The 50,000-nt window shown below is 64.8% G+C and carries 43 protein-coding genes; 20 read left to right on the top strand and 23 right to left on the bottom strand.

The window, feature by feature from the left end; genetic code table 11:
• Positions 1-115 precede the first annotated feature (115 nt).
• The 3 genes from pbpG to ACIP21_RS27500 form a co-directional block, all read right to left on the bottom strand.
• A complete protein-coding gene (gene pbpG / locus ACIP21_RS27510; protein ID WP_400694582.1) occupies positions 116-1,042 on the bottom strand; it encodes a D-alanyl-D-alanine endopeptidase in 927 nt (308 codons plus the stop codon).
• Between the two features lie 241 nt (positions 1,043-1,283).
• Complete coding sequence (locus ACIP21_RS27505) at positions 1,284-1,466, bottom strand: hypothetical protein (protein ID WP_400694580.1); 183 nt, start codon at positions 1,464-1,466, stop codon at positions 1,284-1,286.
• A 94-nt stretch (positions 1,467-1,560) separates the two neighbouring features.
• On the bottom strand, positions 1,561-1,890 hold the full coding sequence (locus ACIP21_RS27500; protein WP_400694579.1) for a hypothetical protein: 330 nt from the start codon (positions 1,888-1,890) through the stop codon (positions 1,561-1,563).
• A gap of 160 nt (positions 1,891-2,050) precedes the next feature.
• Here ACIP21_RS27500 and ACIP21_RS27495 point away from each other — a divergent pair, with 160 nt between their 5' ends.
• A complete protein-coding gene (locus tag ACIP21_RS27495) occupies positions 2,051-2,872 on the top strand; it encodes a shikimate 5-dehydrogenase (protein WP_400694577.1) in 822 nt (273 codons plus the stop codon).
• A 147-nt stretch (positions 2,873-3,019) separates the two neighbouring features.
• Here the strand turns inward: ACIP21_RS27495 and ACIP21_RS27490 are convergent, their stop codons facing one another.
• From ACIP21_RS27490 to ACIP21_RS27480, 3 genes are all read right to left on the bottom strand, one after another.
• Positions 3,020-3,262 carry a hypothetical protein gene (locus ACIP21_RS27490; RefSeq protein ID WP_400694575.1) on the bottom strand — a complete coding sequence of 81 codons (243 nt, stop codon included), beginning with the start codon at positions 3,260-3,262 and terminating at the stop codon, positions 3,020-3,022.
• Between the two features lie 82 nt (positions 3,263-3,344).
• Positions 3,345-3,872 carry a lactoylglutathione lyase gene (gene gloA, locus ACIP21_RS27485; RefSeq protein WP_400694574.1) on the bottom strand — a complete coding sequence of 176 codons (528 nt, stop codon included), beginning with the start codon at positions 3,870-3,872 and terminating at the stop codon, positions 3,345-3,347.
• Positions 3,873-4,097: 225 nt separating this feature from the next.
• Complete coding sequence (locus tag ACIP21_RS27480; protein WP_400694587.1) at positions 4,098-4,457, bottom strand: histone-like nucleoid-structuring protein, MvaT/MvaU family; 360 nt, start codon at positions 4,455-4,457, stop codon at positions 4,098-4,100.
• Positions 4,458-4,804: 347 nt separating this feature from the next.
• Between ACIP21_RS27480 and ACIP21_RS27475 the strand changes: the two genes are divergently transcribed.
• Together ACIP21_RS27475 and cobF are read left to right on the top strand one after the other, a co-directional pair.
• Positions 4,805-6,094: an OprD family porin gene (locus tag ACIP21_RS27475; RefSeq protein ID WP_400694572.1), complete on the top strand. Its 1,290-nt coding sequence runs from the start codon at positions 4,805-4,807 to the stop codon at positions 6,092-6,094.
• A gap of 22 nt (positions 6,095-6,116) precedes the next feature.
• Positions 6,117-6,866, top strand: a complete 750-nt coding sequence (cobF, locus tag ACIP21_RS27470) for a precorrin-6A synthase (deacetylating) (protein WP_400694570.1) — start codon at positions 6,117-6,119, stop codon at positions 6,864-6,866.
• Between the two features lie 146 nt (positions 6,867-7,012).
• Here cobF and ACIP21_RS27465 read toward each other — a convergent pair whose 3' ends face one another.
• A complete protein-coding gene (locus ACIP21_RS27465) occupies positions 7,013-7,363 on the bottom strand; it encodes a response regulator (protein WP_400694569.1) in 351 nt (116 codons plus the stop codon).
• A gap of 254 nt (positions 7,364-7,617) precedes the next feature.
• Here ACIP21_RS27465 and ACIP21_RS27460 point away from each other — a divergent pair, with 254 nt between their 5' ends.
• The 5 genes from ACIP21_RS27460 to ACIP21_RS27440 are packed head-to-tail and all read left to right on the top strand — an operon-like array spanning position 7,618 to position 14,117.
• Positions 7,618-11,085 (top strand): response regulator, encoded by a 3,468-nt coding sequence (locus ACIP21_RS27460; protein ID WP_400694567.1) that lies wholly within the window; start codon positions 7,618-7,620, stop codon positions 11,083-11,085.
• Positions 11,082-11,903, top strand: coding sequence for a CheR family methyltransferase (locus ACIP21_RS27455; RefSeq protein WP_400694565.1), 822 nt, complete (start codon positions 11,082-11,084; stop codon positions 11,901-11,903). Before ACIP21_RS27460 ends, ACIP21_RS27455 begins: the two co-directional genes overlap by 4 nt.
• On the top strand, positions 11,900-12,475 hold the full coding sequence (locus ACIP21_RS27450) for a chemotaxis protein CheB (RefSeq protein ID WP_400694563.1): 576 nt from the start codon (positions 11,900-11,902) through the stop codon (positions 12,473-12,475). The genes ACIP21_RS27455 and ACIP21_RS27450 overlap by 4 nt, the downstream gene beginning before the upstream one ends.
• Complete coding sequence (locus tag ACIP21_RS27445) at positions 12,469-13,695, top strand: ATP-binding protein (RefSeq protein WP_400694562.1); 1,227 nt, start codon at positions 12,469-12,471, stop codon at positions 13,693-13,695. Before ACIP21_RS27450 ends, ACIP21_RS27445 begins: the two co-directional genes overlap by 7 nt.
• Positions 13,696-13,739: 44 nt before the next feature.
• Positions 13,740-14,117 (top strand): response regulator, encoded by a 378-nt coding sequence (locus ACIP21_RS27440; RefSeq protein WP_110632390.1) that lies wholly within the window; start codon positions 13,740-13,742, stop codon positions 14,115-14,117.
• A 110-nt stretch (positions 14,118-14,227) separates the two neighbouring features.
• Here ACIP21_RS27440 and ACIP21_RS27435 read toward each other — a convergent pair whose 3' ends face one another.
• The 3 genes from ACIP21_RS27435 to ACIP21_RS27425 are packed head-to-tail and all read right to left on the bottom strand — an operon-like array spanning position 14,228 to position 16,864.
• Positions 14,228-14,809 carry a TetR/AcrR family transcriptional regulator gene (locus tag ACIP21_RS27435; protein ID WP_400694561.1) on the bottom strand — a complete coding sequence of 194 codons (582 nt, stop codon included), beginning with the start codon at positions 14,807-14,809 and terminating at the stop codon, positions 14,228-14,230.
• Positions 14,810-14,819: 10 nt separating this feature from the next.
• Complete coding sequence (locus ACIP21_RS27430) at positions 14,820-15,668, bottom strand: 3-hydroxybutyryl-CoA dehydrogenase (protein WP_400694559.1); 849 nt, start codon at positions 15,666-15,668, stop codon at positions 14,820-14,822.
• Positions 15,669-15,679: 11 nt separating this feature from the next.
• A complete protein-coding gene (locus ACIP21_RS27425) occupies positions 15,680-16,864 on the bottom strand; it encodes an acetyl-CoA C-acyltransferase family protein (RefSeq protein ID WP_400694557.1) in 1,185 nt (394 codons plus the stop codon).
• Between the two features lie 169 nt (positions 16,865-17,033).
• Between ACIP21_RS27425 and ACIP21_RS27420 the strand changes: the two genes are divergently transcribed.
• Entirely contained in the window at positions 17,034-18,044 is a 1,011-nt protein-coding gene (locus tag ACIP21_RS27420) for an AraC family transcriptional regulator ligand-binding domain-containing protein (RefSeq protein ID WP_400694555.1), read from the top strand.
• Positions 18,045-18,107: 63 nt separating this feature from the next.
• Here ACIP21_RS27420 and ACIP21_RS27415 read toward each other — a convergent pair whose 3' ends face one another.
• Both ACIP21_RS27415 and ACIP21_RS27410 read right to left on the bottom strand, forming a co-directional pair.
• Positions 18,108-18,260, bottom strand: a complete 153-nt coding sequence (locus tag ACIP21_RS27415) for a hypothetical protein (protein WP_400694589.1) — start codon at positions 18,258-18,260, stop codon at positions 18,108-18,110.
• 16 nt (positions 18,261-18,276) lie between these two features.
• Positions 18,277-18,714, bottom strand: a complete 438-nt coding sequence (locus ACIP21_RS27410; RefSeq protein WP_400694585.1) for a carboxymuconolactone decarboxylase family protein — start codon at positions 18,712-18,714, stop codon at positions 18,277-18,279.
• A 211-nt stretch (positions 18,715-18,925) separates the two neighbouring features.
• Between ACIP21_RS27410 and ACIP21_RS27405 the strand changes: the two genes are divergently transcribed.
• Complete coding sequence (locus tag ACIP21_RS27405) at positions 18,926-20,122, top strand: CynX/NimT family MFS transporter (protein ID WP_400694554.1); 1,197 nt, start codon at positions 18,926-18,928, stop codon at positions 20,120-20,122.
• On the opposite strand, the gene ACIP21_RS27400 is transcribed toward ACIP21_RS27405, so the two are convergent.
• A complete protein-coding gene (locus ACIP21_RS27400; RefSeq protein WP_400694553.1) occupies positions 20,115-21,548 on the bottom strand; it encodes a PLP-dependent aminotransferase family protein in 1,434 nt (477 codons plus the stop codon). The two genes, ACIP21_RS27405 and ACIP21_RS27400, sit on opposite strands and share 8 nt — an antisense overlap.
• Before the next feature lie 129 nt (positions 21,549-21,677).
• Between ACIP21_RS27400 and ACIP21_RS27395 the strand changes: the two genes are divergently transcribed.
• The 3 genes from ACIP21_RS27395 to ACIP21_RS27385 all read left to right on the top strand — a co-directional run bounded on the left by ACIP21_RS27395 (position 21,678) and on the right by ACIP21_RS27385 (position 25,441).
• The gene (locus ACIP21_RS27395) at positions 21,678-22,721 is read left to right on the top strand and encodes a LacI family DNA-binding transcriptional regulator (RefSeq protein WP_400694552.1); all 1,044 of its coding nucleotides are present in this window, start codon (positions 21,678-21,680) and stop codon (positions 22,719-22,721) included.
• Positions 22,722-22,893: 172 nt separating this feature from the next.
• The gene (locus ACIP21_RS27390; RefSeq protein ID WP_400694551.1) at positions 22,894-24,249 is read left to right on the top strand and encodes an MFS transporter; all 1,356 of its coding nucleotides are present in this window, start codon (positions 22,894-22,896) and stop codon (positions 24,247-24,249) included.
• Between the two features lie 31 nt (positions 24,250-24,280).
• Positions 24,281-25,441 (top strand): mandelate racemase/muconate lactonizing enzyme family protein, encoded by a 1,161-nt coding sequence (locus ACIP21_RS27385; RefSeq protein WP_400694549.1) that lies wholly within the window; start codon positions 24,281-24,283, stop codon positions 25,439-25,441.
• On the opposite strand, the gene ACIP21_RS27380 is transcribed toward ACIP21_RS27385, so the two are convergent.
• Complete coding sequence (locus ACIP21_RS27380; protein ID WP_400694547.1) at positions 25,438-25,776, bottom strand: hypothetical protein; 339 nt, start codon at positions 25,774-25,776, stop codon at positions 25,438-25,440. The two genes, ACIP21_RS27385 and ACIP21_RS27380, sit on opposite strands and share 4 nt — an antisense overlap.
• Before the next feature lie 172 nt (positions 25,777-25,948).
• Between ACIP21_RS27380 and ACIP21_RS27375 the strand changes: the two genes are divergently transcribed.
• Positions 25,949-26,530, top strand: a complete 582-nt coding sequence (locus ACIP21_RS27375; RefSeq protein ID WP_400694545.1) for a flavin reductase family protein — start codon at positions 25,949-25,951, stop codon at positions 26,528-26,530.
• Positions 26,531-26,619: 89 nt separating this feature from the next.
• Here ACIP21_RS27375 and ACIP21_RS27370 read toward each other — a convergent pair whose 3' ends face one another.
• From ACIP21_RS27370 to glcD, 4 genes are read right to left on the bottom strand one after another with little or no spacing between them, the layout of a single operon-like run.
• A complete protein-coding gene (locus tag ACIP21_RS27370; protein WP_400694543.1) occupies positions 26,620-27,018 on the bottom strand; it encodes a heme-binding protein in 399 nt (132 codons plus the stop codon).
• Entirely contained in the window at positions 27,011-28,246 is a 1,236-nt protein-coding gene (gene glcF / locus ACIP21_RS27365; RefSeq protein WP_400694541.1) for a glycolate oxidase subunit GlcF, read from the bottom strand. The genes ACIP21_RS27370 and glcF overlap by 8 nt, the downstream gene beginning before the upstream one ends.
• A gap of 9 nt (positions 28,247-28,255) precedes the next feature.
• The gene (gene glcE / locus ACIP21_RS27360; RefSeq protein ID WP_400694540.1) at positions 28,256-29,308 is read right to left on the bottom strand and encodes a glycolate oxidase subunit GlcE; all 1,053 of its coding nucleotides are present in this window, start codon (positions 29,306-29,308) and stop codon (positions 28,256-28,258) included.
• Positions 29,308-30,807 carry a glycolate oxidase subunit GlcD gene (glcD, locus tag ACIP21_RS27355; protein ID WP_400694538.1) on the bottom strand — a complete coding sequence of 500 codons (1,500 nt, stop codon included), beginning with the start codon at positions 30,805-30,807 and terminating at the stop codon, positions 29,308-29,310. The genes glcE and glcD overlap by 1 nt, the downstream gene beginning before the upstream one ends.
• 196 nt (positions 30,808-31,003) lie before the next feature.
• On the opposite strand from glcD, the gene glcC reads away from it, so the two are divergent.
• Positions 31,004-31,768 carry a transcriptional regulator GlcC gene (gene glcC / locus ACIP21_RS27350; RefSeq protein WP_400694537.1) on the top strand — a complete coding sequence of 255 codons (765 nt, stop codon included), beginning with the start codon at positions 31,004-31,006 and terminating at the stop codon, positions 31,766-31,768.
• A gap of 107 nt (positions 31,769-31,875) precedes the next feature.
• Here glcC and ACIP21_RS27345 read toward each other — a convergent pair whose 3' ends face one another.
• A complete protein-coding gene (locus ACIP21_RS27345; protein WP_400694535.1) occupies positions 31,876-32,193 on the bottom strand; it encodes a DUF2388 domain-containing protein in 318 nt (105 codons plus the stop codon).
• 304 nt (positions 32,194-32,497) lie between these two features.
• On the opposite strand from ACIP21_RS27345, the gene ACIP21_RS27340 reads away from it, so the two are divergent.
• On the top strand, positions 32,498-39,991 hold the full coding sequence (locus ACIP21_RS27340; RefSeq protein ID WP_400694533.1) for a neuraminidase-like domain-containing protein: 7,494 nt from the start codon (positions 32,498-32,500) through the stop codon (positions 39,989-39,991).
• 66 nt (positions 39,992-40,057) lie between these two features.
• Here ACIP21_RS27340 and ACIP21_RS27335 read toward each other — a convergent pair whose 3' ends face one another.
• Positions 40,058-40,588: a GNAT family N-acetyltransferase gene (locus ACIP21_RS27335; protein ID WP_400694531.1), complete on the bottom strand. Its 531-nt coding sequence runs from the start codon at positions 40,586-40,588 to the stop codon at positions 40,058-40,060.
• A gap of 108 nt (positions 40,589-40,696) precedes the next feature.
• Here ACIP21_RS27335 and ACIP21_RS27330 point away from each other — a divergent pair, with 108 nt between their 5' ends.
• Positions 40,697-41,320, top strand: a complete 624-nt coding sequence (locus tag ACIP21_RS27330; RefSeq protein WP_400694529.1) for a glutathione S-transferase family protein — start codon at positions 40,697-40,699, stop codon at positions 41,318-41,320.
• 123 nt (positions 41,321-41,443) lie between these two features.
• Here ACIP21_RS27330 and ACIP21_RS27325 read toward each other — a convergent pair whose 3' ends face one another.
• Positions 41,444-43,534 (bottom strand): TonB-dependent receptor family protein, encoded by a 2,091-nt coding sequence (locus ACIP21_RS27325; RefSeq protein WP_400694527.1) that lies wholly within the window; start codon positions 43,532-43,534, stop codon positions 41,444-41,446.
• A 477-nt stretch (positions 43,535-44,011) separates the two neighbouring features.
• Between ACIP21_RS27325 and ACIP21_RS27320 the strand changes: the two genes are divergently transcribed.
• From ACIP21_RS27320 to ACIP21_RS27310, 3 genes are all read left to right on the top strand, one after another.
• Complete coding sequence (locus tag ACIP21_RS27320) at positions 44,012-45,256, top strand: acyl-CoA dehydrogenase family protein (RefSeq protein WP_400694526.1); 1,245 nt, start codon at positions 44,012-44,014, stop codon at positions 45,254-45,256.
• A gap of 15 nt (positions 45,257-45,271) precedes the next feature.
• Positions 45,272-46,594, top strand: a complete 1,323-nt coding sequence (locus ACIP21_RS27315) for an LLM class flavin-dependent oxidoreductase (protein ID WP_400694524.1) — start codon at positions 45,272-45,274, stop codon at positions 46,592-46,594.
• 92 nt (positions 46,595-46,686) lie between these two features.
• On the top strand, positions 46,687-47,742 hold the full coding sequence (locus ACIP21_RS27310) for an NADP(H)-dependent aldo-keto reductase (protein WP_400694523.1): 1,056 nt from the start codon (positions 46,687-46,689) through the stop codon (positions 47,740-47,742).
• Positions 47,743-48,249: 507 nt separating this feature from the next.
• On the opposite strand, the gene ACIP21_RS27305 is transcribed toward ACIP21_RS27310, so the two are convergent.
• On the bottom strand, positions 48,250-48,963 hold the full coding sequence (locus ACIP21_RS27305) for a DUF4225 domain-containing protein (RefSeq protein WP_400694521.1): 714 nt from the start codon (positions 48,961-48,963) through the stop codon (positions 48,250-48,252).
• Entirely contained in the window at positions 48,960-49,445 is a 486-nt protein-coding gene (locus tag ACIP21_RS27300) for an Hcp family type VI secretion system effector (RefSeq protein ID WP_400694519.1), read from the bottom strand. Before ACIP21_RS27300 ends, ACIP21_RS27305 begins: the two co-directional genes overlap by 4 nt.
• Positions 49,446-50,000: the final 555 nt, after the last annotated feature.

Raw genomic sequence — 50,000 nt, 5'->3', positions numbered from 1 at the left:
CCCCCCCCCCCCCCCCCCCCCCCCCCCCCCCCCCCCCCCCCCCCCCCCCCCCCCCCCCCCCCCCCCCCCCCCCCCCCCCCCCCCCCGCTCCTACAAGGCGGCGTAGCGTCTGGGCTTATTCCGAAGCCAGGCGGGCCTTGTTCTGCCGATCCGACTTGTATTGCAGGGCCACGGCCGGTGCCGGCTTGGCCGCGCCGGTTTCCAGCCACTGGCGCATCCGGCTGGCGTCGGCGAAGTGGGTGTACTTGCCGAAGGCATCGAGGATCACCATGGCCACCGGGCGGTTGTCCATGCGGGTCAGCAGCACCAGGCAATGGCCGGCTTCATTGGTGAAGCCGGTCTTGGTCAGCTTGATGTCCCAGTTGCTCTTGTTGACCAGGTGGTCGGTGTTGCGAAAGCCCAGGGTGTAGTTGGGCTTGCGGAAGGCCACGGTCTTCTCGCGGGTGGTCGACAGCTCGCTGAGCATCGGATACTTGCGCGCCGCCATCAGCAGCTTGCCCAGGTCGCGGGCGGTGGACACGTTCTGCGTCGACAGGCCGGTCGGCTCGACATAGCGGGTGTGGCTCATGCCCAGCGCACGGGCCTTGGCGTTCATCGCCTTGATGAAGGCCGGGTAGCCGCCCGGGTAGTGGTTGGCCAGGGTGGTGGCGGCGCGGTTTTCCGACGACATCAGGGTGATCAGCAGGGTTTCGCGGCGGTTCAGCTCGCTGCCCAGGCGCACGCGCGAGTACACGCCTTTCATGTCCGGGTTGTTGGCAATGGTCATGGTGAGCATTTCATCCATGGGCAGCTTGGCATCCAGCACCACCATGGCCGTCATCAGTTTGCTCACCGAAGCGATCGGCAGCACACGGTCGGCGTGGCTCGAGTACAGCTCCTGGTTGGTGTTCAGGTCGATCAGCAGGGCGCTGCCGGAGGCCAGGTGCAGTTTGGACGGGTCACGTTGAACCTGGGCCGGGGGTTGTGCAGCAGCGGTCGACGGAAGAGTCGCGGTACCTGTGAGCAACAGCAGCAGGCTGAGGATGGACAGGGATGTTTTCACGTTGAGGCTCACTAAAAGTTGGTATGTCGTTGGCTGTGCAAGGGTTTTCCCCCAAAAAACCGATGCATTGTGGAGTATGGCTGAAGTGCTGTCGATTGCTCGTTGAGCCGCCCCATCGAAATGAAGAAAGCTTCATGCTGTATCGGTTTTTCTAGCTCCGTTCGTCGGTTGGCGCAGGCAAAAAAAGACCCGCCAGGGGCGGGTCGGAAGAGGCGTAGGGAGCAACGCACAACAAATTCGTTCAAGCGATCAGGCAGTCGGCCTGGAGTCGGTCGGCCAGGGCCTGGGCCGAGGCGCGGGTGGCCAGCGGGCCGCTCACAGCCTCGCCATTGCGCATCAGGTACCAGCAGGCCAGCAAACCCTGCTCACGCAGGGTGGTGGGGACTGCGCTGCCGACGACGGACATGATCTGGATAGTGGCCATGGGGACCTCCTGCGAAACATGGCGCTACCTTACCCAGCCGCTCGCCGGCTTTGAAATCAACGCGCTCAATAGTGTTCATTGGTTTTTTCAACGGTTACCAGCGAGGCGGGCCGTAATACACCGGTGGCGGGCCATAGGTGCGGTACACCGGTGGTGGCGGGGCCGGCACGTAGTAGGGCTGGTAATAGACCGGTTGCGGCGGCGCCTGCACGTACACCGGTGGCGGCGGCGCATAGTAGGGCTGCTGCTGGACGTAGACGGTGCGGTCATGGCCGCCACTGACCGTCGCGCCAACCACGGCGCCGACCACGGCCGCGCCCAGCAGCGGGCCTGGGCCATACCAGCCACCACCATGGGCGCTGGCCTGCCCGCTGATGGCCAGGGCACCGACCAGCAGGGCGATTCCGGGGATGAGACGCTTCATGGTGCTTCCTCGCAATGAACCCCTCGTGCGGGGCCTCACTAATATGACTCCGGCCACTGTCAACTGAGCACAGGGGAATGGTAAAGGTTGTGTAAGGGACGACCGGTGGTTGGCTCTGCTAGGCTGCACAAACGTTTCAGTCATGAAAAAGGATCGGGTTATGGCGACAACTCCCAGTAGAGACACCGTGCTGTGCATTTCCCTGGCCGGCCGGCCTGGCACCTTTGGCGTGCGCTTTCATAACCACCTCTACCAGCAACTGGGGCTGGACTATTACTACAAGGCCATGACCACCCGCGACTTGCCCGCCGCCGTGGGCGGCATCCGCGCACTGGGGATCCGTGGCTGTGGCGTGTCGATGCCGTTCAAGGAGGCGTGCATGGTCCTGGTCGACGAAATCGACCCGTCAGCGGCCGCCATCGAGTCGGTCAACACCCTGGTCAATACCGCCGGTCACCTGAAGGCCTACAACACCGATTACCTGGCGGTGCGCCAACTGCTCGAACAACATCAGGTCGACCCGGGCACCGCCTTTGCCCTGCGCGGCAGTGGCGGCATGGCCAGGGCGGTGGCCAGCGCCCTGCGTGATGCCGGGTTCGGCGAGGGCACCATCGTCGCCCGCAACGAACAGGCCGGGCGCCAGCTGGCGGATGTGTGCGGCTACCGCTGGGTGCGGGAGCTGGGTGACCTGTGCCCGCCGATGCTGGTGAACGTGACGCCGGTCGGCATGGCCGGTGGGCCGGAAGCGGATGAGTTGGCGTTCAGCGAGCATGCCATCGCTGCGGCCGAGCGGGTGTTCGACGTTGTGGCGATGCCGGCGCGCACGCCGTTGATCCGCCGCGCCGAGGCGTTGGGCAAGCCGGTGATTACCGGGCTCGAGGTGATTGCCCTGCAGGCGCTCGAGCAGTTCGTGTTGTATACCGGGGTGCGGCCGAGCCGGGAGCAGGTCGACGCAGCCGTGCAGTTCGCTCGGGATCACTGATGTGCCTGCATGCCTGTAGGAGCGGCCTTGTGTCGCGAAAGGGCCGCGAAGCGGCCCCGGCGATTCATGCGGCGAAGCTACGATTCGGGGGGGCGCTGCGCACCCCTTTCGCGACGCAAGGCCGCTCCTACAAAGGCGGCGTAGGTGCTAGAAGGCCTTCTGGCCGTGGTCCAGCTGGTCATCCACCAGTGCCCGACCATGGGCCAGCGAAACGTGCTGGGCGTTCTCCAGGTCGGCGAAGAACTTCATCGGCATCGAGATGCGCCTGCTGGTGTGCCCCTGGGGATCGGTGATCAGGCAGCCGGCGGCATAGGGCAGGGGAGAGTCGGGGTGGGGCATCACGCTGGCGGTGATGGTGTGCTTGCGGTATTCACAGTGAAGAGATTGCATCGTCCTTACCTCGCTGTGGCATGTGAAGCAGTTACCTTCATATACCACGGCGAGGGGCCGGGAGTTCCCGGCCCGACGAGCGTCAGCCGACCAGCGCGGCGGGCTGGATCACTTCGACCCAGTAGCCATCCGGGTCCTTGACGAACGCCAGGTGGTTCATGCGGCCATCCTGCAGACGCTTCTGGAAGGGTACGTTCAGCTCCTCGAAGCGGGCGCAGGCAACGCGCACGTCCGGCACCGAGATGCAGATGTGGCCGAAACCGCGTGGGTCGGTGTTGCCGTTGTGATAGGCGAATTGCGCGTCGTTTTCGGTGCCGTGGTTGTGGGTCAGTTCCAGCACGCCCGGGATCGACTTCATCCACTGGTGGCGTTCGGCGTCATCGGCGGGGATCTGCGCCGGGTCGACCAGGGCCAGGAAGTACAGGCTGAAGGCGGCTTCAGGGAAGTCGCGCTTGTCCACCAGGCGGAAGCCCAGCACGCGGGTGTAGAAGTCCAGCGACTTCTCGATGTCCTTCACGCGCAGCATGGTGTGGTTGAAGACGAACTGGGCGGTGGCGGCGTCCGGTTGCGCGGTGACGCCCGGCAGGGTTTGCAGATCGTGCAGGCTCATGGGTACTCCAGAGACGGGGCTGGCACTCCAGTGCCAGCGAAACAGACAGGCGGCCATGATACGGCAGTGAAGCGATTGCGCAAATGAAAGCGCCCTGCACGAGTGCAGGGCGCTGGAATTAGAGGCCCGCATGTGCGGGCGCGTGATGGGGTCGCTAGTCCTTTAGCTGTTTCGATACTGCGACAGTCCTTGTGAAAAAAGTGTGAAGTGGACGTTGATGTTTCATCAGCGTACCCAGCTTTCCACCGTGCCGGCGCCGTACTGTTCCTTCCATGCTTTCAGGCCGCGGTGGTTGCCGCCCTTGGTCTCGATCAACTCGCCGGTGTGGGGGTTTTCATAGACTTTTACCACCCGTGGGCGGCGTTGCTGTTTGGCGGCTGGCGCTACGCTGCGGGTAACCGCCTTCGGGTCGAGGATGGCGACGATGTCGCGCAGACTTTTGTCGTAGCTTTTCATCAGGCCGACTAGTTTCTGCTCGAATTCGATTTCGCGTTTCAGGCCGGCATCCTTTTTCAGCGCCTCCAGTTGCGCCATTTGTTCCTGGAGCGCTTTTTCGGCAGCACGAAACTCTGCAAGTCTGGACACTGTAATCACTCCTGTACGTCTTGTGTGGCATGGCGTGACGAACATTGACGAAGAATAAACGCTGGCCACGCGGGTGGGTGTAACTGTTCGCTGGTATCGAGTGTAGCCACATTGTGGCAATGGGGTAAACCGCAAACTATTTATAAGTAATACGGGAACTTTACAAGTTTTCCGGGCGGTGTTTTCGGGCGTTTCAACGAGGCCGTAGACCATGGTCCAATGGTGCAGGGCAGAGCGCTTGCGCGATCATTTCAGATGATGGCCGCCGGCGTTGCTGGCGGTCGCATCCGCGTGGTGCAGCGGCACCACGGTTCGTTTTTCTGTCTTAGTTCTGGATGTTCCCTCGCATGTTTGCCCCCCTTGTTCTCGCCCCCGGGCGCCGTGTTGCCGGCCTGTTTCTGTTGTGTGCCGGTGCCCAGGCCCAGGCCGCCGGTTTTCTTGAAGACAGCAGTGCCAAGGTCGAAGCACGCAACGTCTATTTCAACCGGGATTTTCGTGACGGCCACAGCAGTTCCAGCCAAGGCGCCTCCAAGCGCGAAGAGTGGGCGCAAGGTTTTATCCTCAATGTGCAGTCCGGTTATACCCAGGGCCCGGTCGGCTTTGGCGTGGATGCACTGGGTATGTTCGGCTTCAAGCTCGACTCCAGCCCGGCCGACAGTAACAGTGGCTTGCTGCCTGCTTCCGGGCATGACCCACGGCATTCGGCCGATCAATACGCAAAGATGGGCCTGGCCGCCAAGGTCAAGGTATCCAATACCGTGTTCAAGTACGGTTCGATGATGCCGGATGTGCCATTGCTCAAATACAACGATGGTCGCCTGCTGCCGACAATGTTCCACGGCGCCCTGCTCACCTCCGAAGAAGTGCGCGACCTGAAGTTCACCCTGGCACGCTTCAACCAATACACCGCGCGTGACTCCACCGACCGCCAGGACATTCGCGTGCATTGCAAGAACAAGCGCTATGCCTGCGATATCGAGGCCGATCACTTCGACCTGGCCGGCGTGGACTACCGTTTCAATGACCGGCTCAGCGCCCAGTACCAGGTCTCCAGGCTGGAAAACATCTACCGCCAGCAGTTCCTCGGCCTGGTCGCCAGCCAGCCACTGGCGGTTGGCAGCCTGTCGGCCGACCTGCGCCTGATCAAGAGCGACGACATCGGCAATGCCCGCGCCGGCCAGATCGATCACCGTGCCTTCAGCGGCATGCTCGGCTACAGCCTGGGCGGCCACAAGGTCAGCGCCGGCTGGCAGCGCATGTACGGCGACAGCGCCATGCCGTACCTCGATGGCAGCAACCCGTACCTGGTCAACTACGCCCAGGTCAACGACTTCGCCGCCGCCCAGGAGCGCTCCTGGCAACTGCGTTACGACTACGACTTCAAGGCCCTGGGCGTTCCGGGCCTGAGCTTCTTCACCCGCTATATCAACGGCGACCATGTCAAGGTCCCGGGCAGCACTGCCCAGGGCAAGGAATGGGAACGCGACAGCGAGCTGAAGTACCAGGTGCAGAGCGGCACCTTCAAGGACGTCAGCGTGCGCCTGCGCAACTCCACCTACCGCAGCAACTACGAGAAGTGGGCGCGGGACATGGACGAAACCCGGGTCATCGTCAGCTATAACTTCTCTATCTTCTGAGGTCGAGAGCCCGGGCGCTGGCATGAAAGAGCTGTTGTTGATCGGCATCGGCCCGGGCGACCCGCGGCAGGTCACCTTCGAGGCGGTCGATGCACTGCGCCGCGCCAGCGTGTTCTTCGTGCTCGACAAGGGGGCCGGCAAGGATGAGCTGGTGCGCTTGCGCAAGGCCATTCTCGAGCACTACCGGCCCGAGGGCGGTTATCGCCTGGTACAGGTGGCGGACCCGCAGCGCGATGCCCAGGCGCCCGACTACCTGGGTGCGGTGCATGACTGGCATCGCCAGCGGGCGGCGCTGTATGCCCGTCTGATCGATGAGGAAATGGGCCGCGAGGATATCGGTGCCTTTTTGTTGTGGGGCGAGCCAGGCCTCTATGACAGTACCCTGCGCATCCTCGACCTGGTCCGCGAGCGTGGCCTGGCGCTGCAGCTGCACGTGATACCCGGCATCAGCAGCGTGCAGGCCCTGGCGGCGCGCCACCAGATTCCCCTGAACCGTATCGGCGAGCCGTTGGTCGTGCTGCCCGGGCGGCGCCTGGCCGAGCAGGGGCAGGTGGACAACGTGGTGGTGATGCTGGACGGGCAGGGCGCGTTTGCCGCGCTGGAGGATCCCGGGCTGGTGATTTTTTGGGGAGCTTACCTGGGGACTGTGGACGAAGTGCTGATCGCGGGGCCGCTGCAGGTGGTGAAGGCGCGGATTCTGGAGGTGCGCGAGCGGGAGCGTCGACGCAAGGGCTGGATCATGGATACCTACCTCCTGCGCCGGGAGCTTTGAGGTGAGCTGCCTGTGCCGGCCTCTTCGCGGCTAAAGCCGCTCCCACAGGGATATCATATGCCTTCAAGCCTGCTGATATCACAGGCCTTCAAGCCTGCTCCACACCTGTGGGAGCGGCTTTAGCCGCGAAGCTGGCGCCGCCGATCTCAAGGCGTACCGAGAATTGCTACCACCTTCTCGCGCAACTGCTCGATGCTGAATGGCTTGCCGATCAAGTGCATGCCTTCGGGCACCTTGAAGCTTTCGGCATAGCCACTGGCAAACAGCACCGGCAGCAGCGGCCGCGCGGCACGGGCCTTGGCCGCCAGCTCTTCGCCGCGCATGTCGGGCAGGCCGACGTCGGTCATCAGCAGGGCCAGCTGCTGGTCGGCATTTTCGATGACTTTCAGCGCTGCGCCGGCATTTTCCGCCTCAAGGGTGCTGTAGCCCAGTTCGTCGAGCACTTCGACCATCAGCATACGAACGATGTCGTCGTCTTCGACTACCAGTAGGTGCATGGTGAAATTCCTGTTGAAAATGGCATGTCCCTACTCTGTGCGTCAGGCAGGGGCAGAAGTTCCCGAGGATACCGATCCACGCAAATAGATGGAACGATTCGCACACGCCACCTTCAAATACTGGCTAAATGCCCTGCCGAACCCTGGAAAGCTGGTTAGACTCGCTGTGTAACCGGTGAGCGCAGCGGCAGGCGAACGATGGGCGTCAGCCGCCACACTTTTTCGATGGACTCTTCTCGCGCGGGCGTTTTCTCATGATTCAAGCAGCCACGATGGACCAGCAAAGCTTCCGCAAGTTATTGAGCCGCAACATCGGCTTGCCCCTCGGGGTGGGCCTGCTCGGTGCCGTAGCCTTTGTGGCGGTGATCAATTACTTGCTCACCGCCATGCAATGGGTCGAGCACACCGATCGGGTGATCGGCAACGCCAACGAGACGGTCAAGCTGTCGATCGACATGGAAACCGGCATGCGCGGCTTCCTGATCACCGGCGACGAGCGCTTTCTCGACCCCTACGAGGTGGCCAAGCCCCGCGTGCAAGGCAGCCTGGAGAGCCTGAAGACCCTGGTGCAGGACAACCCGCAGCAGGTCGACCGCATCGACCGCCTGATCGCCTTGCAGAACGCCTGGAACGCCTTCGCCAGCGAGATGATCAGCCAGCGCCGCAGCGGCGGCGACTACCAGGCTTCGGTGGGCAATGGCCGCGGCAAGCGCATCACTGACGAGATCCGCAAGGAATTCGACAGCCTGATCGGCACCGAGCAGCAACTGCGCATGTCACGCAACGAAAAGGTCAGCAGTGTCACCATAACGGCGATCACCACCTTCGTGCTGCTGATCGTCGGCCTCAGCGCCTTGCTCGCCTTCCTCGGCCGGCGCGACCTGCTGGCCCTGTCCGGCACCTACAACGAGAACCTGCTGGCCCAGCAGCGCGCAGCCGAGCGCCTGGAACACCAGGCCTGGCTGCGCAATGGCCAGACGCAACTGGCCGAGCAGGTACTGGGCCAGCTGACCCTGCCGATGCTCGGCGAGAACATCCTGCGCTTCTTCGCCAGTTACCTGGGCAGCGTGGTCGGCGCCTTGTACGTGCGTGACGAGCATGGCCGCCTGGTGCGCGTGGCCACCTATGGCCTGGCCGCCGAGGACCAGGCCCGCGAACAGGTGCTTGGCGACCACGACGGCTTGCTGGCCCAGGCCGTGCGCGAAGGTCGCTTGCTGCGCCTGGACGATCTGCCGCAGGATTTCTACCACCTCAGCTCGGGCCTTGGCAGCGGCCTGCCGCGCAGTGCGCTGCTGATGCCGGCCAGCGAAGATGGCCACATCAACGGCGTGCTCGAACTGGGCTTCCTGCGCCCGTTGCAGGAGCGCGATGACGAACTGCTGCAACGGGTCGGCGGCAACCTCGGCATTTCCATCGCCAGCGCCCGCTACCGCCAGCGCCTGCAGGAAGTGCTGGCCGAGACCCAGCAGCTCAACGAAGAGCTGCAGGTGCAGCAGGAAGAGCTCAAGACCGCCAACGAAGAACTCGAAGAGCAATCGCGGGTGCTCAAGGAGTCCCAGGCCCACCTGGAAACCCAGCAGGCCGAACTGGAGCAGACCAACGAACAGCTGTCCGAGCGCACCGAGGCCCTGGACCGCAAGAACGACGAGCTCAGCCAGGCCCAGGAAGAGCTGCAGGCCCGCGCCGACGACCTGCAGCGTTCGAGCAAGTACAAGTCCGAGTTCCTCGCCAACATGTCCCACGAGCTGCGCACGCCGCTCAACAGCTCGCTGATCCTGGCCAAGCTGCTGGCCGAGAACGGCGAGGGCAACCTCAGCGCCGAGCAGGTCAAGTTCGCCGAGTCCATCTATTCGGCCGGCAACGACCTGCTGAACCTGATCAACGACATCCTCGACATCGCCAAGGTCGAGGCCGGCAAGCTCGAAGTGCGCCCGGAACACACCCAGCTCGAACGCCTGGTCGAAGGCCTGCGCGGCATGTTCCTGCCGCTGGCCGAGCACAAGGGCCTGGGCTTCGAGGTCAGTGTCGAGGCACAGGTGCCGGCCACCCTGTTCACCGACCGCCAGCGCCTGGAGCAGGTGCTCAAGAACCTGCTGTCCAACGCCATCAAGTTCACCGAGCACGGCCAGGTCAGCCTGAACATCAGCTACCAGGCCAGTGCCGGTCTGATCTTCTCGGTGCGCGACAGCGGCATCGGCATTGCCGCCGACCAGCAGGAGGCGATCTTCGGCGCCTTCCATCAGGTCGACGGCACCAGCAACCGGCGTTATGGCGGCACCGGCCTGGGCCTGTCGATTTCCCGCGACCTGGCGCACTTGCTGGGCGGCCAGATCAGCGTCGACAGCAGCCCCGGCAAGGGCAGCGTGTTCAACCTGACCCTGCCGGAACGCTTCGAGGCGCAAGGCAAGGAAATCGAAGCCCTGAGCCTGCGCCCGGCGGTCGACAGCCTGCCGCCGGCACCCAAGGCCGCGGCCCCGGCCGTGACCAAGCGCCCGGCCCCGGCATTCGCCGACGACCGGGCCCGCGCACCGTTCGGCAATCGCTGCATCCTGGTGATCGAGGACGAGCCGAACTTCGCACGCATCCTCTTCGACCTGGCGCACGAGCTGGGCTACAGCTGCCTGGTGGCCCAGGCCGCCGACGAGGGTTACGAGCTGGCTGCCGAGTACATCCCCGATGCGATCCTGCTGGACATGCGCCTGCCCGACCATTCCGGCCTCACCGTGCTGCAGCGCCTCAAGGAGCAGGCCAGCACCCGGCATATCCCGGTGCACATCATTTCCGTCGAGGACCGCGTGGAAGCCGCCATGCACATGGGCGCGGTGGGCTACGCGGTCAAGCCGACCAGCCGCGAAGAGCTCAAGGAAGTCTTCGCCCGCCTGGAGGCGAAGCTGACGCAGAAGCTCAAGCACATCCTGCTGGTGGAGGACGACGACCTGCAGCGCGAGAGCATTGCCCGCCTGATCGGCGACGATGACGTCGAGATCACTGCCGTCGCCATGGCCCAGGACGCGCTGGAACTGCTGCGCGAAAACATCTACGACTGCATGATCATCGACCTCAAGCTGCCCGACATGCTCGGCAACGAGCTGCTCAAGCGCATGACCGCCGAGGATATCCGCTCGTTCCCGCCGGTGATCGTCTACACCGGTCGCAACCTCACCCGCGAGGAAGAAGCCGACCTGCTCAAGTACTCGCGCTCGATCATCATCAAGGGCGCGCGCTCGCCGGAGCGCCTGCTCGACGAAGTCACGCTGTTCCTGCACAAGGTCGAAGCGCAGCTGTCCAACGAACGCCAGCGCATGCTCAAGACCGCGCGCAGCCGCGACAAGGTGTTCGAAGGCCGCAAAGTGCTGCTGGTGGACGACGATGTGCGTAACATCTTCGCCCTGACCAGCGCGCTGGAACACAAGGGTGCCATCGTCGAGATCGGCCGCAACGGCCGCGAGGCCATCGAGCAGCTGGAGCGCAACGACGACATCGACCTGGTGCTGATGGACGTGATGATGCCGGAAATGGACGGCTTCGAGGCCACCCGCCTGATCCGCCAGCAGCCGCGCTGGCGCAAGCTGCCGATCATCGCCGTGACCGCCAAGGCGATGAAGGATGACCAGCAGCGTTGCCTGCAGGCCGGCGCCAACGATTACCTGGCCAAGCCGATCGACCTGGACCGCCTGTTCTCGTTGATCCGTGTATGGCTGCCGCAACTGGAGCGAATTTGACTAGCGAACGCAACACCGACATCGAGATCCGGCTGCTGATCGAGGCGATCTACCTCAAGTACAGCTATGACTTTCGCAACTATTCCGGCGCGTCGATCAAGCGCCGGATCCTCCATGCGCTGCGCCAGTTCGACTGCCTCACGGTGTCGGCGCTGCAGGAGCGGGTGCTGCACGACCCGGGCATGTTCATGCAGTTGCTGCAGTACCTGACGATCCCGGTCAGCGAGATGTTCCGCGACCCCGGCCACTTCCTGGCGTTGCGCCAGGAAGTGGTGCCGCTGCTGCGCACCTGGCCGTCGATCAAGGTGTGGATCGCCGGTTGCAGCACCGGTGAGGAGGTGTATTCGATGGCCATCATGCTGCGCGAGGAAGGCCTGCTGGAACGCACCATCATCTACGCCACCGACATCAACCCGCACTCGCTGGACCGTGCCAAGCAGGGCATCTATTCGATGCAGAGCATGCGCGAGTATGAACAGAACTACCGGTTGGCCGGTGGCCGTCGGGACTTCACCGAGTACTACACCGCAGCCTATGGCAACGCCATCATGGACAGCAGCCTGCGCGACAACGTGACCTTCGCCGACCATAGCCTGGCCACCGACAGCGTGTTTTCCGAAACCCAGCTGGTGTCGTGCCGCAACGTGCTGATCTATTTCAACAAGGACCTGCAGGACCGCGCCCTCGGCCTGTTCCACGAGTCGCTGTGTCACCGCGGCTTCCTGGTGCTGGGCAGCAAGGAATCGGTGGACTTTTCCGCCTACAGCTCCGGCTTCGAGCCATTGGTCAAGCCTGAACGGATCTTCCGTAAATCATGAAGGGCGTCAAGGCGGTGGTGATCGGCGCCTCGGCGGGTGGCGTGACGGCGCTGTTCACGGTGCTGGGCGCGCTGCCGGCCGCGTTCGCCACCCCGGTGTTGTGCGTGCTGCACCTGCCGGATGGCCGCCACAGCCAGCTGGCCGAAGTGCTGCAGCGGCGCTTGCGCCGGCCGGTGCGCCAGGCCTGTGACAAGGAGACCATCGCCGCCGGGCAGATCTACGTGGCCGGGCCGGGTTACCACCTGTCGGTGGAGACCGATTTCAGCCTGTCCCTGAGCCAGGAGGAACCGGTGCATTTCTCGCGCCCGGCGATCGATTTTCTCTTCACCTCAGCGGCCGATGCCTATGGCGCCGGGCTGCTCGGCATCCTCCTCACCGGGGCCAACGAGGATGGCGCCGAAGGCCTGGCCTACATCAAGAACAGCGGCGGCCGGACCGTGGTCCAGGACCCCCGCGACGCACAGGTGGCGATGATGCCGGAGGCCGCCCTGGCCCTGCACCAGCCCGACCTTATCCTTTCTCTGAGTGGTATCGGGCAGTTGCTCGCGACCTTGGAACCCAGCGCATGCTAAGCCACACCCCTGCCAAACTGCTGATCGTCGACGACCTGCCGGAAAACCTGCTGGCCCTCGACGCCCTGATCCAGGGCGAAGACCGCGAGGTGCACCAGGCGCAGTCGGCGGAGGCGGCCCTGTCGTTGCTGCTCGAACACGAGTTCGCCCTGGCCATTCTGGACGTGCAGATGCCGGGCATGAACGGTTTCGAGCTGGCCGAGCTGATGCGCGGCACGGAAAAGACCCGCAATATTCCGATCGTCTTCGTCACCGCCGCCGGGCGTGAGATGAACTATGCCTTCCGCGGCTACGAAAGCGGTGCGGTGGACTTCCTGCACAAGCCGCTCGACACCTTGGCGGTGAAGAGCAAGGTGTCGGTGTTCGTCGACCTGTACCGCCAGCGCAAGGTGCTCGACCGCCAGTTGCAGGCGCTGGAGCGCAGCCGCCAGGAGCAGGAGCTGCTGCTGGGCCAGTTGCAGGTGGCGCGCGGCGAACTGGAGCGCGCGGTGCGCATGCGCGACGACTTCATGTCGATCGTCTCCCACGAAGTGCGCACGCCGCTCAATGGCCTGATCCTGGAAACCCAGCTGCGCAAGATGCACCTGGCCCGCGGCAACATGGCAGCGTTCAGCCCCGACAAGCTGCAGGCCATGGTCGAGCGGGACGAACGGCAGATCAACAGCCTGATCCGCCTGATCGAGGACATGCTCGACGTCTCGCGCATCCGTACCGGCAAACTGTCGCTGCGGCCCAAGGTCTTCGACCTGGGCCAGCTGGTGCGCGGCCTGGTGGAGAACTTCGCGGCCCAGGCCACGGCGCAGGGCACCCACATCGAGCTGCAACGTTGTGACACCCTGCAGGGTGAGTGGGACGAGTTTCGCATCGAGCAAGTGCTGGCCAACCTGTTGTCCAATGCCTTGCGTTACGGCGAGCGGCAACCGGTGCAGGTGCGGGTGTTCGAGCAGGACGGCATGGCCCAGGTGCAGGTGCAGGACCACGGCATTGGCATCAGCGCGGCCAACCAGCAGCGGATCTTCCAGCAGTTCGAGCGCGTGGCCACCCAGCAGGCGGTGGGCGGCCTGGGCCTGGGGCTGTACATCTCGGAACAGATCGTGCAGGCACACGGTGGGCGGATCCAGGTGCAAAGCGAGGTGGGCGAGGGTGCCACCTTCAGCCTGCTGCTGCCGCTGGCGGGCGCGACGGAACAAAACGACCCGCTGCGGGCAACCTCCGCGTAAGCCTGGGGTCAGATAGCTATCGGTATGAATTTCAAGGCGTTGTCATGAGCGAAGATGCACAAGATGTGGTGTTGGTGGTCGAGGATGAACCGGCGATCCGGATGATCCTGCGCGATTACCTGGCGGGTGAGGGCTACCACGTGCTGGTGGCCGAAGATGGCGAGGAGGCGTTCGCCATCCTGGCGAGCAAGCCGCACCTGGACCTGATGGTCACCGACTTTCGCCTGCCCGGCGGGATTTCCGGGGTGGAGATCGCCGAGCCGGCGGTGAAGCTGAGGCCGGACCTGAAGGTGATCTTCATCAGTGGCTACCCGGCCGAGATCCTCGAGTCCGGCAGCCCGATCGCGCGCAAGGCACCGATCCTGGCCAAGCCGTTCGACCTCGATACCCTGCACGAGCAGATTCAGGCCCTGCTGCGCTAGTCTGTGCCGGCCCTTTCGCGGGTAAACCCGCTCCCACAGGTACTGCACAGCATTCGAAACCTGTGCGGTCCCTGTGGGAGCGGGTTTACCCGCGAAAGGGCCGGCACAGGCTAACGCAGGGTCCGCTCAATCCCCCCAACCAGCAGGCTCTCCATCAACCCGAGCCCTTGTTCCTCAGGCAGGTCCTTGAGCATCCCCGGCAGTTGGTTCAGCAAGGTCGCCACGACATGCGCTGTTGCTGCCAGTTCTTCCTTGTGCCGTGTCGCCCGAGGCGCAATCAACCGCAGCAACCCTGCCTCATACCCCTTCCTCAGTATCCCCAACCGCGCCTGCTGCTCCTCACTCAGGCAACACAAATCCCGCTCGGCCAGGCGAAACTGCAACGGCCGCTCGGCATGCAACTGCCAATGTGCCGCGATCAGGCAACTCATGGCCGAAGCTCCACGCGCCATCGCCCGTCGCCCTAGCTCCAAAGTCGCCTGCAGTTCTTCATACAACTCCTCTATCAAGTCGTACAGCAGGTCCTGCTTGCTGGGGAAGTGGTGATACAACGAGCCCGCGGTCAGGCCCACATGCGCTGCCAGCTCGCGCATGCTGACCTGGCCGAAGCCCTTTTCGGCGAACAGCGCCATGGCCCGGTCGCGTCGCTCCTCGAAGTTGGCACAGCGCATCGCGGCATTGACCGGGGGCATGGCGCGTGCCTCAGTAGGTGAAGAAGCCGCGGCCGCTCTTGCGCCCCAGCCAGCCGGCCGCGACCATCTCTTTGAGCAGCGGGGCGGGGCGGTACTTGCTGTCGTTGAAGCCCTCGTGGAAGGCCTCCATGATCGCCAGCAGGGTATCCAGGCCGATCAGGTCGGCCAAGGCCAGCGGGCCGATCGGCTGGTTGCAGCCCAGGCGCATGCCGGTGTCGATGTCCTCGGCACTGGCCAGGCCTTCCTGGCGCACGAAGATCGCCTCGTTGATCATCGGCACCAGGATGCGGTTGACCACGAAGCCCGGGCGGTTGCCGGCGGTGATCGGGGTCTTGCCGAGCTTTTCGGTCACCAGCAACGCCTGGGCATAGGTGCTGTCGCTGGTCTGCAGACCACGGATGATCTCCACCAGCGCCATCATGGGCACCGGGTTGAAGAAATGCGCGCCGATGAAGCGCTCCGGGTGGTCGATGCCAGCTGCCAGCTGGGTCACCGACAGCGACGAAGTGTTGGTGGCGATCAGGCACTCGGCGGCGACGTTGGCCGCCACCTGCTGGAGGATGCGTTGCTTGAGCTGCAGGTTCTCGGTGGCCGCCTCGATAACCAGTTGTGCGCCAGCCAGCTGGGCGTAATCGGTGCTGGTGCGGATACGGGTTTTCGCCGCGGCGGCGCGGTCGGCGTCGAGTGTGCCCTTGCTGACCTGGCGCTCGAGGTTCTTGCTCAAGGTCGCCACGCCGCGCTCCAGCGCTGCGTCGGAAACGTCCACCAGCAGCACCTGGTAACCTGCCGCCGCGCATACCTGGGCGATGCCGTTGCCCATGGTGCCGGCACCGATCACGGCAATCTGTTCGATGTTCATGGTTCAGTTCCTCAGACGCGCTCGAAGACCACGGCGATGCCCTGGCCGCCGCCGATGCACATGGTGGCCAGCGCGTAGCGGCCCTGGATGCGTTGCAGCTCGTGGATGGCCTTGGTGGCGATGATCGCCCCGGTGGCACCCACCGGGTGGCCGAGGGAGATGCCCGAGCCGTTGGGGTTGACCTTTTCCGGGTCGAAGCCCAGCTCGCGGGCCACGGCGCAGGCCTGGGCGGCGAAGGCTTCGTTGGACTCGATCACGTCCAGCTCATCGACCGTGAGGCCGGCCTTTTCCAGCACCTTGCGGGTCGCCGGGATCGGGCCCAGGCCCATCAGCTCCGGCTCGACCCCGGCGTGGGCGTAGGCCACCAGGCGTGCCAGCGGCTTCAGGCCCAGGCGGCGCACCGCGTCACCGCTGGCCAGCACCAGGCCGGCGGCGCCGTCGTTGATGCCGCTGGCGTTGCCGGCGGTGACGGTGCCATCTTTCTTGAACACGGTCTTCATCCCGGCCAGCTGTTCGGCGGTCACCTCGGCACGCACGTGCTCGTCGACCGCGAACTGCACGGTGCCTTTGCGGGTTTTCAGCTCCAGCGGCACGATCTGGCTGTCGAAGCGGCCTTCGGCCTGGGCGCGAGCGGCGCGGCGCTGGCTGGTGAGGGCCAGTTCATCCTGCATTTCGCGGCTGACGCCCAGCTTGGCAGCGACGTTTTCGGCGGTGATGCCCATGTGGAAGTGCTCGAACGGGTCCTGCAGCACGCCGACGGTGTAGTCGATGCCTTGCAGGTCGCCCATGCGCGCGCCCCAGCGGGCTTGCGGCAACAGGTACGGGCCACGGCTCATGGACTCGGCGCCGGCGGCCAGGGCTATCTCGGCGTCGCCCAGGGCCAGGCACTGGGCAGCCGAGACGATCGCCTGCAGGCCCGAGCCGCACAGGCGGTTGACGTTGAAGGCCGGGGTTTCCTTGGGGATGCCGGCGTTCATCGCCGCCACCCGCGACAGGTAGGCATCGCGCGGTTCGGTGGGGATGACGTTGGCCATCACCACATGGCCGATCTGCTCGGCGGGCACGCCCGAGCGCTCGATGGCGGCGCGGGTCACGGCGGTGGCCAGGTCGGCCAGTGGCAGGTCCTTGAGGGACCCGCCGAAGCCACCGATGGCGGTCCGTACGGCACTGACCACGAAGATTTCGACGTTGCTCATGTGAGGCTCCATTGCGTAGGCATGGCGGGAGCAGGCCAGGCTCTGCGAGAATGGCCGGCGATCCCGGGATGGGGTCCGAGTCTAGGCAAAGGCGCGGTCGTGGCCTATGCCGGATCTGTTCAGTCAACCTGGCACTTTTTGCCACTCAGCATAGACAGCGAATTCCACCATGCGCGATAGCGATACGGTCGCGGTGTACTTTCTCAATGCCATGCTCCATGCCCTGCGCGCGCAGCCCGCCGCGCTCGAGGCGCGGTTGCGCGGCGTGGGCATCGACCCGGCCGTGCTCGGCCAGCCCCAGGCCCGGGTGCCGGCCAGGGCATTCGCCCGGCTGTGGCTGGAGATGATCCATCTGCTGGAAGACGAGTTCTTCCGCCTCGACAGCCACGGAATGCCGCTGGGCAGCTTTGCCCTGATCTGCCGTGGGTTGATCCAGGAGCCGACCCTGGAGAAGGCCCTGCGCCAGTGCCTGGGCAACTTCAGCCTGTTCCTGCGCGACCTGCGCGGCAGTTTGACGGTGCGTGGCGGGCGTGCGCTGATCAGTGTGCAGTCGACCATCGACGACCCGCTGACCCGGGTGTATGCCGAGGAAACCTACCTGGTGCTGGTGGTCGGCCTGCTGTGCTGGCTGGGCGGGCGGCGTATCGCCATCGACCGCACCGAGCTTGCCGTGGCGCGCCCGGCCCAGGAAGACGACCTGCTGCTGTGGGGCCCGGACCTGCGCCTGGGCAGCGGGCGTACCGAGGTCGAGTTCGACAGCGCTTGCCTGCGCCTGCCGGTGCTGCAGGACCTCGCGGGGCTGAAGACCTTCCTGCGCAGCGCACCCCAGGGCCTGGTGATTCGCTTTCGCAACCACAATGGCGTCGTGGCGCAGGTGTATCGGCATCTGCGGGCCCGCCGTTACGGCCAGTGGCCAACCTTGGCGGCGCTTGCACAACAGCAGGGCATCAGTGCCAGTACCTTTCGCCGCCAGTTGGAGCGGGAAGGGCGCTCGTATCAGCAGATCAAGGATGAAGTGCGCCGGGCGATGGCCTTTGAACACCTGCGCGAGGGGACCTTGAGCATCGCCGAGATTGCCGAGCAGGCGGGCTTTCAGGAGCCCAGTGCGTTTCACCGGGCATTCAAGAAGTGGACGGGACAGAGCCCGGGGAGTTATCGGCACCGGTTGGCCGGGCGCTAGTCGTCAGCCGGTGATGGCCCCTTCGCGGCGGTTCGACGCCGCGAAGGGGCCAGCCCTCAAACCTCAATCCTGCAGGTCGGCCGCCAGCGCCTTGACCCGTGCCAGGTCACCCTTGGCCACTTTCGCCACCCCCGCGCCACCCCCGCGCCACCCCCGCGCCACCCCCGCGCCATACTCGGCATCGGCCTTGTACAGGAACGATAGAATGCTGTGCAAAACCCTCAATCGAGATTCAGGCCGGCACCATGGCAAAGCCGACACCGAAGCGGTTCCAGGCATTGATGGTGGCGATGGCCAGGGTCAGGTTGGCCACCTCGGTCGGCTCGAAGTGCGCTTGCAGCGCCTCGTACACCGGCTGCGGCGCGCCGTGTTCAGGGAGGCGGGTCAGGCATTCCACCCAGGCCAGCGCGGCACGCTCGCGCGGCGTGAAGTACTTGGTCTCCTGCCAGACGCACAGGGTCTGCAAGCGTGCCTCGGTTTCGCCGGCCTTGCGCGCATCGTTGGCATGCATGTTCACGCAGTAGGCGCAGCCGTTGATTTGCGAGGTGCGCAGGCGCACCAGTTCCAGCAGCGAGTTCTCCAGGCCGCTCCTGGCCAGAGCCTGTTCCAGGCCGACCATGGCCTTGTAGGCTTCCGGCGAGTGTTTGGCCCATTCAATACGGTCGTGCATGCTGTGCTCCAGGTTGGATGTGGTGGACATGCCACTACCTTAGCGCCAGCCGCCGAGCGGCCCGATAGCCAATCGCACGCTTTGCCGGGAGGCCAATCCACGCTCATTCAGGTGGCCACTGACGGGCATCCAATCTCTTCATTTCTGCCTTGACCGATCAGACAGGATAATGCGCGGATCCTGCGTTTGAGTCTTGGAGTACCGATTCGTGATGAGAGGGGCATTGAACCTGTTGCTGGTGCTGTTGCTGGCAGCGAACCTGCGGCCGATCCTGACCAGCATCGGCCCGTTGCTGGAACCGATGCGCGCGAGCACCGGGCTGGGCTACCAACAGGCGGCACTGCTGACGGCCCTGCCGGTGCTGTGCATGGGCCTGGTGCCCCTGTTGCAGCCGTGGCTGCGGCGCTGGATCAGCGAGCATGGCGGCATGCTCGGCGGCCTTGCCGCCATTGCCCTGGCCTGCCTGTGGCGGTTGCAGCTGGACAGCGCCTGGGCGCTGATCGCCAGCGCCGTGCTGGCGGGCCTGGGCGTGGCGGTGGTACAGGGCATGATGCCGGGCCTGGTCAACCGCTGGTTCCCCAACCGCCTGGCCGGGACCATGGGCCTGTATTCGGCGGCGCTGATGAGCGGAGGCGGCCTGGCGGCCGTGCTCGGCCCACACATCAGCGAGCACTTCGGCCACTGGCAGGCAGGCCTGGGCCTGTGGGCGTTGCCGGCCGTGCTGGCGTTGTTCGCCTGGGCCGCGCTGCGCCCGCGCGACAGTGTGCCGAAGCTGGCCGGGGCCGCTGGCGGGCACTGGTTCGGCACGCGCCGGGCATGGTTGCTGGCGCTGTATTTCGGCCTGATCAACGGCGGCTATACCAGCATGGTGGCGTGGCTGCCGGCGTATCACCTGGAACACGGCGGTAGCGCCCAGGGCGGCGGTGACCTGGTCGGGCTGATGACCATTTTCCAGGTCTGCGGCGCGCTGGGCCTGCCGCTGTTGTTGCGCCGTTTCACCGACCGTCGCCCGGGCCTGTGGCTGGCCTTGTCGATCCAGCTGGCCGGCTTTCTCGGGCTGCTGCTGGCGCCGGGCGTGGCCATGGGCCTGTGGGTGGCGATGATCGGGTTCGGCCTCGGGGCCTGCTTCAGCCTGAGCCTGACCTTGACCCTGGAACACCTGAAGAGCCCGGCCGAAGCCGGCAGCCTGGCGGCCTTCGTGCAGGGCATCGGCTTCATCGTCACCGGCATCATCCCGTACATCACCGGCTGGTTGCGCGATGTCAGCGGTGATTTCCAGGCCTCGTGGACCCTGCTGACCGTCACCGTGCTGGCGATGCTGCTGGTGACCGCCTGTTTTGCCCCGCGCGGTTATGCCGCCGCCATCGCCCGGCCACGGCGGGGCAGCCGGGCGGCGCTACTCAGCTGAGGCGTTGCAGGGTATCGCGCACCCGGTCCAGCGCCGGGTCGATGTCCAGCAGCTCGATGGCGCCGAAGCCCAGCAACAACCCGGGGCGCACCGGCGCCTCACTGAAGAACGGTGCCAGTGAATACAGGCCGACTTCGACCTTGCGCGCGAGGTTGGCCAGCAGCTCCACGTCCACCCCAGGCCGGGCCAGGGCGCTGAGGTGGAACCCGGCACTGGCCGGCACGGCGTCGAACCAGGGCGCCAGGTCGCCTTCCAGGCGCGCCAGGATCCGTTCTCGGCGGGCGCTGTAGATGTCGTGGCAGCGACGGATGTGCTTGTTCAGGTGGCCCTCGCCGATGAACCGCGCCAGAGCCCATTGCAGCAGCGTCGGGCTGTGCCAGTCGCTCAGGTGCTTGGCCACGCAGGCGGCCTGCAGCACCGCTGGGGGCAACACCGCATAGCCCAGGCGCAGCTCGGGCAGCAGGGTCTTGGAGAATGTCCCCACGTAGGCCACCAGCCCATGCCGGTCCAGGCGCTGCAAGGCATCCGACGCCGGGCCCTGGTAGCGGAACTCGCAGTCGTAGTCGTCCTCGATGACCAGCGCGCCGAGCTCGGCGGCGCGGGCCAGCAAGGCCTGGCGGCGGCGTTCGCTCATTGGCATGCCGAGGGGGAACTGGTGCGAGGGGGTCACATAGATCAGCCGGGTGCCGTCGGCGATCTGCGCCACGCACAGCCCTTCGTCGTCCACCGGCACCGATTGCAGCTTCGCGCCCAGGGCCAGGAACAGCTGGCGTGCCGGGGGGTAGCCGGGGTCTTCCATGGCGACCGGGCAACCCGGCTCGATCAGCACCCGGGCGATCAGGTCCAGCGCTTGCTGGGCGCCGTTGCACACCAGCACGTCAGCCGCGCTGCAATGCACGCCGCGGGCGTAGGCGATATGGTGGGCGATGGCCTCGCGCAGTTCCGCCAGGCCCTGGGCCGCGAACTGCCGCTCGGGGTGACGCTGGCTGCGGCGCAGGGCATAGTTCAGGCAACTGCGCCACTGGTCGAAGGGGAACTGTGCCTTGTTCGAGGCGCCGCCGACGAAGTCGTAGCGCGACGGGGCTTGCTGGGTACGCCCGGCCAGCACCGTGGCGCGTTGCTGCCAGCGCGTCAGCGAGGTGGCCGCCGCCAGCGGCACCGCCTCGGTTTCAGGGGCGGGCAAGGGCTGGCGCGGGGTGATGAAGGTGCCACGGCCGACCACGCCACTGAGCAGGTTGTCGTAGGTCAGCCGCGAGTAGGCTTCGGCCACGGTCTTGCGTGAGACGCCCAGTTGCTCGGCCAGCAGGCGGGTCGGCGGCAACTGGGTGCCGGCGGCCAGGTGGCCGCTGTCGATACCGGCGCGCAGTTGCTGGTAGAGCTGGTCGGCCAGGCCCTTGCGGCCTTCGAGGCGGATATGCAGTTCCATGGAGCGGGTCCGAAGCGGGGGAGAGCAGAGGATAGCGGATTGCCGTGCGCGAGGTAGCGGCCCCGTGCACCGACGCCTTGGCTTTGGTAGATTCTACCGCTGCCCTCCCGCGCGAATCCTGAATCTCCCATGGCGAAAAAAACCGGCCAGTCCACTTCGGCCCACGGCTCCACGCAAAAAAACAGCCCGACCCTGATCGACGTGGCCAAGGTCGCCGGCGTTTCGCCGATCACCGTGTCGCGCGCGCTGCACCGCCCCGAGGTGGTCAGCAAGGCCGCGCGCGAGAAGGTGCTGGCCGCCGTGCGCGAGGTCGGCTACGTGTCGAACATGCTCGCCGGCAGCCTGGCCAGCAACAAGAGCCGGCTGGTGGCGATCCTGCTGCCGACCATCGCCAACTCGATCTTCGCCGACACCGTACAGGCCTTGATGGACCGCCTCACAGCGGCCGATTATCAGACGTTGCTGGGCCTGACCGGCTATTCCGCCGAGCAGGAGGAGAAGCTCATCGAGGCGCTGCTTGGCAGGCGGCCCGACGGCATCGTGCTGACCGGCACCCTGCACACCGAAGCCAGTCGCCAGCGCCTGGCCCAGTCGGGCATCCCGGTGGTCGAGTCGTGGGACCTGAGCGAGGACCCGCTGGACATGCTGGTGGGCTTTTCCCACGAAGCAGTGGGGGAGGCCGTCGCCCGCCATCTGCTCGGCAAGGGCTACCAGCGTTTCGCCGTGGTCAGCATCGGCGACCCGCGCGGCCTGCGCCGCTGCAACAGCCTGGTGACTGAGCTGGCCCGCCATGGCCACAACGACATCCCCACGCAGATCCTCACCCCACCGGCCACCCTGGAAGTCGGCCGCAGCGGCCTGTGTCAGTTGCTTGACCAGGGCCATCGCCCCGACGTCGTGGTGTGCAGCTCCGACACCATCGCCCAGGGCGTGCTCGCCGAGGCCGCCAGCCGCGGCCTGCGGGTGCCCGAAGACCTGGCGGTGATGGGCTTTGGCGACCTCAGCAGTGCCGCCCAGGTGCACCCGCCGCTGTCCACCGTGCGGGTCGACGGCACGCGCATCGGCGAACAGATCGCTCAGGCCTTGCTCGAGCGCTTCAGCTACCCGGCGGGCCGCGTCGAGCCGTTGCGCATCGACACCGGCTTCACCCTGATCGACCGTCAGAGCACCTGAGTTTTCCTGCCGGGCGACGAATGCCCTCTTGAATGATTGCGCAATCATTGTAAGATCGAACCCACAGCCACCTGCTGCCTTTTGCTGATGGCTGTTTTTTTGATCCTGAAATGATTGCGCAATCATCGGCGGGTCAAATCCAGCGGCAACCATCACAACAAGGAAAACAACAGTGATCACTCCAACCTCCGAGGCAGCCAGGACCAACGTCCGCTACCTGATCCTGGCGATGATCTTCATCGTCACCGTGTTCAACTATGTCGACCGCGCCACCCTGTCGATCGCCGCGCCCGCCATGCGCACCGACCTGGGCTTCGATGCCGTGACCATGGGCATCGCCTTTTCCGCCTTCGGCTGGGCCTACACCAGCATGCAACTGCCGGGCGGGGTGATCCTCGACCGCTTCGGCTCGCGCCTGGTGCTGGGCATGAGCCTGATCATCTGGTCGACCTTCACCTTCCTGCAGGGCTTCGTCGACCTGTTCAGCTCGGCGTTCCTGGCACTGTTCGTCCTGCGTTTCATGATGGGCGTGGCCGAGTCGCCGGCGTTCCCGGCCAACAACCGCCTGACCGTGATGTGGTTTCCGCGCCACGAACGCGGGTTGGCCACGGCGATCTTTCAGTCGGCGCAGTACTTCGCGCTGGCGGCGTTCACACCGCTGATGGTGCTGCTGCTGAACGCCTTCGGCTGGCAGCACGTGTTCTTCTGGACCGGCGCCGCCGGCATCCTGATCGGCCTTCTGTGGTTCAAGTGCGTGCACGAGCCGCGTCGCGACAAGCGTGTCAACGCGGCCGAACTGGCCTATATCGAAGCCGGCGGCGGCCTGCCCGACATGGGCGACATCAAGACCCCGTTCAGCTGGGCGCGCCTGCGCGGCATCGCCGGCAACCGCATGATGGCCGGCATCTACCTGGGCCAGTTCTGCCTGACCTCGATCACCTGGTTCTTTCTCACCTGGTTCCCCACCTACCTGATCGAAGCCAAGGGCATGACCTTGCTCAAGGTCGGCCTGGTGGCGGCGATCCCGCCAGTGGCCGGCTGCCTGGGCGGGATGATTGGCGGGGTGTGGTCGGACTGGATGCTGAAAAAGGGCTTCAGCCTCACCGCCGCGCGCAAGACCCCGATCATCTGCGGCCTGCTGCTGTCGAGCAGCATCGTCGTGGCCAACTACACCCAGTCGGTACCGCTGGTGATCCTGGTGATGTCGATCGCGTTCTTTGCCAAAGGCGTCGGCAACCTCGGCTGGTGCATCGTCGGCGACGTGTCGCCCAAGCGCGCCATGGGCATCAGCGGAGCGATGTTCAACTTCTGCGGCAACATCGCCAGCATCGTCACGCCGATCGCCATCGGCCTGCTGGTCAAGCAGGGCTCGTTCGATGCGGCGTTGATCTACGTTGCCGCCATGGGCCTGCTCGGCGCCTTCGCCTACCTGGTCATCGTCGGGCCGCTCAAGCGCCTGGAGGTCGATGGCCTGCAGGACACCCCGGCCGAACCCGCGCCATCCACCGTTTCCAGCCCACTGCGCTGAACCTTTTCCCTACGCCCATCAGGAGAGCCCCATGCTCGCACAAGAACAACAACACCCATCCGCCGACCACGACCGCATTGCTTACGTAAAGGTGTCGTCGGTATTCCTGCCGCTGGCCAATCCGATCAGCGACGCCAAGGTGCTCACCGGCCGGCAGAAGCCGATGACCGAGATCGCCATCCTGTTCGCCGAGATCCACACCGAGGACGGCCACCAGGGCCTGGGCTTCAGCTACTCGAAACGCGCCGGTGGCCCCGGCCAGTTCGCCCATGCCAAGGAGATCGCCCCGGCGTTGATCGGCGAGAACCCCAGCGACATCGCCAAGCTTTGGACCAAGCTGTGCTGGGCCGGTGCCTCGGTGGGCCGCAGCGGCCTGTCGACCCAGGCCATCGGCGCCTTCGACGTCGCCCTGTGGGACCTCAAGGCCAAGCGCGCCAACCTGTCCCTGGCCCGTCTGCTAGGCGCCCAGCGTGATTCGGTGCGCTGCTACAACACCTCCGGTGGCTTCCTGCACACACCGCTCGATCAACTGCTGAAAAACACCGACCTGTCACGCGAGAAGGGCATCGGCGGGATCAAGCTCAAGGTCGGCCAGCCCGATTGCGCGGTCGACCTGCACCGCGTCGCCACCGTGCGCCAGCACCTGGGCGAAAGCTTCCCGCTGATGGTCGACGCCAACCAGCAATGGGACCGCCCGACTGCCCAGCGCATGTGCCGCCGCTTCGAGGAATACAACCTGGTGTGGATCGAGGAGCCACTGGACTGCTACGACGCCGAAGGCCATGCGGCACTGGCCCAGCAATTCGACACGCCGATCGCCACCGGCGAAATGCTCACCAGCGTTGCCGAGCATGCCGAGTTCATCCGCCTGCGCGGGGCCGACTACCTGATGCCGGATGCGCCACGGGTCGGCGGCATCACGCCTTACCTGAAAGTGGCGGCGCTGGCCGAACAGGCTGGGGTGATGATCGCACCGCACTTTGCCATGGAGCTGCACGTGCACCTGGCTGCGACCTACCCGACCGAACCTTGGGTCGAACATTTCGAATGGTTGGAACCGTTGTTCAACGAGCGCCTGGAGACCCGCGATGGGCGCATGCAGGTGCCGACTCGCCCGGGCCTGGGTTTGACCCTGAGTGAACAGGTCAAACCGTGGACTGCCCAGGTGGCGGAGGTGGGCAAGCGGCCCTAGAAGCGCGCCGTGCTTATGGTGATATAGCCTTTGTCCTGGAGGGCGATACGGATCACCGTCTCGTCCGCCGGGGCCTTGCGCTTCTGCTTGATGCACACACCGTCCACCGCCACCGCGCGCATGCGCTGGCTGATGGCGCGGCCGGTGGGGTCGAAGAACGCCTCGCTGGCGAGCAGTTCGACGCGTTCGACCAACTGCCGCGTGTGCTCGTCGGTGGCGCAGAAGAACATCACTCCGGACCAATGGGGGTCTTGCTCTGGGTTGCGGACCTCATGGGCCAGGAGCTCGCGCAGGGTGCTGCGCAGTTGGGTGGTGATGCGGGTGTATGCTGGCATGGGCAGCCTCCTGGGGATCGCGAGTGCCGATGATGTTTTCGCCGGCCCAGCGCGACAAGTAAGATGCTTCCGTGCATGTCATAAGAAGTTTCTGACGCTACAGGGTGGGTGTCGCCGCCGTATTGATGCGGCACAATCCTTTGCCTGATTTCCCTGTAGAACGAGGACACCGATGAACAGCCACTTCCAAGCCGTCGACCTGCAAAAGGCCTACCGCCTGCTCAACCATGGGCCGACCGTGCTGGTGTCGGCCAGCCACGACGGTGTGGACAACGTCATGGCCGCGGCCTGGGCCTGCGCACTGGACTTCGCCCCGCCCAAGGTCACCGTGGTGCTCGACAAGATCGCCCGCACCCGGCAACTGGTCGAAGGCAGCGGCGTGTTCGTGATCCAGGTACCGACCGCGGCCCAGGCGCAGCTGACCCATCAGGTCGGCAGCCGCAGCCTGTTCGACCAGCCGGACAAGCTGGCCAGCATCGGCGTCGAGCTGGAACGGGTCGAAGGGCACGCGGCACCGCTGGTCAAGGGCTGCTCGGCCTGGCTGATGTGCAAGGTGATCGACGAGCCGCACAACCAGAACACCTATGACCTGTTCATTGGCGAGGTGGTGGCGGCGTGGGCGGATGACCGGGTGTTCCGTGACGGGCACTGGGCGTACGAGACGGCCGACCCGCAGTGGCGGAGCCTGCACTATGTGGCTGGGGGGCATTTCTACGCCATTGGCGAGCCGGTGGTGGTGAACCCGCAAGATTGACGTTGGCCTTTTCGCGGGTAAACCCGCTCCTACAGGGGCTCAGGCGGTCCTGTGGGAGCGGGTTTACCCGCGAAGCATTCGACGCCGACCTAAAGCCCGGCCACACCCGCCTTGGCCACCTGGGCATCCTGCTCGGGCCTGACCCCGGACACCCCCACGGCGCCGACCACCTGCCCCTCCACCAGCACCGGCACACCACCTTCGAGGCTGGTCAGCAGCGGCGCGGTGACGAACGCCGTGCGCCCGCCATTGACCATCTGCTCGAAATCACGCGTCTCCTTGCGCCCCAAGGCCGCGCTGCGGGCCTTTTCCACGGCGATGTAGGCACTGGACGGCGCACAGCCGTCCATGCGCTCCAGGGCCAGCGGGTGGCCGCCGTCGTCGACCACCGCGATGGTCACCTTCCACTGTTGCGCCTGGGCTTCCTGGCGGGCGGCGGCGAGCAGGCGGCTGACTTCCGCCTGGCCGATCACGGCTTTGCTATGCATGGCTGTTCTCCGGGTTCAGGGCTGCTTCGACGATTTCGATCCAGTGCCGCACCGGCGTGCGCCCGGCCCCGTCGAGGTGGGCCTGGCAGCCGATGTTGGCAGTGGCGATGACCTGCGGCGCGCCGCTTTCCAGCGCGCTCAGGCGGTTGTCGCGCAACTGCCGCGACAGGGCGGGCTGGGTCAGCGAATAGGTGCCTGCCGAGCCGCAGCACAGGTGGCCGTCCGGCACCGGGGTGAGGGTGAAGCCCAGGCGTGTCAGCAGGCTTTCCACCTGGCCGCCAAGCTTGAGTGCGTGCTGCAGGGTGCACGGGCAATGGAACGCCAGGCGCTGTTCGGCGCACACGCCCAGCTGCTCGACCGGCTCGTCGCGCAGCACCTCGACCAGGTCGCGGGCAAGTGCGCTGACCTGGGCGGCCTTGGCGGCATAGTGCGGGTCCTGTTCCAGCAGGTGGCCGTAGTCATGCACGAACGCCCCGCAGCCGCTGGCGGTCTGCACGATGGCTTCGACACCGGCTTCGATGGCCGGCCACCAGGCGTCGATGTTGCGTCGGGCCCGCGCCAGGCCTTGGTCCTGGGCATTGAGGTGGTAGTCCACCGCGCCACAGCAGCCGGCCTCGTGCGCCGGTTCCACACTGATGCCCAGGCGGTCGAGCAGGCGTGCGGTAGCCGCATTGGTGTTGGGCGACAGCGCCGCCTGCACGCAGCCTTCGAGCAACAGGATGCGCCGGGTGTGACGCGGCGCCGGCCGTGCACCGGGTTCGACGACCTGGGCCGGCAACTTGCTCTTGAGGTTGGCCGGCAGCAGCGGGCGCAAGGCCTGGCCGGTGCGGGTCAGGGTCTTGAACAGCGCCGGGCGCGGCACCACTGCACGCAGGCCTTGGCGCAGCAGGCGCTGGCCGAGCGGGCGCGGCACCTGCTGCTCGACCACCGCGCGGCCGATGTCCAGCAGGTCGTGGTACTTGACCCCCGAAGGGCAGGTGGTCTCGCAGTTGCGGCAGCTCAGGCAGCGGTCCAGGTGCAGCTGGGTGCTGGCGCTGACCGGCGCACCTTCGAGCACCTGCTTGATCAGGTAGATGCGCCCGCGCGGCCCGTCCAGTTCATCGCCGAGCAACTGGTAGGTGGGGCAGGTGGCGGTGCAGAAGCCGCAGTGCACGCACGAGCGCAGGATGCGCTCGGCCTCGTCGGCGCGGGCCAGGCGCTTGGCGCTTTCGCTGAGGGTGGTTTGCATGGCGTGGCCTCACAGGTCCGGGTACAGGCGGCCAGGGTTGAACACCCCCTGGGGATCGAGTTGCTGCTTCAGCGCGCGGTGGTAGCGCAGCAGCGTGGCGGGCAGCGGGGCGCAACTGGCGTCGCCGGCGCCATAACCGGTGGCGTGGCCGCCGAGCGTGGCCGCCCGGGCATGGATAGACTGCGCCGGTGCGTCGGACTTCAGCCAGCGCTGCGCGCCGCCCCAGTCGACCAGTTGCCGACCGGGCAGGTCGAGCTCGCCGGTGGTGGCCGGCAGCGACAGCCGCCACAGCGGCGCCGGGCCGTTGAAGAAGGCCAGGCGCTGCTCGCGCAGGTCGCTCCAGAAGCGGCTGTCGAGCACCTCACCGCCCAGGCGCTGGCGGGCCGACTGCACCGAGCCCGCGCCACCTTCCAGGCGCAGGTACAGCGTGTCGCCGTCGTGGCAGGCGGCGCTGATCGGCAGCGGCTGCTGGCCCCACTCGGCGAGTTTGGCGAGCGCCTGACGACGGTCCATGACCAGGCGCAGGCTCAAGGTTTCACGCGGGCGCGGCAGCACCTTCAGCGACACCTCGGTGAGCAGCCCCAGGCAGCCGAAGCTGCCGGCCATCAGGCGCGAGACATCATAGCCGGCGACGTTCTTCATCACCTCGCCACCCAGGCGCAGGAGCTTGCCGTGGCCGCTGATCAGCCGGGTGCCGAGCACCTGGTCACGCACCGCTCCGGCCCAGGGCCGCCGCGGCCCGGACAGGCCGGCGGCGACCATGCCGCCCAGGGTCGCCCCGGCGCCCAGGTGCGGCGGCTCGCAGGGCAGCATCTGCCCGGCTTCGTGCAGTACCGCCTCGATCTCCCGCAGCGGCGTGCCGGCGCGGGCGGTGAGCACCAGCTCGGTCGGGTCATGGCTGAGGATGCCGCAGTGGCCGCGGGTGTCGATGACCTCGCCGGCCACCGCGCGGCCGAGCATGGCCTTGCTGTTGCCGCCCTGGATGCGCAGCGCGGTGCCCTGGTTCAGGGCCTGGTTGACCTGCTCCAGCAGGTCCTGGCTGATGTCGCGGTCCATGCCCATCAGAAGCGCTCCAGCTCGGGGAAGGGCAACTGCCCGTGATGCACGTGCAGGGCGCCGAACTCGGCGCAGCGGTGCAGGGTGGGAATGTTCTTGCCGGGGTTGAGCAGGCCCTTGGGGTCGAAGGCCGCCTTCACGGCATGGAACAGGGTGATCTCGTCGCTGTTGAACTGCGCGCACATCTGGTTGATCTTCTCGCGCCCCACGCCGTGCTCGCCGGTGATGCTGCCGCCCACCGCCACGCACAGTTCGAGGATGCGCCCGCCGATGGCCTCGGCGCGTTCCAGCTCGCCGGGCAGGTTGGCATCGAACAGGATCAGCGGGTGCATGTTGCCGTCGCCGGCATGGAACACGTTGGCCACCCGCTGGCCGTACGCTTGCGACAGTGCACTGATGCCCTTGAGCACCCGTGGCAGCTCGCGGCGGGGGATGGTGCCGTCCATGCAGTAGTAGTCCGGCGAGATGCGCCCCACCGCCGGAAAGGCATTCTTGCGCCCGGCCCAGAAGCGCACGCGCTCGGCCTCGTCGCAGGCCAGGCGCACCTCGCGGGCGCCGGCCGCCTTGAGCACGGCGTCGACCCGTTCGCAGTCGTCCTGCACGTCGGCTTCCACGCCATCGAGCTCGCACAGCAGGATCGCCGCCGCGTCCACCGGGTAGCCGGCGTGGATGAAGTCCTCGGCGGCGCGGATCGCCAGGTTGTCCATCATCTCCAGGCCACCGGGGATGATGCCGGCGGCGATGATCTCGGCCACTGCGCGCCCGGCATCCTCGACGCTGTCGAAGCTGGCCAGCAGCACCCGCGCCACTTGCGGCCTGGGCAGCAGCTTGACGGTGACCTCGGTGACGATGCCGAGCATGCCCTCGGAGCCGGTGAACAGCGCCAGCAGGTCGAAGCCTTGGCTGTCCAGGGCATCGCTGCCCAACGTCATGCGCTCGCCTTCGACCGTGAGTACTTCCACCTTGAGCAGGTTGTGCACGGTCAGGCCGTACTTCAGGCAGTGCACGCCGCCGGCGTTTTCGGCGACGTTGCCGCCGATGGAGCAGGCGATCTGCGAGGAAGGGTCCGGTGCGTAGTACAGGCCGTAAGGCGCGGCCGCCTGGGAAATGGCCAGGTTGCGCACGCCGGGCTGGACCCGGGCGAAGCGGCCTTGCGGGTTGACTTCGAGAATGCGGTTGAAGCGTGCCATCACCAGCAGGATGCCCTTGGCCAGCGGCAGCGCCCCGCCCGACAGGCCGGTACCGGCGCCGCGCGCCACCACCGGCACGCCACGCTGGTGGCAGAGCTGGAGCAGGGCCTGCACCTGGTCCAGGCGTTCGGGCAGCACCACCAGCAGCGGTACCGTGCGGTAGGCCGACAGGCCGTCGCATTCGTAGGGTTTCAGGTCCTCGGCGCGGTGGAGGATCTGCAGGTCGGGGAGGGCATCGCGCAGTGCCTGCAACAGGGCAGGTCGGTCCACGGCAGGCAGCGCTCCATCGACGCGTTCGTCGTAGAGAATGTTCATGAGGCTCACTCGGCGGCAGTTTTTGTAGTTGTCGGCAAAGCGGTCACCGTTGCAGCCTGCGCCAGTGGTCGGGTGCGGTCGAGTGTTCGGCAAACTGGTCCTACCAGTTTTTCCGCCAGGCACTGGCTCACATTGGCTGCAACTGGCTAGAGTGGAACCGGTGGCAACAGTGGTCCTACCAGTTGGAGGTTTGCCCATGGGGGCTGAAGGCAAGGCCAAGGTCGCCGACCAGGTGGCCGAACGGGTCGAGCGGTTGATTGTCGAGGGCGTACTCAAGGTGGGCCAGGCATTGCCTTCGGAGCGGCGCCTGGTGGACAAGCTCGGCTGTTCGCGCTCGGCGCTGCGCGAGGGCCTGCGCGTTCTGCGCGGGCGCGGCATCATCGATACCGAGCACGGGCGCGGCTCGTTCGTCGCTGACCTCACCGGGCAATCGAGCACCACGCCGCTGATGCACCTGTTCAGCTCGCAGCCGCGCACGCTGTTCGACCTGCTAGAGGTGCGCGCCTTGCTGGAGGCCGAGTCGGCGCGCCTGGCGGCCCTGCGCGCCACCGAGGTCGACCGCCTGCTGATCCGCCGCCGCTACGAGGACATGCTGGCGGCCCACGACGCGCCGGAGGCGCTCGATGCGCGCGAGCACGCCCGCCGCGACCATGCCTTCCACCGGGCGATCAGCGAGGCGTCGCACAACCCGGTGCTGGTGCACACCCTGCAATCGTTGAGCGACCTGACCTTGAGCACGGTGTTCGCCTCGGTCAACAACCTGTATTGCCGGCCGGCACAGAAGCGCCAGATCGACCGCCAGCACGCGCGCTTGTACCAGGCAGTGATGGAACAGCTGCCTGAACAGGCGCAACGGGCGGCGCGCGAGCATATCAACGGGGTTCGCGACAGTTTGCGCGAGATCGAGCAGGAAGAGCAGCGGTTGGTCAGGGCGACCATGCGCATGGATGGCTGGGCTTGAGTACATCCTGCACCGGTCTCTTCGCGGCTAAAGCCGCTCCTACAGGTATTGCACAAGCCATGAAACCTGTGGGAGCGACTTTAGCCGCGAAAGGGCCGGGCCTGCTTTCAGTGATCCGCCAGGGGATCATCCTGTGACAGGATCGCCTGGGCCAGTTCTTCATCACTGGCCTGCAAACCAGGGTGATCCTTGCGGACCTGTTCCAGCGCCGACTCCACATAGGCGCCACGGATTGCCCCGTTGCTGGCGACAAAGGCGGAAAGCTCGTCACGGGCAGGGATGATCCGTTTGTCATCCTTGAAGGTCGAATACAGCGAGGCCGACACACCGGCCGAGGTGGCGACGTCGCCCGCATCGACGCGGGCCAGGGCAGCACCGGCAGGCAGCAGGAGCAGCAGCGCGGGAGCGAGGAGTAGGTGGCGCATGTCGTGTTCTCCAATAGCGTGAAGCACAAGGGAAGGAACCACTCAGTGCGTAAGAAAGCGGCGGTGTGCGGGTAGTTCCCTTGGATGCCTGGAGAAAAGTCAGGGGCCGGCCTGCAGCGCGTCGCCAGGAAGCTGCCGATGGCGATGATCCCGCTCAGGATAAAACGGGCCATGAGGTTCCCGGGGAAGTAGTGCCGGCCTGACAGAACTGCGAGGTTTGCCGAAAGAGGGTCTCCTTTACAGTCATTCGAAGGTGGGATGCGTATTCCGCCAACCAACGAATACGGTAAAAAACGAGGCCTCTATGCAACAACAGTACTCCGATTCCCTCAAGGCGTATCTCGACAAGGTGCCGGGCAGCTCGGTCGCCGCGCTGCAAGACTTGTCGGTTGAAGAATGGCGTGAACAGTTGGGTTTTGACGTGGACGCCAGCGACGCATTTCAGTTGCATGATGAGGTACAGCACCTGTGCCAGCAGGCGATGCTTGAACAGAAAAAATCGTTCATCCGTCACTCCCCTGTGCTGCCGCAATCGCTGCAAACCGCTGACGAAGCGGTTGAAGGCATATCACCAGACACGCAGTTCGAAGAGCGCTATCCCCAGTACAGTGCCCCAGGCGATGCGGCGTCGATGTTTTCCCCGGCCGCCTACCTGACGGAGCTGTACCGACACGCCAAGAAGCTCTATCCCGAGGACAACTCCTGGCATATCGACCAGCGTCGCCCTGACCTGTCGCGCCTGCTGCTCAACCAGCAGAACCTCGATACGCCCGTCACTGCATTGAACCTGTCGAACGAGATCCTTGTTGCCCGGGCCCGCAGGGCACTGACCCAGCCTGGCGCTGCGATGCCGAGCGCTGAAGAACTGCTGCAAGCGCTGTCCACCGACCTTGGCTCGCGCGGCACGCCCTACCATCAGCATCACGACCGCCTGCGCCAGGCATTGCTGCAGAAGGACCCTGGGTTGCGGCAGTTGTCGGCAACGCCGGCGCTGGCCGAGCACCTGGATGATACGTCGCGGGCCTGCCTGCACTATGGTATTTCTCCAGCATTGCGAGCGCTGTTGACCGACGAGGTGACCGAGGAGAAGTTCGAACAGTACTTTCCGGGCATGACCCCTGAGACCATGATGCAGCCCGAACGGTTGCGCAGCTGGTTTGGCCTGTCGGACGCTGAACTGCAACTGTTCATGGACGCGCTTGCCCCGGCCGAGTACCAACAGCAGACGTTGACGACCCCGCTGGGCAATCAAATGGCCCACCTGACAATGAGTGCTCCATCAAGGTATATCAATTACTTGCGGTTGTTTCCGCTACCGAACAATCGCTGGCAGGTGGCATTCAACCTGAAGGTTTCCTCCGTTGTCAGTTTCAAACTGCAAGGCGCTTTCGATGTGGCGCTCACTGCAGCCGATTTTGCGGTAGAAACACTGCTGCCCAATGTCGAGTACCGCTGGGCGTTCGACGGGGAGCGGGCGCCGGGCACTTTCACACTGAACACGACATGGCTCAAATCCAGGAGCGATGGTGGCGGTGGGCATATGCATCAATTCGATGTCGATTACAGGCTTGCTTCAGCCGCGGCCTTCCTGCTCAAACTGAATCAGGTGATTCGCCTCCATTGCGTTACAGGCCTTGCATCTGCGGCGTCGCTGCACCTTATCAAGGCCATTGCGCCAAACGGCATCACCGACCAGACACTGGCGGCCCTCTACCGCATCGACAGGCTGGCGGAGCGTTACGCGATCGACCACGGGCAGGCGTCGGTCATGGCCAAGGGGCTGATTCAGGAGACGGCGGGCGTGGGCGAGCGAAGCCAGTTCGACCGCCTGTTCAACAGCCCGGCACTGGTCGAGGGTGGTTTCATCTGCAACGGCGCGCGCGTGCTCCTGCATCCGAACGGTGCCGGCGAGCAGGCCGACATCAAGGCAACCCTCAAGCGGGCTTGCCGAACGGACGATCAAGGCCTGTACGAGCTTGGCAGCCTGATCAGCGCCGATGCACAAGACATTGGGATCACGCTCGACCTGAGGCAGGTTTCCGCGATCTACACCCTGAGCCTGTGGGCACGGCATCATGACCTGACGCCCGGAGAACTGCGTGAACTGTTGCAACTGCTTGGCGCGCCGCGTGGCTTGGGCAACACGGATACCGAAGCCGAAGTCTGGCTGCGGCTGCTGGCGGGTGTGCAGCGTCTTACCGCCTGGTTGGCCGAGCGCGGCTGGACCATGCACGCTCTGCAATTGATGACCCGTGATGTCGGTGGGATTCCCGTCAGCACCGAGATCGGCAATCTGATCGGCGCGCTGAAAACTGCCTGGGTCGATGCCCAGCCGGTCGGCGGCGAACCTGAGGTGCAACCGGTCAGTGTGCTTGCCCCCCTGGTTGCCTCGACCTTCAACCTGCGTGGCGATGCGTCGGCGCGAGCCCTGTTGCGGTGGGTCGATCGGGCAAGACCAGGCGAGCTTTCACTGCAGCAGGCCTGTGAGCGACTGGTCGCCGAGTGGCCTTCCGGCAAGCCTGAGCGGGCGCTGGTCGATTTCGCCTATGGCCTGACGCAAATGGCGCTGGTCGTCCACGGTTGTGGCGTGACTGACGATGCGCTGTCGGTGTGGGTGGACAATCCAAACCTGTTGTACGCCGGTGCAGATGCCAATGGCGCGTTGCCCCGAGATCTGAAAACCCTCATGGCTCTCGCCAGCTTCTCTGACTGGCACTCCAGTTTGGCGGACCCGGGCGGTACCGGCGGCGCGTTGCTGCAAGCGTTGAGCGCAGGTGAGGGGATCCCGCTGGCCCGGTTGGCGACGATCGCCGGGCTGGCCGAGACGGCCCTGGGCCGCGCCGCAGCAGGTGCCCGGCAACTGAACGACATCCAGGATGCGACGAAGGTGTCCACGTGGCAGGAAATCGAGGTGCTGCTGCAATGGATGGCGTTGGCCAAAACCTATGGGGTCATGCCGGATGCCTTCAGCAGGCTGCTGGAGCTCGAGCACACTTGGCCCGAGCACCGAGCGTTGGCTGATGAATTCGTGGCGCGGCTGACGCCTGCGCAGGCCGCGGCGGTGCAGGCCGCCACGCAGCAGCCGCTGAGTGCGGCGCTGGTCGGTGTGCTTGGGGCGCGGGAGAACCTGACGGTCGAGTCACTGAACCAGCAACTGCTGCTCGATGCCCTGAACAGCGAGCAGGTCACGACCAGCCGTATCGCCGAGGCCATGGCAGCGCTGCAACGGTTCATCCATTTCACCCTGACCACGCCGGAAGACCGCGATGCCCTGGTGCAGGCGGTGTTGAGCCGTGCGTTCTTCAAGGACTGGACTCGCTGGAATGCCACCTACGCCACCTGGGCCGCCGGGCAGATGCTCATCCAGTATCCGGAGAACTACATCGACCCGACCGTGCGCCACGGCCAGACCCAGCCGATGAACGACATGCTGCAGGCGCTGGGCCAGGCACAAATCAACACCGACACGGTGGGCGATGCGTTTCAGGGTTACCTCACCGCGTTCGAGGAGGTCGCCAACCTCGAGACCATCAGTGGGTACCATGACAGTCGTGATCCGAGCCAAGGCAAGTCCTGGTTCATCGGGCGCAGTCGTGGGCAGCTTCAGCAGTACTGGTGGCGTTCGGTGGATGAGGCCAAGCGCGGTGCTGATGGCGTATTCCCGGCCAATGCCTGGAGTGCCTGGAACAAGATCGAGCTTGGGCCGAAAGTGCTTGGGCGGCTCATTCGCCCGGTGGTCTACCGGGGGCGCCTGCACCTGGGTTGGGTCGAGTGCGAGGAGCGTGTCGTTACCCGCAGTAAGGAAGGGAAGCCGGAGGCGCGGGAGTGGTGCTGGTCGTTCAAGCTGGCCTGGCGGCGATACGATGGCAATTGGAGCACGCCCCTCGACTTCCCGATGGAGATTGCCAAAGCCCCCCCTGAGAAGGTGGACAACCTGTCGTTGTTCCTGGCTGGGTGGCCGGCGCGGGATGGGCTGTTGATGGGCATCTATGACCGAACCATTAGCGATTTTTCGCAAGCGTCCCTGGGTGGCCTGCAGATTTTCGACAATCTGACAGGCCGTGCGCTGGACCCTGGGGCTTTCCTGAAACAGGTTCCACACTGGCTCGATACTGCGAGCACAACGGGCATGTGCGCGGTGTTTGCAGGGAGTGATGTACCCATCGCGGAAAACCGCCTGGTGGTAGAGCCTGGATCGGATGTGCCTGAGGGCTTCGGCGAGTTCTCCGTGAACCTTGACGAGGCCAAGGTCACGCAGCCCGGGCAGGACGAAAGTGCCTACAGGCTGAGCATACGCAGCCGGCTCACTGTCCGTGCCAGGCGACCAGCGATTGCCAACAAATGGGTGGAAGAACTGGTTATCAAGTATCCAGAGTTGGGGGAGGAGACCCAAGAGGTCCGGTCATTGCCGCGCAGTCGCCATGGGGCGATTCTGGTCAGGAAGGAAGGTGCAGAGTACTGGGGCTATCTGTGCGTCAGCACAGCGTTCGTGAAGAACGTAATGGGGAAATGGTTTAACAAAGATACGCAGATCGTCCATGGGAAAAGGCCATATCCAATTGCTGACTACAGAGACTTCACAGAAGCTTCCACGGCGTCGGGAGCGGCCTGCTTCGTTCGCTACAAGATAAAGGATGAAAGTTCGCCTTTGGAGGCTATGAACATTGGCGCAAAGCCCCGTGGCGGTTTCTTGGTTACCAAAGAGTTCAGCTTGATTGAGGCACTGGGTTATCCCGGCGGCCAGAGGGAGGAAAGCATAGTTCCACGCGACTACCTCCGGTCTTGGTCTCGACGGGTGGAGGCCAATGCAATTTTCTGTCGCTTGTACGGCACGGACAATCGGCAAGCCGCACTCGTGCGGGCCACCAGGGCGTATGACCTGTCGACAGGCCGCGTCGAGGTCCAGTTCGACCTCGATGCGCTAGCGGGCAACATGGCCCAATGGGGCAACGACAGAAATGAAACCCTGCATCGCCTGCAGTTCGAGTTTGGCAACGGTGCCTCGCGCAATTACACGCTCAAGGTCTACAAGGATGCCGATACACTGAGAACGGCAATCATCGGCACCACCGACAGCGGTGCGCAATACCTCGCACACCGCAGCCAGATCACCCGCCTCAATACCCTGTTTGCCCGGGAACTGACCGTCAAGGCGGTTTCTGGTATCAGTGAGATCCTGAAGTATGACACTCAACAAATGCCCGAGCCGAGCCTTGGCGTACTGGTCCGCCTGACGCTGCCGATCTACAACGCAGCGCATCATGGCAATGGCAAAGAGTTCAAGGTCCATCTTGGCCGAACAGCGGGTGGCTCTCGCACCCTGCTCTGCGAGGGCACCCTCAGCGATAGCGACAAGACCATCGCTGACATGATGTTCGAGCCAGGCTGGATCTTTAGCCCGGAGGAGTCTTATCACCTGGAAATCGAATACAGGAGCGGGCTCAATCTCGAATCGTCCGGGCGCAGTGTCATGATCGACAGGAAAACGCTGGCGATCGTGCGTGACAGCCAGGTGGGGCCTGGTGGCAGACCGCTGCCTCTACACATCGTCGACAGCGTGCAGGCATTCGGCAAGAACGCTACCAGCCAGATGGACTTCTCGGGTGCCAATGCCCTGTATTTCTGGGAACTGTTCTACTACACGCCCATGATGGTCATGCAGCGTTTCCTGCAGGAGGAACGTTTCGAGCAGGCCGAGCAGTGGCTGGCGTATGTCTTCAACCCCTCTGGCTATGCCGCTGCCGATGCCGGTGTCCGGCGGATGTGGAATGTCCGCCCGCTGCAGGAGGACACCAGCTGGAACGACGAGCCACTGAAGTCGCTCGACCCGGATGCGGTGGCCCAGAACGACCCGATGCATTACAAAGCCAACGCGTTCATGCGCCTGCTGGATATCTGCATCGGGCGTGGCGATGCGGCTTATCGCAAGCTTGAGCGCGACACCTTGAGTGAAGCGAAGGTCTGGTACCTGCGCGCCCAGCGCCTGCTTGGCGACGGGCCCTGGACACCAGCTTCCCGCGGATGGAACGCGCCACTGCTTGGCCAGGCGGCCGTTGCGGGCACCCGGCAATTTTTGCCGGAGGTCAACCGGGCCTTCCTGGGCTATCGAGAGACCCTGCGCCTGCGCCTGTACAACCTGCGCCATCACCTGACCCTCGATGGCCAGCCGCTGAACTTGCCGCTGTACGCGACACCGGCCGACCCCAAGGCATTGCTGAGCGCAGCAATAGCCGCCGAGGCCGGTGGCGAACAGGCCCTGGGCAAAATCGAGGAGGTGCCGGCACTGCGCTTCACCGTGCTGCTCGACGGTGCGCGCAGCATGGCCGCGCAGCTCATTCAGTTTGGCAGCAACATGCAAGGCATCCTCGAACGCCAGGATGCCACGGCGTTGGCCAACCTGCTCACGACACAGGGCGCCGAGCTGGCCAGTAACAATGTCACGTTGTACAAGCAGACCCTCGAGCAACTGGCCGCCGAGCGCGTCACCCTCGAGTGTTCGCTGGCCTCCGCTACCTCGGGCCGTGATCACTATCTTGCGCTATATGAAGCTCATATCAGCGTTCGCGAAAACGCTGCGTTGCTCCTCAAAACCGGCTCGTCACTTTTGACCGTCGTCGAGTCAGGATTCATGTCAGCGGCAAGTGTGGTTGCTGGACTCCCCAGTATTTACGGTTTGGCCAATGGCAATTGCAAGCCGGAGGATCGGTTCAAAGCCGTGGCCCATGGGTTCAGCTGCGCGGCGAGGAAAATGGATCTTCTCTCCACTTGTATCAGCCAGGAAGAGGCCTATCGCCGCCGCCGCGCCGACTGGAAATACCAGTACCAATCCGCAGAACGGCAAATGGCCACGGTGCAATCCCAACTCGACGCCCTGAGCGTGCGTGAAACCTCGGCACAGATGCACCTTGCGCACCTGCAGACCCAGTCCGCCCATGCCCAGGCCCAGCTCGCCCTGCACCAGGGCAAGTTCACCGGCAAGGCCATGTACAGCTGGCTGCGCGCGCGCCTGGCAAGCATCTTCTACACCTACTACGACCTCGCCGTGTCGCGCTGCCTGATGGCGCAGAAGGCCCTGCAATGGGAGAAAGGTGACAACATCACCTACCTGCGCACCGGCACCTGGAACGGCGCCTGGGCCGGCCTGTTGTGCGGCGAAGGCTTGATGCTGGCGTTGGGGCAGATGGACATGGCCTGGGTGAAATGGCAGAAGCGCGAACTGGAGGTGTCCCGCACGGTGTCACTGAACCGTTTGTTCGACGGCAAGCTCACCGTGGACGGTATACCGTCATCGCTGGCCGAAGCAGTCAAGCATTTGCTGGCGGGCAAGGCGGTCGATGTCGACGCGAGCCTGGAGAACACCCTCCTGTCGCTGAACGCTGATGATCAACTGTCCATCCAGTTCGGCCTCAAGGCCCTGAACCTGGCCTCCGGGTTCGAGAACGCGGCGTCGCGGCGGGTGCGCAGCATTGCGGTCTCGCTATCGACACCGCTCGGCACTTCCCCAACTGTCCAGGCGCGCTTGCTGGCCAGCGGCCAGGGGCTGCCCGCCGGCTGCGAGCAGATGAGTATCTCCAACGCCGAACGGGACCACGGTCTGTTCCCCCAACTCAATGGCTATCCGGCCCTGCGTCAGGGCGCTCAGTTGCTGCCGTTCGAGGGGCTGAAAATTGGCAAGCCTGATGACCAGGACGATCAGACGTTCATGACGCTGAACTTTGCCAAGGCCAATAGGGATCAGCGTCAGCTGCTGGAAAGCCTGAGCGACATCATTCTGAACGTGCAGTTCACGGTTCGCTGAGGCTGGGGAGGGTGCCCCGGTGCCCTCCTTGCCTTGCTGGCACCTGCCGGGCTAGCGCCAGAACACTCAGTTCTTTTCGGCAGGTGCGCGCCGGTACAACGGCCGTGGCGTGCTGGGATCAATTTCGGTCAGCTTGCTGCCCGCTGCAATGAACCCCGCGCGCTCGGCCAGCCGCTGGCTGGCCAGGTTGTCGATATCGGTGGTCAGCCACACCGGCGCCTCGACGGCATCCAGCAGGCAGCTCAGGGCTTCTCGCATCAGCCCCTGGCCGCTCTTGGCCTGGTTCGCCCAATACCCGACTTCATACTCGTCGTTGCCAGGCTGCAAACCGATGCAGCCGATAATTTCTCCGCTGTCTGGAGCCAGCACGAAATAGCGCTTCTCCTTGGCCGGGTCGAGGAACTCCTCGGCGCTAAGCTGCAAGGTTTCCCTGATTTCGCCCAAGGTCCAGTCGGGCTTGGCCCAGGCCAGGAACGGTTGGTGCAGGGCATAGCTGTCCAGCAGCGCCTGCTGCAGCTGTTGGGCGAACGCCAGGGCCGGGCGGACCAGCAGGGTACGCGGGGTGGACAGTGTACGGGGCAGCTCGGGGTAGGGCATGGTGGCCTTCCTGGCGGGTTGATCGGCGCATGTAAGCATACTTTTGTGTAGTCTGTGTTGGCCCTGCGTGGGCAAACCGATCATTCAAGGGAAACTGAAGGTCCTCCTATGCCCGACTACACGCTGCATTGCTTCGCCGAATCCGGTAACGCCTACAAGGCTGCGCTGATGCTGGAACTCACCGGCCAGGACTGGCAGCCGGTGTTCGTCGATTTCTTCAACGGCCAGACCCGCGACCCGCAGTGGCGCGATCAGGTCAACGAGCAGGGTGAGGTGCCGGTGCTGGAGCACGCCGGGCAGAGGCTCAGCCAATCGGCCTTGATCCTCGAATACCTGGCGCAGCAGACTGGCCAGTTCGGCCCGCGCGACGACGTCGAGAAACGCGAGATCTGGCGCTGGATGCTGTTCGACAACCACAAGTTCACCAGCTATTACGCCGCGCTGCGCTTTCTGCTGTGCCTGAAGAACACCGGCGAGACCGAGGTGACAGGCTTCTTGCGCGAGCGGGCCACGGCGGCGTACCGGATTGTCGATGCGCACCTGGCGAACACGCCGTTCATGGTCGGCGGGCGGCTGACCATCGCCGATCTGTCCCTGGCGGGGTATGTGTTCATGCCCGAGGATACCGGGATCGTGTTGACCGACTTCGGCCATATCGAGGCGTGGAAGCAGCGCATCAAGGCAGTGCCGGGGTGGAAGCATCCCTATGAGTTGATGCCCCGCACCGCGTGAGCCCATGCCGGCCCCTTCGCGGGTGAACCCGCTCCCACAGAGATCGCGCCAGGCCTGAGGGCAGCGCCGTACCTGTGGGAGCGGGTTCACCCGCGAAGAGGCCGGAACAGGAAAAAGCAGATCTCAATACCTCACTTCAAACCCGACATAAGCCCCGACCCCATCCCCCGGCCAGAACGACGCGGTATCCTGCCCCCGCGCGTCATACACCGGCGTCACCGCCGTCACGTAGGCCTTGTTCGCCAGGTTCTTCAAATCCAGCGACACCTTCCAGTTGCCCTTCGGCGCCTCGTACCCCAGGTTCGCCCCCCAGATCGTGTACGACGGCGCATACAGGCTGTTGGCGTAATCCACCGCCGTGCGTGACGCCGACTGCACGTTGACCCCGGTGTACCAGCCGCTGTGGTCCTGGTACTGCAACTCGCCCTGGTAGATGTGCTTGGGTACGCCCGGCAGTTGGTTGTCGCCGAAGGTTGGGTCATGCCGGTAGTAGAAGTCGTTGTAGGTGTACACCTGGCGCCAGCGCACCAGGTCGCCCTGTGGGTTCTCCCACAGCCGCGTGTTGAGCCCGGCCTCGACGCCCTGATGGATGGTCGGCGAAGCGTTGAAGGCGCCGGTGACCGCCGCCGCCGATGACGTGGCGGGGATGAGCTGCACGTTCAGCAGCTCGTCGTGGATCCACGAACGGTACAGCGCCAGGCTGCCGTCGAAGATGCCATGGGAGCCCTTGATGCCGACCTCGAAGGTGTTGGCCTTCTGTTCCACCAGCGGGCGGATGTAGGGCTGGGTCGGGCCTGAGCCGGAGTACTCCCACGAGGCAGGCGGGTCGATGCTGCGGCTGAAGTTGGTGAACACCTGCAGCGTGGGGTTGATCTCGTAGCGCAGGCCGATGCGCGGGGCGAGGCTCCAGTTGTCGTAGTCCACATGCTGCGGGAAGTTGGTGGTGTTGGGGTTCACCGCGGAGTCGATGTTGACCTTGCGTCGTACGTTGATGAACGACACGCCACTGGTGAGCCACAGGTTGTCGAACAGGTTGAGGTCGTTGCCCAGGGCGATCACCCGGTCGAACGAGTCCTTGTAGTTGACCTGCTTGAGCGACACCTTGTTGCCGCTGGCCGAGTCGACGCCGCCGCGCAGGTGCTGGGTGGAGGTGAAGGCGATGCTGCTGCGGCTCTCAAGCCCGAACAGTGTGTCGACCCGGTCGTAGCCCAGCAGCAGGCCGAGGTCGTGCCAGTCCCAGTAGCTGGGGTTGCTCGGGCTGCGTGGGCTGTTGGTGTGGCGGTAGTCGTGGTACGACAGGCCGACGGTCAGCCGGGCATCGTCGTCGAAGGTGTAGGTGGTCTTGCTGCCGACCCAGATGCTGCCCGGGCGACGCGCGCCGGCGCCGCTGCTCTCGGCGGTGGCGCTGGCACGGCGCGGGTGGTGCAGGGCGGCGTCGAGGGTGGTGGCGCTGGGGTCGTTGTGGGTCTCGTCGCGGTAGCGCAGCAGCAGGCGGGTTTCCAGCTGCGGGCTGAACCGGTAGCCGGCGTTGGCGACGATGCCAGAGCTCTTTGCCAGGCTGTAGTCGCGCGAGCCTTGGTTGCGGTAGTTGTCGGCTTGCAGGTAATAGTCCAGGTCGCCTTCGACGCCACCGTAACTGATGCTCTGCTTCTGGTAGTGGTAGCTGCCGGCCTCGGCGCGCGCGCGCAGGCCGGGGGCGCTGTAGCCACTGTGGTTGACGAAGTTGACCGCGCCGCCGAGGGTCAGCGCGCCGTACTGGAAGGCGTTGGCGCCGCGCAGGATCTCGGTGTAGTTGATGCCGCTGGTGTTGAGGAACTCGTACGGGGTGCCGCCGGGGCCGGTCAGCGGCAGGCCATCGAACAGGAACTTGATGCCTTCGCGGAAGTAGCCGGGCGAGGTGTTGGCGCCGGAGCCGCGGATCGAAATCTTCGCCGCGTCGTTGCCGCCGGTGGACTGCACGAACACGCCGGGCTGGTAGCCGAGGGTGTCCTGCAGGGTGGCGGTACGGCCCTTGGCGACCTCCTCGCTGTCGACCACGCTGGTGCCGCCGGGCACTTCGGCGAGGGCGCTGGCGGCCTGCTGCACTTCAGACTGCTTGGCGGCCTGCACGGTCACCGTGGACAGGGTCGGCTCAGCGGCCAGCACCGTGACCGGGGCCAGCAGGGCCGTGGCCGCGATGGCCACGCGTAAGGGATGGGGATGAATCACACGCATCGGAGTATTCCTTGAAAGTCATCTTGGGTCCTCGGCGTTCTATGGGAATAGTCAGGCCTGTCGAAACAGGTAACAGCAGTTTCTGTGCCAGCGGGTGAAAGCCCGGAAGTTGTTGGGGTTGGCCGAGCGATTAGCGAGAAGTGCTGAACGAAACAGCAGTTTTTGTTGGGCGTGTGTTGTATTTGGAACAGTGCAGGTTATATACAAATATCTAGAAATACCGAGGCCCCTGTGGGAGCGGGTTTACCCGCGAATGCTGTAGTAAGGCCACCCCCGCATTCGCGGGTAAACCCGCTCCCACAGGGCCAGCACCGCCCGGATGTTTGTATTCCAACAGTCACCAAACAAAGTGTTCGATTGTCGCTGCTGGCGAATGAATTGCGTCCAGTAACTGCGGCGTAAAACGCTGGCACGACAACTGCAAAGTCCCCTCCAAAGCACTGCGGCGTTCTTCGCAGGCACGAGAAGGGAATGACCATGAATCGACATTCGATTACCGACGCGGAACTGGACGCACGTTTCGCGCCGATTTTCGCTCGCATCAAGGAAGGCGCGGTGGCCCGCGAGCAGCAGCGCACCCTGGCCCATGAGCCGGTGGCCTGGCTGCGCGAAGCCGGCCTTGGCGCCCTGCGCGTACCGCGCAGCCACGGCGGTCTCGGTGCAACCTTGCCGCAGCTGTTGCGTCAGCTGGTGCGTCTGGGCCAGGCCGACTCCAACCTGCCACAGATCTTCCGTGCCCACTTCGGCTTTGTCGAAGGACGGCTGTCGTCCAACGATGCAGCGTCCCAGGACTACTGGTTCGCCCGCGTCGTAGCCGGCGAGCTGTGGGGTGCAGCCATGGCCGAGCGCACCGACAGCACGGGCAATACCGTGCAGCTCAGTGAAGGCGAGGAGGGCTATCGCCTGGATGGCGAGAAATACTACTGCACCGGCACGCTCTACGCCGACTGGGTCGCGGCGGTGGCCAACCACGGCGAAGAGTTTGTCAGCCTGGCAGTGCCGACCCGAGAGGCGGGCGTGGAACGGGTCGATGACTGGGATGGCTTTGGCCAGCGCCTGACCGGCAGCGGCACCACCCGTTTCAGCCAGGTGAAGGTGCAGCCGGAGCACCTGTTGCGCCGCTTCGCCAAGGGCGAGTTGCGCGCCGAGTCGTACCTCACCGCGTTCTACCAGGCCGTGCACCTGGCAACGCTGGCGGGGATCAGCCGTGCGGTGCTGGCCGATGCGGTGGCCTTCGTCCAGGGCCGGACCCGTGCGTTCGGCGTGCCCGGGCAATCGCAGCCAGCTGCCGACCCGCTGGTGCAGGCGGTGATCGGGCGGCTGTCGAGCCTGGCATTCGCCGCCGAGGCCCAGGTCACCGCCGTGGGCCAGAGCTTGCAGGCCGTGTTCGAGGCCGGGCAACAGGGCGAGGTGCCCGAGCAGCTGTACACCGACGCCGAAATCCACGCCTTCCAGGCCCAGCAGATCGTCCTGCCGCAAGTGCTGGAGGCCAGCACCTTGCTGTTCGAAGTCGGCGGCGCCTCGGCCACCAGCAGCGCCCGGCGCCTCGACCGCCACTGGCGCAACGCCCGCACCCTGGCCTCGCACAACCCGGCCATCTACCGCGAGCAGGCGCTGGGCGACTACTACCTCAACGGCATCAGCCCGGCCCAGGCCTGGCGCGCCCGCCATGCCGCGGCCAGCGAAGGGCAGGGCAGCGGCGACGAAGCCAGCGCAGTCTGAACCAGGAGAACCCGCATGACCACGAAACAGATGAGCCTGGGCATGAACATTCTTGGCTTCGGCTCGCATTCCGGCGCCTGGCGCCAGGGCGAGGCGGCGCTCGATGCCTATATCGACGTCAACTACTACCGCGACATCGCGCGCATTTCCGAGCGTGGCTGCCTGGACGCGATCTTTCTCGCCGACGGCCCGGCGTTGCCGCCGGACGTGGCCGCGCAACCGGGCGGGCGCCTGGAGCCGACCGTGCTGCTGACGGCCGTGGCCGCCGCCACCGAGCGCATCGGCGTGATCGCCACCTGCTCCAGCACCTACAACGAGCCGTTCAACCTGGCCCGCCGCATCGCCTCGCTGGACCACATCAGCGGCGGCCGCGCGGCCTGGAACGTGGTCACCAATGCCGGAGACGCGGCGGCGCAGAACTTCGGCCTGGCCGGCGCGCCGCTGCATGGGGACCGCTACGGGCGCGCCGAGGAATTCGTCGACGTGACCCTCAAACTGTGGGACAGCTGGGAGGATGATGCGGTCATCGGCGACCGCGCCGCCGGCCGCTTCGCCGACCCGCGCAAGGTCCACACGCTGGACTTCCAGGGCAGGCACTTTCAGGTCAAGGGCCCGTTGAACCTGCCGCGCTCGCCCCAGGGCCGGCCGGTGCTGGTGCAGGCCGGCTCGTCCGAAGGCGGCAAGGCGCTCGGTTCGCGCTATGCCGACGCGATCTTCACCACCCAGACCACATTGGCGGATGGGCAGGCGTTCTACCAGGAGATGAAGGCGCGGGCCAAGGCCTGGGGGCGTGATCCCCGGCACTTGAAGATCATGCCGGGCCTTTCGACCGTGATCGGCAGCACCGAGGCCGAGGCCCATGCGCGCTTCGACGAGCTCAATGCCTGGCATGGCGAGCATGGGCTGCTGCAGCAGGTCGCCGGGCGCATCGGCATCGACGCCAGCGAGCTGGACCCGGATGCACCACTGCCCTGGGAACGTATTGGCGCTGTGGGAGATTTCGAGCGCGGTTCGCAGGGTTTTCTCGAAGCCCAGCTGAACCTGGCCCGTAGCGAAAACCTGACCATTCGCCAACTGTCACGGCGCATCCTGGTCGGGCATCGCCTGGCCGTCGGCACCCCCGAGCAGGTCGCCGACACCCTGGCCGAATGGTTCCTGGCCGGGGCAGGGGATGGCTTCAACATCATGCCCGACATGTTCCCGTCCGGGGCGCGGGTGTTCGTCGAGGAAGTGGTGCCGCTGCTGCAAAAGCGCGGCCTGTTCCGCACCGAGTACACCGGCACCACCCTGCGCGAGCACCTGGGCCTGCCCAAGGCTCACAACCAGTTCGCCGCCTGACGGCGTCCTCGTAGGAGCGGCCTTGTGTCGCGAAAGGGCTGCAAAGCAGCCCCAAAAACTCAAACCCAATCCCCATTCATCAGGATGCAACCATGCGCTACCGCCCCCTGGGCCACACCCATCTCCAGGTCAGCCTGCTCAGCCTCGGCACCATGACCTGGGGCCACCAGAACAGCGAACAGGACGCCCACCAGCAACTGGACGCCGCCATCGCCGCCGGCATCAATTTCATCGACACCGCCGAGATGTACCCCACGCCCACCCGCGCCGAAACCTGGACCACCACCGAGCGCTACCTCGGCAACTGGCTCAAGGCCCGCGGCAACCGCGACCGGCTCATCCTCGCCAGCAAGATCGCCGGCCCCGCCCGCGACCCCGGCGGCCAGGCGCATATCCGAGACGGCCTGACGCACCACGACCGCAAGAACATCGTCGTCGCCCTGGAAGGCAGCCTGCGCCGGCTGAACACCGACTACCTGGACCTCTACCAGCTGCACTGGCCCGACCGCACCAGCAACTTCTTCGGCATCCGCGAATACCCCTACGTCGACGACCACCCGGAAACGGCTGCCATCGAAGAAACCCTTGCCGTGCTCGACGAGCAAGTGAAGGCGGGCAAGGTGCGCCACATCGGCGTGTCCAACGAAACGCCCTGGGGCGTGGCGCAGTTTCTGCGCCACAGCGAGGACAAGGGGCAGGCGCGCATCGCCAGCATCCAGAACCCGTACAGCCTGCTCAACCGGCTGTACGAGAACGGCCTGTCGGAGTTCAGCCATCGTGAAGGGGTCAGCCTGCTCGCCTATTCGCCGCTGGCGTTCGGCGCGTTGACCGGCAAGTACCTGGACGGGGCTCTGCCTGCGGGTTCGCGGTTGTCGTCGGTGTATCGCACGTTCAATCGGTATGGCAGTGAGGAGGCCAACAGCGCCATCGGCAGCTATGTGCGGATTGCGCAGGAGCATGGGTTGACGCCGGCGCAGTTGGCATTGGCGTTCGTGATTCGCCAGCCGTTCGTGGCCAGTGCGATTACGGGGCAGACGACCTTGGCGCAGTTGCAGGAGAACCTGAGTGCGCTGGAGGTGCAGTTGGGGGACGAGGTGCTGGCTGAGATCCAGGCCGTGCATCGGCGGATTCCCAACCCGGCGCCGTAGCGCGCGTGGCAAGGGCTTTGCCCTTGTTCGCGGGGCAAGCCCGTTCCTACAGAGCCGCGTCAGGTCTGAGACTGGCGCGGCTTGTGGGAGGGCGAATTAATTGTTCCTTGGAATTGCCCAGAGATGGAAGATAATCATGGCACCACAAATACCGTTGTCATTTCTGCGACTCATCTTGAGTCTGCTTCGTGGTGCCTGTATTAGCATTGGTGTCAATTGGCTGTGGAATTTTATTCCATGGTAGTGCCCAAAGATGGAAGATAATCATGCTGCCACAAATGCCGTATGACGCGTAAAGGTCACGGTAAAAGTTAGCGCCATAATCGATTGCTAATGTGTATTCCGCATCAGGCCTCAAGAACTCAAGGTAGGCGGCCACCATTAGAGATGCGTGCACTGCAGCTCCAAATAGAGGCCATCTAAAAAGCGACCGAGAAATAATGAATTTCCTGAGGAGAAGAGTGGAGGCGCTATCTAGAACGATAAAAACGAATAAGTGAAGGAACGTCATTTTTTTGATTCTTCATAAAGCTGTCTGGCGGTACTTCCATTTACGGCGGTTTCAGTGAGTAATGGCACTACTCCCATCTGCCGAATGATCGCTTCTTTGTCCATCTGATAATATTTGAATAGTTTCCATGCGCCGGGCTTCAGGACTTTTCGCCCTAGCGCGCCAAGAGATATGGCGATGTCACTAGACAGATAAGCCATGTTGCCTTCGCGGCTGGAAAATCCAAAGTATTCCGATGCATGTTGATAGGCCTTCCTGACAGGGCCTTCGACATCGTTACGCCCTTCATACAGCCCCCTTCCATTTTCGTATAGGTTGTTACCGCCATGTGCTAGCAGAGCCCCACCACCCACAACACATCCTACTCCCACAGTGCCAACACACATCGACCCTCCCGCAATGACTTGCCCTGCACCACCTATCAACCCGAGCACTTGGGACATGATTCTGTACTCTTGCCACCGGAGACTCTTGCTCTCTGCATCCAACGCCTCCAGCGCTTCCTCCGGGCTCAACTTCCGGTAATAGACATCATCCACCACCCGCCGCGCGTAATACGCGAGCTCCCGGTCGAACTCCATCTGCAAGCGTCGATCACGCAACGCCTGGGAACTGACCCAGCAGCCCTGGCTGATCAACCGGGAGGCTGCCGCATTGACCTCCCAGTACGCCTCGTCCAGCCGGTCGCCTTGTTCCTCCCGCCGGCTCATGGCTGCTCCTTCCAAGAGGCGTGCCCGGTGGTACCGGCGGCATGGTGGATCCAGCTGATGGTGCGGTAGCTGATGTAGAGCCGTTCTTCCATCGCCTGGTCGCTCATCAGCACCGTGTGAGGCAGCACCATCTCCTGTTCGAGAATCACCGCGCCTTCGAGCCGCACGGAGAAGTACTTCTCTCGCTGCCCGGAGGAATGGGTGCGGTAGAACTCGAAATCGCACTCCACCCGCTCGCGGCCGTCCGCTGCCTGGCCTAGCAGCGGCGTGGCCTTGTCGACGAGTTTGTTGACGACTACTGGTTGGTGGATGCTGCGCGGGCCGCCGTTGCGGTCGCCCTGGCCATGCCTGAAGCCCAGCACCATGATCTGGTCCTGGTGCGGTGTCTGGCAGCGGTTGCCGATAGAGGCCTCGCCGCTGCATCCGGCCGAAATCTGACCCTGCAATTCGCCGTTGATGGTGAGGTAACCATTGATAGCCATGTGCGTCACTCCTTGTTGGACAAGGGGCACAGGCTAGGGGGAAGGGCACCCTGTGTATGTCAGACCGCGTCTGGAAATAATGGGGTGAGAATAAACATCCCGTTCATTGACTTCAGCGTTGCAGGCTAAATGCCAGGGGCGGTGCCTTTGTTCGCGGTTAAACGGTCGGTGAAAAATCAGAAACTGGCCCTTTCTTGTAGTCCATTTCCCAAAGACTCTCTCGTAGGCTGTGATGGGTTGCGCCTGCTTTGGCAGGTATGCGCTGTGCGCGTCGACCGTGGTGCATCAGACGGTGCTCGAGCAGGCCTTGATTCAGGTGCAGATGCCAACTGAGCCCCGGGCTTTGCATTTCAAGCATGTGTGATGTGCTGCCTGGGGTGGCCTCTTCGCGGGTAAACCCGCTCCCACAGGGATCACCACAGGCCTGTAGCTTGCACAGTACCTGTGGGAGCGTTTTTACCCGCGAAGAGGCCAGCCCCGCCAGCCGATAAATTTCCGAGCGCCGCCCGCGAGGCGCCAGGCACTGTTGCCCCCCGAACATCCTGCAAACATTTT

The sequence above is a fragment of the Pseudomonas sp. NPDC089401 genome (genome assembly GCF_044749485.1).
GTDB lineage: Bacteria > Pseudomonadota > Gammaproteobacteria > Pseudomonadales > Pseudomonadaceae > Aquipseudomonas.
The sequence above is the reverse complement of the archived record's forward strand: the minus strand, read 5'-3'. Positions and strand labels throughout refer to the sequence as shown.

What these genes read in the sequence shown, in the direction of transcription:
- ACIP21_RS27310 (WP_400694523.1), top strand. Translation starts at nt 46,687, where the DNA reads ATGCGCTACCGCCCCCTGGGCCACACCCATCTCCAGGTCAGCCTGCTC.
- glcD (WP_400694538.1), bottom strand. Translation starts at nt 30,807, where the DNA reads ATGAACATTCTCTACGACGAACGCGTCGATGGAGCGCTGCCTGCCGTG.
- ACIP21_RS27500 (WP_400694579.1), bottom strand. Translation starts at nt 1,890, where the DNA reads ATGAAGCGTCTCATCCCCGGAATCGCCCTGCTGGTCGGTGCCCTGGCC.
- ACIP21_RS27370 (WP_400694543.1), bottom strand. Translation starts at nt 27,018, where the DNA reads ATGCATAGCAAAGCCGTGATCGGCCAGGCGGAAGTCAGCCGCCTGCTC.
- ACIP21_RS27335 (WP_400694531.1), bottom strand. Translation starts at nt 40,588, where the DNA reads ATGCCCTACCCCGAGCTGCCCCGTACACTGTCCACCCCGCGTACCCTG.
- ACIP21_RS27435 (WP_400694561.1), bottom strand. Translation starts at nt 14,809, where the DNA reads ATGCCCCCGGTCAATGCCGCGATGCGCTGTGCCAACTTCGAGGAGCGA.
- ACIP21_RS27320 (WP_400694526.1), top strand. Translation starts at nt 44,012, where the DNA reads ATGAATCGACATTCGATTACCGACGCGGAACTGGACGCACGTTTCGCG.
- ACIP21_RS27450 (WP_400694563.1), top strand. Translation starts at nt 11,900, where the DNA reads ATGAAGGGCGTCAAGGCGGTGGTGATCGGCGCCTCGGCGGGTGGCGTG.
- ACIP21_RS27345 (WP_400694535.1), bottom strand. Translation starts at nt 32,193, where the DNA reads ATGCGCCACCTACTCCTCGCTCCCGCGCTGCTGCTCCTGCTGCCTGCC.
- ACIP21_RS27400 (WP_400694553.1), bottom strand. Translation starts at nt 21,548, where the DNA reads ATGGAACTGCATATCCGCCTCGAAGGCCGCAAGGGCCTGGCCGACCAG.
- glcE (WP_400694540.1), bottom strand. Translation starts at nt 29,308, where the DNA reads ATGGGCATGGACCGCGACATCAGCCAGGACCTGCTGGAGCAGGTCAAC.
- ACIP21_RS27495 (WP_400694577.1), top strand. Translation starts at nt 2,051, where the DNA reads ATGGCGACAACTCCCAGTAGAGACACCGTGCTGTGCATTTCCCTGGCC.
- ACIP21_RS27445 (WP_400694562.1), top strand. Translation starts at nt 12,469, where the DNA reads ATGCTAAGCCACACCCCTGCCAAACTGCTGATCGTCGACGACCTGCCG.
- ACIP21_RS27490 (WP_400694575.1), bottom strand. Translation starts at nt 3,262, where the DNA reads ATGCAATCTCTTCACTGTGAATACCGCAAGCACACCATCACCGCCAGC.
- ACIP21_RS27505 (WP_400694580.1), bottom strand. Translation starts at nt 1,466, where the DNA reads ATGGCCACTATCCAGATCATGTCCGTCGTCGGCAGCGCAGTCCCCACC.
- ACIP21_RS27305 (WP_400694521.1), bottom strand. Translation starts at nt 48,963, where the DNA reads ATGAGCCGGCGGGAGGAACAAGGCGACCGGCTGGACGAGGCGTACTGG.
- ACIP21_RS27330 (WP_400694529.1), top strand. Translation starts at nt 40,697, where the DNA reads ATGCCCGACTACACGCTGCATTGCTTCGCCGAATCCGGTAACGCCTAC.
- ACIP21_RS27410 (WP_400694585.1), bottom strand. Translation starts at nt 18,714, where the DNA reads ATGCACGACCGTATTGAATGGGCCAAACACTCGCCGGAAGCCTACAAG.
- cobF (WP_400694570.1), top strand. Translation starts at nt 6,117, where the DNA reads ATGAAAGAGCTGTTGTTGATCGGCATCGGCCCGGGCGACCCGCGGCAG.
- glcF (WP_400694541.1), bottom strand. Translation starts at nt 28,246, where the DNA reads ATGCAAACCACCCTCAGCGAAAGCGCCAAGCGCCTGGCCCGCGCCGAC.
- ACIP21_RS27460 (WP_400694567.1), top strand. Translation starts at nt 7,618, where the DNA reads ATGATTCAAGCAGCCACGATGGACCAGCAAAGCTTCCGCAAGTTATTG.
- ACIP21_RS27440 (WP_110632390.1), top strand. Translation starts at nt 13,740, where the DNA reads ATGAGCGAAGATGCACAAGATGTGGTGTTGGTGGTCGAGGATGAACCG.
- ACIP21_RS27465 (WP_400694569.1), bottom strand. Translation starts at nt 7,363, where the DNA reads ATGCACCTACTGGTAGTCGAAGACGACGACATCGTTCGTATGCTGATG.
- ACIP21_RS27420 (WP_400694555.1), top strand. Translation starts at nt 17,034, where the DNA reads ATGCGCGATAGCGATACGGTCGCGGTGTACTTTCTCAATGCCATGCTC.
- ACIP21_RS27425 (WP_400694557.1), bottom strand. Translation starts at nt 16,864, where the DNA reads ATGAGCAACGTCGAAATCTTCGTGGTCAGTGCCGTACGGACCGCCATC.
- ACIP21_RS27315 (WP_400694524.1), top strand. Translation starts at nt 45,272, where the DNA reads ATGACCACGAAACAGATGAGCCTGGGCATGAACATTCTTGGCTTCGGC.
- ACIP21_RS27300 (WP_400694519.1), bottom strand. Translation starts at nt 49,445, where the DNA reads ATGGCTATCAATGGTTACCTCACCATCAACGGCGAATTGCAGGGTCAG.
- ACIP21_RS27340 (WP_400694533.1), top strand. Translation starts at nt 32,498, where the DNA reads ATGCAACAACAGTACTCCGATTCCCTCAAGGCGTATCTCGACAAGGTG.
- gloA (WP_400694574.1), bottom strand. Translation starts at nt 3,872, where the DNA reads ATGAGCCTGCACGATCTGCAAACCCTGCCGGGCGTCACCGCGCAACCG.
- ACIP21_RS27325 (WP_400694527.1), bottom strand. Translation starts at nt 43,534, where the DNA reads ATGCGTGTGATTCATCCCCATCCCTTACGCGTGGCCATCGCGGCCACG.
- ACIP21_RS27385 (WP_400694549.1), top strand. Translation starts at nt 24,281, where the DNA reads ATGCTCGCACAAGAACAACAACACCCATCCGCCGACCACGACCGCATT.
- ACIP21_RS27380 (WP_400694547.1), bottom strand. Translation starts at nt 25,776, where the DNA reads ATGCCAGCATACACCCGCATCACCACCCAACTGCGCAGCACCCTGCGC.
- ACIP21_RS27475 (WP_400694572.1), top strand. Translation starts at nt 4,805, where the DNA reads ATGTTTGCCCCCCTTGTTCTCGCCCCCGGGCGCCGTGTTGCCGGCCTG.
- glcC (WP_400694537.1), top strand. Translation starts at nt 31,004, where the DNA reads ATGGGGGCTGAAGGCAAGGCCAAGGTCGCCGACCAGGTGGCCGAACGG.
- ACIP21_RS27375 (WP_400694545.1), top strand. Translation starts at nt 25,949, where the DNA reads ATGAACAGCCACTTCCAAGCCGTCGACCTGCAAAAGGCCTACCGCCTG.
- ACIP21_RS27395 (WP_400694552.1), top strand. Translation starts at nt 21,678, where the DNA reads ATGGCGAAAAAAACCGGCCAGTCCACTTCGGCCCACGGCTCCACGCAA.
- ACIP21_RS27405 (WP_400694554.1), top strand. Translation starts at nt 18,926, where the DNA reads ATGAGAGGGGCATTGAACCTGTTGCTGGTGCTGTTGCTGGCAGCGAAC.
- ACIP21_RS27430 (WP_400694559.1), bottom strand. Translation starts at nt 15,668, where the DNA reads ATGAACATCGAACAGATTGCCGTGATCGGTGCCGGCACCATGGGCAAC.